46 protein-coding genes and 2 tRNA genes (1 of these 48 running past the window's edge) are annotated in these 57,671 nt (G+C 63.9%); 21 read left to right on the forward strand and 27 right to left on the reverse strand.

Translation table 11 applies throughout. The features are described 5' to 3' along the window. The 7 genes from D9V34_RS02165 to D9V34_RS02195 form a co-directional block, all read right to left on the reverse strand. Window positions 1-4,799, reverse strand: a 4,799-nt coding sequence (locus D9V34_RS02165) for an SdrD B-like domain-containing protein (protein WP_183091807.1), incomplete at its 3' end; no start/stop codon positions are given. Between the two features lie 318 nt (window positions 4,800-5,117). After that, a tRNA-Arg gene (locus D9V34_RS02170) sits at window positions 5,118-5,192 on the reverse strand. A 93-nt stretch (window positions 5,193-5,285) separates the two neighbouring features. Continuing rightward, complete coding sequence (locus tag D9V34_RS02175; protein WP_121687318.1) at window positions 5,286-6,062, reverse strand: DUF4190 domain-containing protein; 777 nt, start codon at window positions 6,060-6,062, stop codon at window positions 5,286-5,288. 129 nt (window positions 6,063-6,191) lie between these two features. Then, entirely contained in the window at window positions 6,192-8,732 is a 2,541-nt protein-coding gene (locus D9V34_RS02180) for a beta-glucosidase family protein (protein WP_121687319.1), read from the reverse strand. A 173-nt stretch (window positions 8,733-8,905) separates the two neighbouring features. Beyond that, window positions 8,906-9,409, reverse strand: coding sequence for an HNH endonuclease (locus tag D9V34_RS02185; protein WP_121687320.1), 504 nt, complete (start codon window positions 9,407-9,409; stop codon window positions 8,906-8,908). 311 nt (window positions 9,410-9,720) lie between these two features. Further along, entirely contained in the window at window positions 9,721-10,578 is an 858-nt protein-coding gene (locus tag D9V34_RS02190) for a C40 family peptidase (RefSeq protein ID WP_121687321.1), read from the reverse strand. 308 nt (window positions 10,579-10,886) lie between these two features. Continuing rightward, a complete protein-coding gene (locus tag D9V34_RS02195) occupies window positions 10,887-11,582 on the reverse strand; it encodes an iron-dependent transcriptional repressor DtxR (RefSeq protein ID WP_121687322.1) in 696 nt (231 codons plus the stop codon). Between the two features lie 171 nt (window positions 11,583-11,753). Between D9V34_RS02195 and serC the strand changes: the two genes are divergently transcribed. From serC to D9V34_RS02220, 5 genes are all read left to right on the forward strand, one after another. Continuing rightward, window positions 11,754-12,866 carry a phosphoserine transaminase gene (gene serC, locus D9V34_RS02200; protein ID WP_121687323.1) on the forward strand — a complete coding sequence of 371 codons (1,113 nt, stop codon included), beginning with the start codon at window positions 11,754-11,756 and terminating at the stop codon, window positions 12,864-12,866. A 222-nt stretch (window positions 12,867-13,088) separates the two neighbouring features. Then, window positions 13,089-13,367: an SAV_915 family protein gene (locus D9V34_RS02205; RefSeq protein ID WP_121687324.1), complete on the forward strand. Its 279-nt coding sequence runs from the start codon at window positions 13,089-13,091 to the stop codon at window positions 13,365-13,367. After that, window positions 13,367-13,660 carry a hypothetical protein gene (locus tag D9V34_RS02210; RefSeq protein ID WP_121687325.1) on the forward strand — a complete coding sequence of 98 codons (294 nt, stop codon included), beginning with the start codon at window positions 13,367-13,369 and terminating at the stop codon, window positions 13,658-13,660. Before D9V34_RS02205 ends, D9V34_RS02210 begins: the two co-directional genes overlap by 1 nt. Further along, a complete protein-coding gene (locus tag D9V34_RS02215; RefSeq protein ID WP_121687326.1) occupies window positions 13,657-14,808 on the forward strand; it encodes a hypothetical protein in 1,152 nt (383 codons plus the stop codon). The genes D9V34_RS02210 and D9V34_RS02215 overlap by 4 nt, the downstream gene beginning before the upstream one ends. 101 nt (window positions 14,809-14,909) lie before the next feature. After that, complete coding sequence (locus tag D9V34_RS02220) at window positions 14,910-15,650, forward strand: hypothetical protein (RefSeq protein WP_147441594.1); 741 nt, start codon at window positions 14,910-14,912, stop codon at window positions 15,648-15,650. A gap of 107 nt (window positions 15,651-15,757) precedes the next feature. On the opposite strand, the gene D9V34_RS02225 is transcribed toward D9V34_RS02220, so the two are convergent. Together D9V34_RS02225 and D9V34_RS02230 are read right to left on the reverse strand one after the other, a co-directional pair. Next, window positions 15,758-16,750 (reverse strand): DUF3027 domain-containing protein, encoded by a 993-nt coding sequence (locus tag D9V34_RS02225; RefSeq protein WP_245991832.1) that lies wholly within the window; start codon window positions 16,748-16,750, stop codon window positions 15,758-15,760. Between the two features lie 57 nt (window positions 16,751-16,807). Continuing rightward, on the reverse strand, window positions 16,808-17,191 hold the full coding sequence (locus D9V34_RS02230) for a cold-shock protein (protein ID WP_121687328.1): 384 nt from the start codon (window positions 17,189-17,191) through the stop codon (window positions 16,808-16,810). A 184-nt stretch (window positions 17,192-17,375) separates the two neighbouring features. Here D9V34_RS02230 and D9V34_RS02235 point away from each other — a divergent pair, with 184 nt between their 5' ends. The 5 genes from D9V34_RS02235 (at window position 17,376) to D9V34_RS02255 (ending at window position 23,933) form a co-directional block, all read left to right on the forward strand. Continuing rightward, entirely contained in the window at window positions 17,376-17,663 is a 288-nt protein-coding gene (locus D9V34_RS02235) for a hypothetical protein (RefSeq protein WP_147441595.1), read from the forward strand. A gap of 8 nt (window positions 17,664-17,671) precedes the next feature. Continuing rightward, a complete protein-coding gene (locus D9V34_RS02240) occupies window positions 17,672-19,390 on the forward strand; it encodes a helicase-associated domain-containing protein (RefSeq protein ID WP_121687330.1) in 1,719 nt (572 codons plus the stop codon). 106 nt (window positions 19,391-19,496) lie between these two features. Beyond that, on the forward strand, window positions 19,497-21,158 hold the full coding sequence (locus D9V34_RS02245; protein ID WP_121687331.1) for a DNA repair helicase XPB: 1,662 nt from the start codon (window positions 19,497-19,499) through the stop codon (window positions 21,156-21,158). Between the two features lie 150 nt (window positions 21,159-21,308). Next, entirely contained in the window at window positions 21,309-21,998 is a 690-nt protein-coding gene (locus D9V34_RS02250) for a response regulator transcription factor (RefSeq protein WP_030148243.1), read from the forward strand. A 12-nt stretch (window positions 21,999-22,010) separates the two neighbouring features. Continuing rightward, on the forward strand, window positions 22,011-23,933 hold the full coding sequence (locus D9V34_RS02255) for a sensor histidine kinase (RefSeq protein WP_121687332.1): 1,923 nt from the start codon (window positions 22,011-22,013) through the stop codon (window positions 23,931-23,933). 14 nt (window positions 23,934-23,947) lie between these two features. Here the strand turns inward: D9V34_RS02255 and D9V34_RS02260 are convergent, their stop codons facing one another. Beyond that, a complete protein-coding gene (locus D9V34_RS02260; RefSeq protein ID WP_121687333.1) occupies window positions 23,948-25,549 on the reverse strand; it encodes a PucR family transcriptional regulator in 1,602 nt (533 codons plus the stop codon). Window positions 25,550-25,698: 149 nt separating this feature from the next. Here D9V34_RS02260 and D9V34_RS02265 point away from each other — a divergent pair, with 149 nt between their 5' ends. The 3 genes from D9V34_RS02265 (at window position 25,699) to D9V34_RS17695 (ending at window position 30,633) form a co-directional block, all read left to right on the forward strand. Continuing rightward, window positions 25,699-29,106: a proline dehydrogenase family protein gene (locus D9V34_RS02265; protein ID WP_121687334.1), complete on the forward strand. Its 3,408-nt coding sequence runs from the start codon at window positions 25,699-25,701 to the stop codon at window positions 29,104-29,106. Window positions 29,107-29,337: 231 nt separating this feature from the next. Next, the gene (locus D9V34_RS02270) at window positions 29,338-30,150 is read left to right on the forward strand and encodes a DUF1295 domain-containing protein (RefSeq protein ID WP_121687335.1); all 813 of its coding nucleotides are present in this window, start codon (window positions 29,338-29,340) and stop codon (window positions 30,148-30,150) included. A gap of 207 nt (window positions 30,151-30,357) precedes the next feature. After that, entirely contained in the window at window positions 30,358-30,633 is a 276-nt protein-coding gene (locus tag D9V34_RS17695) for a hypothetical protein (RefSeq protein WP_183091808.1), read from the forward strand. 520 nt (window positions 30,634-31,153) lie between these two features. Here the strand turns inward: D9V34_RS17695 and groL are convergent. The 4 genes from groL to D9V34_RS02295 form a co-directional block, all read right to left on the reverse strand. After that, complete coding sequence (gene groL, locus D9V34_RS02280) at window positions 31,154-32,773, reverse strand: chaperonin GroEL (protein ID WP_030148237.1); 1,620 nt, start codon at window positions 32,771-32,773, stop codon at window positions 31,154-31,156. Between the two features lie 144 nt (window positions 32,774-32,917). Further along, complete coding sequence (locus D9V34_RS02285) at window positions 32,918-33,988, reverse strand: DUF3048 domain-containing protein (RefSeq protein ID WP_121687336.1); 1,071 nt, start codon at window positions 33,986-33,988, stop codon at window positions 32,918-32,920. A gap of 67 nt (window positions 33,989-34,055) precedes the next feature. Then, on the reverse strand, window positions 34,056-34,712 hold the full coding sequence (locus tag D9V34_RS02290; RefSeq protein WP_121687337.1) for a LytR C-terminal domain-containing protein: 657 nt from the start codon (window positions 34,710-34,712) through the stop codon (window positions 34,056-34,058). Between the two features lie 72 nt (window positions 34,713-34,784). Continuing rightward, window positions 34,785-35,078, reverse strand: coding sequence for a DUF3263 domain-containing protein (locus tag D9V34_RS02295; RefSeq protein WP_245991835.1), 294 nt, complete (start codon window positions 35,076-35,078; stop codon window positions 34,785-34,787). 188 nt (window positions 35,079-35,266) lie between these two features. Between D9V34_RS02295 and msrB the strand changes: the two genes are divergently transcribed. Then, window positions 35,267-35,671: a peptide-methionine (R)-S-oxide reductase MsrB gene (gene msrB, locus D9V34_RS02300; RefSeq protein WP_030148233.1), complete on the forward strand. Its 405-nt coding sequence runs from the start codon at window positions 35,267-35,269 to the stop codon at window positions 35,669-35,671. Between the two features lies 1 nt (window position 35,672). Continuing rightward, window positions 35,673-36,218 carry a nitroreductase family protein gene (locus D9V34_RS02305; protein ID WP_121687339.1) on the forward strand — a complete coding sequence of 182 codons (546 nt, stop codon included), beginning with the start codon at window positions 35,673-35,675 and terminating at the stop codon, window positions 36,216-36,218. A gap of 60 nt (window positions 36,219-36,278) precedes the next feature. Here D9V34_RS02305 and D9V34_RS02310 read toward each other — a convergent pair whose 3' ends face one another. Next, window positions 36,279-37,265, reverse strand: coding sequence for a DMT family transporter (locus tag D9V34_RS02310; RefSeq protein WP_121687340.1), 987 nt, complete (start codon window positions 37,263-37,265; stop codon window positions 36,279-36,281). A gap of 224 nt (window positions 37,266-37,489) precedes the next feature. Here D9V34_RS02310 and D9V34_RS02315 point away from each other — a divergent pair, with 224 nt between their 5' ends. The 3 genes from D9V34_RS02315 (at window position 37,490) to D9V34_RS02325 (ending at window position 41,450) form a co-directional block, all read left to right on the forward strand. Further along, window positions 37,490-38,482: an LCP family protein gene (locus D9V34_RS02315; protein ID WP_121687341.1), complete on the forward strand. Its 993-nt coding sequence runs from the start codon at window positions 37,490-37,492 to the stop codon at window positions 38,480-38,482. Between the two features lie 478 nt (window positions 38,483-38,960). Next, window positions 38,961-40,340 (forward strand): O-antigen ligase family protein, encoded by a 1,380-nt coding sequence (locus tag D9V34_RS02320; protein WP_121687342.1) that lies wholly within the window; start codon window positions 38,961-38,963, stop codon window positions 40,338-40,340. An 87-nt stretch (window positions 40,341-40,427) separates the two neighbouring features. Beyond that, window positions 40,428-41,450: a stealth family protein gene (locus D9V34_RS02325; protein ID WP_121687810.1), complete on the forward strand. Its 1,023-nt coding sequence runs from the start codon at window positions 40,428-40,430 to the stop codon at window positions 41,448-41,450. A 46-nt stretch (window positions 41,451-41,496) separates the two neighbouring features. On the opposite strand, the gene D9V34_RS02330 is transcribed toward D9V34_RS02325, so the two are convergent. Genes D9V34_RS02330 through D9V34_RS02345 form a run of 4 tightly spaced genes read right to left on the reverse strand, consistent with a single transcriptional unit; the run spans window position 41,497 to window position 46,701 of the window. Next, window positions 41,497-42,978, reverse strand: a complete 1,482-nt coding sequence (locus D9V34_RS02330) for an MOP flippase family protein (protein WP_121687343.1) — start codon at window positions 42,976-42,978, stop codon at window positions 41,497-41,499. 54 nt (window positions 42,979-43,032) lie between these two features. Next, window positions 43,033-44,115 carry a glycosyltransferase family 4 protein gene (locus D9V34_RS02335; protein ID WP_183091809.1) on the reverse strand — a complete coding sequence of 361 codons (1,083 nt, stop codon included), beginning with the start codon at window positions 44,113-44,115 and terminating at the stop codon, window positions 43,033-43,035. Between the two features lie 39 nt (window positions 44,116-44,154). Further along, on the reverse strand, window positions 44,155-45,264 hold the full coding sequence (locus D9V34_RS02340; protein WP_121687345.1) for a glycosyltransferase: 1,110 nt from the start codon (window positions 45,262-45,264) through the stop codon (window positions 44,155-44,157). A 39-nt stretch (window positions 45,265-45,303) separates the two neighbouring features. Next, on the reverse strand, window positions 45,304-46,701 hold the full coding sequence (locus D9V34_RS02345; RefSeq protein ID WP_245991836.1) for a sugar transferase: 1,398 nt from the start codon (window positions 46,699-46,701) through the stop codon (window positions 45,304-45,306). Window positions 46,702-47,042: 341 nt separating this feature from the next. On the opposite strand from D9V34_RS02345, the gene D9V34_RS02350 reads away from it, so the two are divergent. Continuing rightward, on the forward strand, window positions 47,043-48,362 hold the full coding sequence (locus D9V34_RS02350; RefSeq protein WP_183091810.1) for an ROK family transcriptional regulator: 1,320 nt from the start codon (window positions 47,043-47,045) through the stop codon (window positions 48,360-48,362). A 56-nt stretch (window positions 48,363-48,418) separates the two neighbouring features. On the opposite strand, the gene D9V34_RS02355 is transcribed toward D9V34_RS02350, so the two are convergent. From D9V34_RS02355 to D9V34_RS02380, 6 genes are read right to left on the reverse strand one after another with little or no spacing between them, the layout of a single operon-like run. Continuing rightward, window positions 48,419-49,666 carry an MFS transporter gene (locus tag D9V34_RS02355; protein ID WP_220700525.1) on the reverse strand — a complete coding sequence of 416 codons (1,248 nt, stop codon included), beginning with the start codon at window positions 49,664-49,666 and terminating at the stop codon, window positions 48,419-48,421. Further along, window positions 49,663-50,334, reverse strand: coding sequence for a ThuA domain-containing protein (locus D9V34_RS02360; RefSeq protein ID WP_121687348.1), 672 nt, complete (start codon window positions 50,332-50,334; stop codon window positions 49,663-49,665). Before D9V34_RS02360 ends, D9V34_RS02355 begins: the two co-directional genes overlap by 4 nt. Window positions 50,335-50,358: 24 nt before the next feature. Further along, on the reverse strand, window positions 50,359-51,318 hold the full coding sequence (locus D9V34_RS02365) for an aldo/keto reductase (protein WP_121687349.1): 960 nt from the start codon (window positions 51,316-51,318) through the stop codon (window positions 50,359-50,361). A 2-nt stretch (window positions 51,319-51,320) separates the two neighbouring features. Continuing rightward, entirely contained in the window at window positions 51,321-52,256 is a 936-nt protein-coding gene (locus D9V34_RS02370; protein WP_121687350.1) for a carbohydrate ABC transporter permease, read from the reverse strand. Continuing rightward, a complete protein-coding gene (locus D9V34_RS02375) occupies window positions 52,256-53,242 on the reverse strand; it encodes a carbohydrate ABC transporter permease (protein ID WP_121687351.1) in 987 nt (328 codons plus the stop codon). Before D9V34_RS02375 ends, D9V34_RS02370 begins: the two co-directional genes overlap by 1 nt. Window positions 53,243-53,248: 6 nt before the next feature. Then, window positions 53,249-54,547, reverse strand: a complete 1,299-nt coding sequence (locus D9V34_RS02380) for an ABC transporter substrate-binding protein (protein ID WP_121687352.1) — start codon at window positions 54,545-54,547, stop codon at window positions 53,249-53,251. 273 nt (window positions 54,548-54,820) lie between these two features. Between D9V34_RS02380 and D9V34_RS02385 the strand changes: the two genes are divergently transcribed. Continuing rightward, complete coding sequence (locus tag D9V34_RS02385) at window positions 54,821-55,069, forward strand: hypothetical protein (RefSeq protein ID WP_147441596.1); 249 nt, start codon at window positions 54,821-54,823, stop codon at window positions 55,067-55,069. 304 nt (window positions 55,070-55,373) lie between these two features. Here D9V34_RS02385 and D9V34_RS02390 read toward each other — a convergent pair. Next, window positions 55,374-55,449, reverse strand: a tRNA-Thr gene (locus D9V34_RS02390). A gap of 75 nt (window positions 55,450-55,524) precedes the next feature. Beyond that, complete coding sequence (locus D9V34_RS02395) at window positions 55,525-56,460, reverse strand: DsbA family protein (RefSeq protein ID WP_121687354.1); 936 nt, start codon at window positions 56,458-56,460, stop codon at window positions 55,525-55,527. Window positions 56,461-56,718: 258 nt separating this feature from the next. Between D9V34_RS02395 and D9V34_RS02400 the strand changes: the two genes are divergently transcribed. Next, window positions 56,719-57,671: the 5' portion of an ABC transporter ATP-binding protein gene (locus D9V34_RS02400; RefSeq protein WP_121687355.1), read on the forward strand. 145 nt of this gene lie beyond the right edge of the window; only the first 953 of its 1,098 coding nucleotides appear in the window; it begins with the start codon at window positions 56,719-56,721; the stop codon falls past the right edge of the window.

The following is a 57,671-nucleotide window of genomic DNA, read 5'->3' on the forward strand; positions in this document are numbered from 1 at the left end:
GCGGCCTCCCAGCTGGAGGAGTCCTGGGCACGGTCATCACCGGCACCGGCGATCGTCGGCACAAAGTGCTTCAGCGCCGCCTGGGTTCCCTCGTCATCGCGTACAACCTTGACGGTGTAGGACTCTCCCGGCTGCAGAGCCGGCAGGTTGTCGAACGAGTAGTGTCCGTAGTCGTCGGTGATGGTCGGCTCGACGGCCTCGCCGAAGACGTTGGTCACGGCCTTGCCGTCCGGACCCACCAGTTCGAGCTTGACACCCTGAATTCCGGGCTCACCCTCGTCCTGGATGCCGTCGCGGTTCAGATCAAGCCAGACGAAGTCACCCACGGACACGCTCTTGCGCACGAAACCGAAGTCCAGCGAGAGGTCCTTGGCACCGTTGGTGACCAGGTCACCCGAGGTTGCGGTCCACTCGGAGGAGTCCAGCTCCCGGTCCTCACCGGCACCAACCAGGGTCGGCACGTAGGGGGCCAGAGCCTTCAGGGTGCCCTCATCGTCACGCACAATCTTGACGGTGTAGGACTGACCGGCCTCCAGAGCCGGCAGGTTCTCGAAGGAGTACTTGCCGTTCTCGTCGGTCACGGTCGGGACAACCACGTTGCCAAAGATGTCGGTTACCGCGGCACCGTTGGGTCCCACCAGTTCCAGCTTGACACCGGGGATACCGGGCTCGCCCTCGTCCTGGATGCCGTCACGGTTGGTGTCGGCCCAGACGAAGTCACCCACGGAAACGCTCTTGCGAACGAATCCGAAGTCGAGGGTCAGGTCCTTGTCGCCGTCGTTCACCAGGTCGCCGGAGGTGGCGGATCCGGTGGAGGAGTCCTGTGCCGGGTCAGTACCCGCGCCGGCCTTGGTCGGAACAAAGTCCTTCAGCGCGGCCACGGTCGAGGGGTCGTCGGCGACGATCGTCACCGTGTACGACTCGCCGGCGGGCAGCGAGGGCAGGTTGGCGAAGGTGTACTTACCCTCGGCGTTGGTGGTGACCGGTCCGACGGGGTTACCGAACACGTCGGTGACCGGGTTGCCCGTGGCGTCGGTCAGCTTCAGCACAACCCCGGCGATACCGGGCTCGTCGCCGTCCTGAATGCCGTCACGGTTGGTGTCGGCCCAGACGAAGTCACCCACGGATACGCTCTTGCGCACCACACCGGCATCCCAGGTCGGGTCGATACCCTGCGTGGCCGAGAGCTCGGCATCCGCGTAGCTCGTGGTGAGCGCGGTGTTGGCATCGTTCAGGGTGATCTGAGCGGTCCAGCCCTTCGGATCGGCATCCGAACCGGTGGCACCGGTGGTGCCCTCGGCGTTCTGCGTGGTGAAGGTGTAGATCGCGGCCTGCTCGTCGGTCAGGACAAAGCGCACCTTGTAGTCGCCCGCGGCCAGACCATCGAAGAGGTACTTGCCCGCCTCGTTGGTGGTGGTTTCAGCGATCTTCTTGCCGTCGACATCGGTCAGGATGACCGTGACACCGGCGAGGGCCGGCTCGGTGGCATCCTGCTTGCCGTCGCGGTTGGTGTCGATCCAGACGTAGTCACCGATCGCATAGGACTTGGTGACAAATCCGAAGTCGAGGGTGTCGTCACGCTCGCCACCGTTGACCAGGTCACGCGAGGTCGCGGTCCAGGTCGAGGAGTCCTTGGCACGGTCGGTCCCCTGCTCGGCCTTGGTCGGCACGAGGCCGTCCAGCGCCGCGATGGTGTCCGCATCGTCCTGAACGATCTTCACGGTGTAGTGCTGGCCCGCGGGCAGCGTCGGAAGGTTGTCGAAGGAGTACTTACCCTTGGCATCGGTGATCTGCGGTCCGACGGGGGTTCCGTAGACGTCGGTTACCGCGGCGTCGCCGGGTCCCACCACCACGAGCTTGACACCCGCGATGCCGGTTTCCGAACCGTCCTGGATGCCGTTGCGGTTGGTGTCCAGCCAGACGTAGTCACCCACGGAGACCATCGGTCCCGCCGAAACGTTAACCATCTTGGCCTCGCCCGGGGACTGAACGCCGTCCTCGTCGATGGTCAGGGCGACCGGCACGGAGGAGAGCAGGTAGCCCTTGGGGGCCTTGGTCTCCACGACGGTGTACTTGCCGGGCTCCTTGACGGTTACCGAGCGGTGCGGGTGGGTGTCATCGCCCTTGGTGACGAGCTTTCCATCCACCACGTAGACGTTCTTGACGACGACCTCGCCGGCCTCATTGCGCACCTCGAAGCGTGCGCTCTCGTCGGTGATGGATACGTCGGAGTCGACCGAGTCCACCTTGGAGACGTTCAGCGGGTAGGCGTTCGAGGGCACGATCGTGGCCGAGATGCGGCCGATCGAGTTGGTGATGCCGATGTCCGGAGTGAACTCCTTCACCTTGACCTTGAAGAACAGGTCCACGGCCTTGCCCCCGGGCAGTGCGCCCGCGGTAATCGCGATCGTGTTGGCGTCGGCGTCGTACTTCGTGTCGATGCTGGACCCGGGGATCCGGTAGGTGTCCGAGGATACCTTCTCGGTGGTACCGTTCTTGACCTGGTCGGGCTTGACGAAACCGAGGAACTCGAGCGACTTAGGCAGCACGTCCTTGACGTCCGACACCATTGCGTCGAACTTGCCGTGCGGGACCATGCGCACCCGGTAGATGAACGAGTCGTTCATCATCTTGCCGTCGGCGTCCATCTCGACGCGCAGCGACTTGGTGTACGAGTCGGTCTTGGGGTTGTAGAGCGTCTTGGTGAGCTCCAGCTCGTCACCAAACGAGGTGGCCGAGGAGGAGAAGCTCGAGTCGTAGACAAACTGGTTGGAGGCACCCACGTAGGCGGCCGAGTTATCCACGGCGACGGTGTCCTTGCCCACCAGGGCCTTGACCGGCAGGGTAACCCGCAGCGTGAACGCGCGGTTATCGGCGTTCGGTGCGGCCGCAAGCTTTGCCGATGCCACAAACTCCAGGTCGCCGTTGGGGGCGATGACCGCGGTCACCGAATCATCGGCGCGGGCACCCTCGCGGGTGACCTCGATGCTGCGCTGGATCGCGGGCAGGGTTTCGGGGGTCACGTCAAAGACGTTGTGGTCGATCTGGTCCACGATCTTCGACTTGCGGGCATCGCCGGCGTGACGCTTCACGGCGAACTCGTAGGTCAGAGCGATCGGCTGACCCGGCTGCACCTGGGCGTCACCGCTGAGGTTCTTCTTGGTGAAGGTGTCGGCGTCATCCAGCGGGAACTCGCGGTCCTTCTCGATCACAAACGCGTGCTCATGCGACTTAACGATCGACTTGGCATCGGCGTTGTTCGAGTAGGTGAACGACGCGCGGTTGGTCGGGCCAACGTAGAGTTCCTGGGCCGTGGGGATCCAGCCCGGCTTGTTGATGAGGTTAACCCCGTTACCCGCGAGGGTGAGGAGCTCGGCCTTGACCTTGATCTCCACGTTCAGGGTCGGGTTCATGCCCACGTTGATCAGCAGCTTGTTCCCCAGCACGGCGTACTGGTTCACAAAGGTGTCGGCGGCAAACGCGGTGGCGTTGCCCGTGAAGTTGGCGGCGGGGAGAATCTTGGTTCCGTTTGACGCGGTGATGAACGCGTTGTCCGAGTCCAACCAGCGCAGCTGCTCGGGCAGATCATCGGAGATCACGACGTTCTGGTTGAGCTTGTACTTGGTGTTCTCCAGCGACTTGAGCTGGTTCAGGTCCGCGCGCAGGGTGTAGGTCACCGGAACGGTGGGGTCCAGCTGGCGGGTGCCCTCCTTGAAGGTCACCGGGAAGTCGCGCGGAATATCCGACCACTTGTCGAAGGCACCGATGCCGCCGATGGTGGTCTTGATGTCGATGTTGGCGCTGGACTCATGCGTGGTACCCCCGGTCACCTTGGCGGTGTTCGGCAGCGAAACCTTAAGCTCCGCGTTTTCACTCACGTCGCGGGCATCGTACTGAGCCTGCAGGCTTGCGCGGATGCTCTCCAGCGCGGCGGCGTCCTTGATCTTCAGGTTGTAGGTCAGGGTCAGCTCGGAGTTTGCCGGGGCCTGCGTCGTGTACACAAACGAGGAGGCGGTGGGCTTCGTGGTGCTTCCCGACGGAGCCGCCTGCTCGGTACGGTTCATCCCCTTGGCGTCCCAGGTGACCAGCTTGGCTGTGGGGTTTCCCACCAGCACCAGGCTGTCCGAGAACGTGTCGGTGATGGTCAGCGGGGAGCGCGCATCCTTGCTGCGAACAACAACCGAATAGGGGATTTGCGCGTTCGCGAAATCGGGACTCAGGACAACCTGTCCCTCGGCGTTAATGCTGATACCCGGCCAAGAGAAGCTCCCGATGCTCTTCTTGGCTGAATTATCGATGTTGGTGAACTGGTCACCGGTCTTTTTCACAACCACCGTCGACGAGGTCGGCTTACCATCCACCAGCCAGGTGTCGGTGACCTCACGCGAGGTCAGTACCTCGGTGTACTGGAAGTTGATCTGGAAGGTTCCCTGGACCCGGTCCTCGGGGATCTTGTCCGCGAAGGTCACCAGCAGGTTGCCCTTGCCATCCAGCGTGTAGGACTTGATCGCAGTGTTTCCCGCGGGAACCACGAGTGCACTCTCGGGGATGATCACACCCTCGGGAAGCTTGACGGTCACGACCTGGCCATCCGCCATATCGCTGTAACCAAACGCCAGCGTATAGTCCTTCCCCGGCTCGAACACGGGGGTGCCGTTCTGGCTACCCGCGCTGCCGGTCTTGGGAAGGGTGATCTTCACAACCGGTTCACCGGCGGCAAATGCGGGCATGCTCACGCCGGTGACTACCAGCAGAACGGAGACGACACCGGCGATAATCGCGGCAATGCGTCGGGACATTTTGGGCGCGCTGGAACGCGCCCTCGTGTGCACGAGGGCATGACTCATATGGGGGTATGTACTTTCTTGGGGGGAGGTAAGCCCGGGGTATGTGTGCGTGATATTCGGGATCACGGCGCACGGACTCCCAGAGAGCCTAGGGTACTTTTACCCGCGATATACAAAACCCCCGTTAGCCTCGCAAAACCTCTCGGCCTCCCCGGGCGTGTCGTCCTTTTGGGGGACGCGCGATTATCCGGAGCGGAGCGGATTCTCCCCCTTTATCACCCGCGGAAAACAAAAAACCGGGCCAAAGCCCGGTTTCTCGGTGTTACATGTTGGTGCCCCTGGAGGGACTCGAACCCCCAACCTGCTCCTTAGGACGGAGTTGCTCTTCCATTGAGCTACAGAGGCTGGCACAGCGTCATCCCCGAAAACTGGATGACCGTGTCCATGTTAGCCCAGGACCGCGCTCGACGCGCAGAAGGAACCGGCTTGTGCCGGCGCTTAGGGCGTGGTGCAGTGCGCGGCGGCGAAGTCCGTAACCTCGGCCGCGGCGCTCTGAGCATCGTGCAGGTCCTGCGGATCAAACGGTGCGGCCCCCTCGAACCCCTCGGCGCTGTACCAGGATGCATCGATCAGGGTTTCCACCGATCCGATGATCGAGCTGGGGGCAGAATCCCAGAGCGACTCACCCGCGGTGGCAAGCTCAATCATGAACTCGGTTTCGGCGCGATACACGCCCCCGTCGCCCACATGCTCGGCATAGCCGTCGGCATCCAGGCTGTCCAGCGGCTCACGCAGCGGAACGAGATCCTGTGCACCGTCACAGAACTCCGCCGTCACCGTATCCGTACGGGGTGCTTGCTCCGGGATCGAATCGACGTCTACACCGTTGTTGATGAGGTACCCGCCAAAAGCAAAGAAGGACAGCATCAGCAGGATGCCAGACGCAAACGTGAGCACGCTGATCGCCGCCCCCACCCAGATCGATCCCACGGCAAGCCCGGAGGCGCGCCCGCGAGCGGCTCGCTCGCGCACGGTCTGCACGATGCCCAGCACCAATCCGATCGGAGCCAGCACAAAAGCCAGGATGAACGCGACGATGGTCAGCGCCTCGGGCGCGGGCCGGGAGGCTACTAGCGGTGCCGTGTGTTCGGGATACGCATACGCGTGGGTGGCTGGTCCCTGCGGCGGATATCCATACGGCGGCAGATTCGGCGGATACACACCCCCTGGCGGGGTCGGCGGGGTGCCCTCGGGGGTCGGCTCGGTGCCACTCATCGCGGGGCCTTTCACATCATGCGGTTGGTGATCCGGTCACACCGGTCCCCACTACAATAACGAACCCAATTGTGAGTTTGCATCCGGGTGAACCCCGATCCATCCCCCGTACACACCAGGACGGAGGATTTACCGTCCGCGCTCCGCCACATCCAGGCGTGTTTCCAACGGCGTCTGGTCCACATTGGAGCCCGCGACCAGGCGATAGGTGCCGCCCGGGCGGACCCAGCCGGCCTCGGCGACACTCCACACCTCGAAGGCGCGGGCAGGAATGCGCACGGTCACCGTGGCGCGATCCCCCGCGGCCACGGTGCCGGCGCCGAACCCGGCGAGCCAGCGTACTGGACGCTCACCCTCGGGGGTCTCAACCGGCGGTTCCAGATAGACCTGAACCACCTCACGGCCGGTGCGTGCACCGACGTTTTCAATCACCACGTCGACCTCCACCGAACCATCCGCGGCCGGGCGCGGAACACCCAGCTCGCGATAGCTCCAGTCGGTCCATCCGCGACCAAATCCAAACGGCAACGCCGGGGTCGCACCGGCACGCAGCCAGCCACGGTAACCCACGTGGACACCCTCGGCATAGTCGATCCGACCCTGTTCGTTGGGGATCGCATGCGGCACGGGCACGCTGGCCTCGTCCGCGGGCAGGGTCCACGGTAGGCGGCCCTGCGGTTCGGCCCGACCGGCCAGTACATCGGCGAGAGCTCCGCCGGCTTCCTGTCCAGGGAACCAGGCCCACAGGACCGTCTGGGCATCCTCCAGCCACGGCAACAGCACCGGCGCTCCGGCGTTCACCACAATGATCGTGTCCGGCGCAACCGCGAGCACGCGGCGCACCAGTTCATCCTGCCGACCGGGTAGGGACAGGGTCGTCCGATCCCAGCCCTCGGATTCGACCTCCTCATTGGTTCCCACAACCAGCACGGCGCGCTGCGCGGCGCGGGCGGCATCCACGGCGGTCGAAATCTCCAGGTCGGCATCCTCGCTGGGGGTGCGGTGGCGGAACTCGGCGCGCACAAACTCGCCATAGCCGCCGGCGTGCACAACCTTGAGTTCGGCCCGCAGGACCGCCACGCGCGGTTCGGTGACGTGACCCTTGGTGACGATGCTCGGCGGGTTGTTGACGCTGGAGTCCAGCACAACCTCGGCCCCGGCGGGGGTGGTGCTTTCGGCGATCAGTTCGCCGTCCACGATGATTCGGTAGGCACCCACGGTCCCCACTTCGAGACTGTGTGGGCCCGGCTCATCCAGCAGGATGCGCGTTTCCACCACGACGGTGTCGATGCGATCGTCGGTGACACGCTCCCAGCCCTCCCACTCGACCATCTCGCGGTGTCCGAGGACCTCGCCGGCGGCATCCAGCTGGGTGACCGTGACGATGCCGGCACCGGGCACGGTCGGGTTTCCGGACGCGTCAACAAAACCGGTGAGTCCGGCCAGGACCGGGATCGTGGGGGCATAGCGACGACTGTCGCCACCGCGGCTCAGGGTCACGTTGCTGTTCGGGAACGCCTCGGTCAGACCGTCGTGAATCTCCTGCACCCGGGCCGGGTGCACGGTAGAGCTGCCCCCACCCAGGACGTGGGTGCGCGCGGCATTCGGACCGATCAGGGCGATCGATTCCCCGTCCACCAGGGTGGGCAGTCCGGCGTCGGGCCGGCGCAGCACCACGGTACCGGCCGCCGCAAGTTCGCGGGCCATGCGGGCGTCATCCTCGACCTCATCCAGGCCCGCGGGCACGTCGGGTGCATCGAAGCCGGCCAGCTTACCCACGCGAGCAGCCATCAGCAGAATGCGGCGCACCTTGTCGTTGATGATCTCCTCGGACACCTCACCCGCGCGCACGGCAGCCAGCAGGTTTTCGGCCCAGGGACCACCGGGACCGGGCATCACGATGTCGAGCCCGCCTGTGGCGGATTCCACCGTGGTGTTGGTGGCCATCCAGTCACTGATCACGGTGCCATCAAACCCGAGTTCATCCTTGAGGACATCGCGCAGCAGGTGCGAGTGCTCGGTCATCGGGGCGGCCTCGGTCCCGTCATCCACGCCGTTATAGGCGGCCATGATGGACCAGACGCCAACCTCGCGTACCGCGTGCTCAAACGGGGCCAGGTAGACCTCGCGCAGCGTGCGCTCATCCACCTCGGAAACGTACTCGGTGCGCTTGGTCTCGGAATCATTGGCCACATAGTGCTTGAGGCATGCGGCCACGCCGCACTCCTGCAGACCCTGGACCACGGCGGATCCCACCTCGGCGGTGAGCAGCGGGTCCTCGGCGAAGCACTCGAAGTGACGGCCGCCCACCGGGGTGCGCTGGATGTTAACCTGCGGGGCAAGGACCACATCCACGCCGTGACGACGGGCCTCGCGAGCAAACAGATTTCCCACCGCACGGGCACGCTGGGGATCCCACAGGGCGCTCAGCGCGCTGGGCGAGGGCAGCAGGATCGAGGTCTCCCCCGGGGTTTCCCCGGTGCCACGCACACCCACGGGACCATCGGATACCACAACGGAATCAAGGCCGATCTCGGTGATCGGGGTCAGACGCCAGGAGGTCATGCCGGTGAGCAGTGTGATCCGCTGCTCAAGCGGGATCCGGGCGATCAGCTCGTCGAGGGTGGTTCCGTCCCGATGGGTCGGGAGAACCTGAGGTGTTGTGGGCATCGTTGCGTCGCCTTCCGTGCGTCTCTGCGCGTGTGCGTTGACTTAAGGTTACTGGCCTGTAAGTAACTTGGCAAGCATTTGGTATGTCGGCGCGTCTCGATGCAAAACTCGTGTGCCTCACACGCACTCACGGCCGGACCCCGTGCGGGGGTCCGGCCGTGAGTGCGCAGTCGCTAGGCGGCGAGGTGACTTTCCAGATACGGTTCCCAGGACGGGACGGCGCGATCGGCACCGCGCACGGTCCAGGAGGGTCCGCGAGGCGGCCGCGGGGCGGCGTTGAGACTCCAGCCCATTTCACGCGGAGTCCGATCGGCCTTGAGATTATTGCAGCGCATGCAGCAGGCCACCAGGTTCTCCCAACTGCCGGCACCGCCGCGGGAGCGGGGAATCACGTGATCGATGGTGTTTGCCGAGGCTCCGCAGTAGGCGCAGCGGAAGTCATCCCGGCGCAGCACACCACGCCGACTCACCGGCACCCGACGCACCCGAGGGAGACGCACATAGGTTCCTAAGACGATCACCAGGGGGCGGGCGTATTCCGCCTCCGAGGTCCAGACCGGGTGTTCGATATCAACCTCGAGCACCGTGGCCTTATTGTTCATGACCAGCACGAGTGCTCGTCTAAACGAGACGATCCCGAGCGGTTCGTATCCCGCGTTCAAAATGAGTGTGCGCATGAGTGGTTCTCCCTCGCGAATGGCCTGGACGGCTTCTAGGTAATTCGACAACAGCCCCGAGCAAGACATGGTTTCCCCGGAAAACAAAAATGGCGCTGTCATTACGACAGCGCCAAAACTCGGGGTGGCTACCCACCCCACTCCGGAAGGTAAACACACTCTCCTGCACACCAGGAACGTCCGTGGGTCGGACTCCGGGTATTCGGATCATGTGCTTCCGCTCCTTACAACGGGTAACGACCTCACCCTAATACAGAATTGGCGCAATTTCCGAAGAAATTGCGCCAATTCCGATGAACAAAGAAGGAAGCTTAGCCCGCGATCCGAACGATCGACCAGCTCTTTGCGTAGATCGGACCGATCCGCAGCGGCACACCCGGACGCGATGCGTGCAGGATCATGCCGTTACCGGCGTAGAAACCGATGTGTCCGGCGCTGACCACGAGGTCTCCGGGGACGGCGTCGGCGACGTTGATCTTGGTTCCCATGCGACCCTGAGTGTCCGCGTTGTGGGGAAGGCCGATACCAAACTTGGCGAAGACGTACTTCACAAAACCGGAGCAGTCAAAGCCGGCCGGGGTCGCACCGCCGAGGACGTAGGGAACGCCCTGGTACTTGAGCGCCTCGCTGAAGACAGCGGACAGGCTGTAGGACGGGGTCGGCGCGTTGGAGGACAGCAGCTGATCGGCCGAGGGGCCGGTGTATGCGGTCTGGTTGGCGGCAAAGGCTGCGCGGCTTGCGGCAGCATCTGCGGTGCGCTGAGCCTGATCGCGGGCGGCGGCGTTGGCTGCCAGCTCGGCGGAGCTGGTGGCGTCAAAGCCGTCGCGGGCCAGGTCGGCGGTCTCGGCCACGGCCGAGTCGACGGCGAAGCTCTGCGGGTTGCCAGCGGCGGTGTTCCCCGAGGAGGGGTCCTTCTGGCCGGGCAGACCTGCGGCGTATGCGGGGAGGGCAACGGTTCCAAACAGTGCCGGAACTGCCAGGGCCACGGCGAGCGTGGAACCCCAACGACGACGCGGAGCGGTCGGTACGTTGGTCTGGACGGTGCGGGTGAGCGTCGGCTCGGGAGCCTGAGCTTCACGTGCGAGTCGGGTCTCTCGACGGCTGAGCGTCTGCGAACGAGCCGCGGTCAATGAGTCTGCGTTCGACTCGTTGTTTCCTGCTTCAGTCAAAGTGACTTCCTCCGGCGCCTCCCGACGGCGACCGTGCCAGGCACGATTTCACCGTTCGTCTACTTCAAGAATACTTGGAGTCTCGATCATGAGGAGACGAACGGGAGAGCGCCTCATGATGGGTCCTGCGGTCTGGGTTTAACCATCGGACTCAACCGACAGTACGCGAGATTAGAGCGGTTGTCATCTTCCAGAGGGATATTTCTAACAAATTGGTAACGTCCAACAGTCTTTTTATGATTTCCCTACAACGCAAAACCCCCGCCACATTTCGTGGCGGGGGCGTTGGATCGCCGGAATAGCGCGGGTTAGAGCGCCTCGGCGTAAATGTGTGCGGCCACCTCGGTGGGAAGTTCCAATCCGTCACCAAAACCTTCAACTCGTACCAGAACGTAGGAGCCTGCGGAGGTGAAGGTTCCGGTCTGTCCGGGCATCACACCGGCCTGCTTGAGCTGCAGCAGCAACTCCGGCTCAAACTGCACCGGCTCGCTCAGGCGGCGAATGCGCGCGCTGACCGGGGTGGTGGTGTCGGCCACGAGCTGGACCAGGCTGGAGACACCCTCGGTGAAGGACACAGCCTCGGGGCCACCCAGGTCAGCAAGACCGGGGATCGGGTTGCCGTAGGGCGACTCGGTGGGGTGGTCCAGGACCTCAAGCAGCTTGCGCTCCACCTGCTCGCTCATCACGTGCTCCCAGCGACAGGCCTCATCGTGCACGAGTTCCCACTCGAGTCCAATGACGTCGCTGAGCAGACGCTCGGCCAGGCGGTGCTTGCGCATGACCTGGACGGCCTTGCGACGGCCCTCGGTGGTCAGCTCCAGGTGACGATCGCCCGAGACAACCACGAGTCCATCGCGCTCCATCCGGCCAACCGTCTGCGAAACCGTCGGCCCGGAGTGCCCGAGTCGCTCGGAAATACGCGCGCGAAGCGGCACGATGTTCTCTTCTTCGAGATCGAGGATGGTTCGCAGATACATTTCAGTGGTGTCAATGAGATCGGTCATTGGGTCTCCCTACTAGCCCTCGGGGGTCGCACTTAGCTTAGCCGTTCCTTGCTGGGAACATACCGGAGCGCCTCGCCGTGCAACGGTTGTTCCGTGCACTTCTAACCATATCTGTGACGAACGACAACAACATCGCTGACGCACCCCCTTTCTCCGCTCTAGAATCTGGTTATGCCTGAGATTACGATCCCCTCCAACCTCCTGCCCGCCGACGGCCGCTTTGGTTGCGGCCCGTCCAAGATCCGCCCCGAGCAGAGCGCCGCCCTGCTGGCTGCCGGATCCGAACTGCTCGGTACCAGCCACCGGCAGGCACCGGTCAAGAACCTCGTGGGCCGCGTCCGCGATGGTCTGGCCTCGCTCTTCTCGCTGCCCGAGGGTTACGAGATCATCCTCGGCAACGGTGGATCGACCGCATTCTGGGATGCCGCCTCGTTCGGCCTGATCGAGAACCGCGCCCAGCTGCTGAGCTTCGGTGAGTTTGGCTCGAAGTTCGCCGCCGCGGCCGCCGCCCCCTGGCTGCAGACCCCGGATGTGCGCACCGCACCGGGCGGGTCGCGCAGCGACTTTGAGGCCGTGGAGGGCGTGGACGTTTACGCCTGGCCGCACAACGAGACCTCGACCGGTGTTTCGGCCCCGGTCACCCGCGTGCACGGCGACGCCGGCGCGCTCACGGTGATCGACGCCACCAGCGCCGCCGGTGGTATCAACTTCGACACCGCTCAGGCCGACGTCTACTACTTCGCCCCGCAGAAGAACTTCGCCTCCGACGGTGGCCTGTGGTTCGCCGTGGTCTCCCCCGCCGCGATCGAGCGCATCGAGCGCATCGCCGCATCGGGCCGTTACATCCCCGAGTTCCTCTCGCTGGCCAACGCCGTCACCAACTCGCGCCTGAACCAGACGCTGAACACCCCGGCGCTCAGCACCCTGGTGCTGATGGACAGCCAGGTGCAGTGGATGAACGCCAACGGCGGACTCGCCTGGGCCGACGCCCGCACCCAGGAGTCCTCGGGACACCTGTACGAGTGGGCCGAGAAGAACTCCTTCACCACCCCGTTCGTGGCAAACCCCGAGCACCGCTCGCAGGTCGTGGCCACCATCGACTTCGATGACAGCATCGATGCCGCCGCCGTGGCCAAGGTACTGCGCGCCAACGGCATCGTGGACACCGAGCCCTACCGCAAGCTCGGCCGCAACCAGCTGCGCGTGGCGACCTTCACCGCGATCGACCCCGACGATGTGCGCGCATTGACCGCAAGCATCGACTACGTGGTGGGTGCCCTCTAAGCGGATCTGCTCTTCTCACGGCCTCCGCATCCTCCGGGATGCGGAGGCCGTTGTGGTGTACGGGCCATCACGCTCGAGCTTGCGAATCATGTCCCACGTGTCCGCGATCATGAGCGAGCGATGAGACGCGAGATTCCGCGGCTAGGAGGCGTTTCACGAAGCCGTCTAGGGCTATGGGTCACCGGGACCTGTTAGCGTCCCTGCCAAGTAAAGGAGGCAGCGATGAACGAGCAGGGCGTGATCATTCCCCCGGTGTTATACCTCCCCGTGCACCGGGCAACAGAGACCACCGAGGAACCACGGGTGATCGTGGGCACCACACGCTCCGGCAAGCGCGCACTGTTTGCGTTCACCGCGCTGGATCGGCTGGTACAACACTGCGGTGCGCGGGCCTCATGGATCGTGTTGCCCACCGACGCGCTCGCGCTGTTGCAGAAGGAATCGGGATTCAGCGTGCTGATTCTGGATCAGCCGGTGCCGGGGATCACGGGAGCACCCTGATGCTCATTTCCGCCGATCCCGAACGCTTCGTCCAGATCCAAGGCGATCTCGATGCGGCCGCCGATGCCTTGGATCGCGCCGGCCGAGCGGTTCCCGGGGGCATATCCGCCGGGCAGATCACGGCGGAAGCGGTACTGATCGCCGCGGCAGCCGCCGATGCCGCGAACTACCTGATCCTGATTCTGTATGGGCTCTCGGCTGCGTCCGGCGAGGTGCTCGTCGCGATGGAGCGTGCCGAGGACAGGCATCGGGTGGAGATTGGTCGACTGGCACGGGAGATGAACCGGCTATGAACCGGATCGATCTGGACATCCCCGGGGAACCCACCTCGATACGCACCCTGGCTGCCTGGTTCACCCAGACACTCAGCGCCGGACTGCGCGCGGCAAGCGATGCCCTCCGCGGCACCCGATCCTCCTCGGCTCAGGGGTTCGAGGGCGAGGCCGGTGACGCGTTCCGCACCAAGCTCGGCGACGCATTGAGCGCCCTCTGGCCGGTCGAGGACTACGTCAATCTGGCAGGCAAAACCCTGAACGACTATGCCGAGCTCCTCGAACTCGGACACACCCGCTCGACCCACCTCGCAGAAGACGCCCACACCGCCGACCTGGTTGTGACCGGCGGCCGTTACATCCAAGCACCGGTAAGCCCGCTCCCGGTGGACTGTTTCGCCACCCCGCCCCCACCGCCCCCACAGGAAAAGGTGGTCGCTGCCAAGACCTACTGGAAACAGGCCGCGGAATACGCCCGTATCAGCACCGCGATGCGGCAGTGGTGGAGCGAACACGATCAGTGGGTTCAGGACAACATCCCTCCACTGCTAGACGGAGAGGAAAGATTATCGGTCCTGGCACAGGTCTGGGACACGCTCCGCGCGGCCAACGTGGACCTGTTTGCCTCGGCGGGGTTCGAGGCCGGAACCCAGACTCGTAATACCGCATTGGACGGACTACGCGCGTCGTTGAAACGAGTCGCCGAGGAGGCCGTGACCGCCAACCCACAGGGCCTGGCCCGGTTTATCGAGGCCGACCGGATCGACTCGGTCACAGCGGGCCTGAACGCGCAGATCGAGGAGGGGGTAAAGATTGGCCGCTATCTGCGTTTTGGCGGGGCCACCATCACCGTGGTCACCTCGACCCTGGACCTGGCCACCGGCACTCCCGCGGACGTGGTGGGGGTGGGACTGCTGGGCGGAGCCGCAGGCGCAGCTGTGGCTGGCGCTGGTGTAGAAGTGTTGGGCCTCGGCCCACTCGCCGGAGTTCCCGTCGTGGTGGTGAGCTCGGCGGTCCTAGCGAACTACCTTCAAGACGAGTATCAGAAGGTGGTTCCTGAGACCACACGAGAAACGATCGATCATGAACTACCCTACGCATACTGGAACTCCAGCACTGTTGCCGGCAGCGGAATCGCGCTGCCAAGGATCGTATTTCCACGCTCATGAGATACCGACGCCTTGAGCTGAGCGCTCTTCCTCCCCGTTTCATTCCCATACGGATTGATAGGCGAGACCCTAAGCTGATCGTCGTCCTCGTAATCGTCGGGGTGCTCTTTGGGCTGAGCCTAATCAGTGCACTGACCGAGCAGAATCCACACCGCTTCTGGTTCAACATCTACGTCATGCTTTTTGCGGGGATCCTGGCCTGGTACAGCGAAACTGTTGCGCACCGTCCACATCGACACACTGCGCGGTTTTCGACAAAAACCGGGCACCTGCGTTTTGCCCCACGACAAGACCGATTCTGGGCACCCTATGCCTACACGCTGGTGACGGCAGTCGGATGGCCAGTCATGGAGATACTCAGCGAGCAGAGGGGGTATTGGTTGTGGCGCATTCGGGTCTTTTTTATGGTATTTCTGGGTGTCGCCTTCCTCGTAGAGACGCTTCGCCGTCAGTTCCGTGCCCCCGGCCTCACCTTGACGCCGCACGGAATATACGGAGTGCGCGGCGGCGAACGGGTCAACATTGCATGGAGCGCCCTCTACCGAGTAGACGCCGCAGTGGTTCCCAAACGCCCAAAAAGAGAGCATCGAAACCTTCCTCATGCCAAGGCCGGTATCTGGCTCTACCTCACCGAGTTTGGGCATGATCAGGTTGCTGTGAATACGCAGCTCACCGCAACCGACGTCAATGTCCTGTATTGGACGGTTCGGTATTTTTGGGAGCACCCGGACGAACGCGAACTGCTGCGCGATCCCGCCGCCGCGCTGCGGCGAGTGGAGGATTTCTATGGTGGGCACCCGCGGGCGGTGGGGGACACGATGCCCGAGTCGTCCGAGCTGTAGATCCCGGTGCTGGTACCCAAACCACCGAAATCCCCCGGGGCGATGCCCGCGGGGGATTCCGGTTGGGTGGTCAGCACAATCTGAGTGCGCCGCGATGGGATGTGGGGCTAGCGGAAGGACGCGGGACCCTCGTCGTCCTCATCCTCAACCAGGTCACCGTAGATATCCTCGTCGCCGGTGGCGTGACGCGCACGGCGATTGCGGCTGCGACCGCCAGTGCGCCCCGCGGAGGCTCGGGGCTCGGAGTCATCCGAGTCGTCGGCGTCGAAGTTCTGGTCGGAGAACTCATCCTCGTCGTCATCGTCGTCGTCATCCGACTCGTGTTCGTCCTGCACCTGGTCGACGTCCACGCCGTCGATGTCGCCGCCGTGGACGCGACGGCCGTGCTCGTCGAACTCGTCGTCGTCATCATCATCGTCGTGATCATCGTCATCGTCGTGGTCGTCTTCCTCGCCGGACTCCGCACGCAGCTGGGCAAGCTCGGCCTCGGCCGCCGCGGCGGCGGCCTGGCTCGCACGATACTCGGCCAGACGCTCGGACCACGGCACCCACTCGGGCGAGAGCAGGGCACCGTCGGCGGGGATCAGGGACACCTCAAGGACGTTGGGCTCGGCGCTCTCGTCCACGCGAGCAATCGTGACGTTCCAGAGCCATCCCGGGTAGCCCGGAAGGCGGTTCTCGAACAGCATCGACAGGACTCGCTCGCCCTCGACCCGGTGACCGATGTGACGTCCCACCTGAGCCTCGGGGATGACCTCCAGCAGCGCAGCCCGCGACACATCCACGGCTACCGCCAAGACCGGATCGGCTTCGAACACCACCGGGGTCTCCTCTGCGCCGTCCTCCTCCGAATCTTCCGCGCTCTCCGAAACCTCGGAGGGTGCCGCGTTCGCGACGGCGGGCACGGCCCCATCGGCGACATCCTGCGCCGCCGGTGCCTCGGGCTCGGTTGACGCCTCGGTGGCGCGCACCGAGTTCAGGGTCTGCGCCAGTTCGACATCCGCCAACCGGGCGTCTGCCCGCTGCGCGGGCACAGTGTCCGTCGTACCGTCGGTGTGCACGTTAGCGTCGTGCTCGAGGTTGTCGGTTTCTGAAGTCACTGGGTGTTCCTTGCTCTTGGGTGCCGCTCGCTGGCGGAAAATTGGGGTCGCTCGTGCCTAGGCGTCGAGCTCGTCGGCCACCCGGCGCAGCGCCTGGGCGACCAGCTTGGCCTGTGAGCCCTCGGGATAGCGGCCCTTGCGCAGGTTGGAACCCACGCCGTCCAGAACCTTCACCACGTCCTCGATGATGATCGCCATATCGTCGGCGTTCTTTCGCTTCATCCGCGCCAGGCTCGGCGGAGCCTCGAGCAGCCGGACCGAGAGCGCCTGCGCTCCACGTTTTCCCGCCGCAATTCCAAACTCCAGCCGGCTGCCGGGCTTGACCGAGCTCACGCCCTCGGGCAGCGCCGAAGCGTGCAGGAACACCTCCTGGCCATCATCGCTGGCGATGAAGCCGAAACCCTTGTCATCGTCGTAGAACTTGACCTTGCCGGTGGGCATGGGAAAACCTCGCTGAGTTGCGCGGATCGCCACGGGCGATCCACTGTGTCTGGGTGGGCATCGCTGGACGCCGCCGTGAACGGGTTGTTCACGGCCCCAGCTTACCCGTGATCCCAGTGGTTTTCTGGAATTGGCGGGACCGTGACGTTCGCCTCGGCACCCCGGTGCGGGTTATCCTTGGGGAGTGACGATCGAAGAGCCCCGCAGCGTGTCCCGTACCGAGCGCGTCCTTGCCTACCTCCTACTGGTGTTTGTGGCGGCGGCGATCATCTCGTTTTTCGCCATCATCATCGGTTCCTCCAATGGAATGACCCCCGAATCTTTTGATACTCCGCTCTGGCGCGTCATCGCGTTTGTGCCGTGGGTGGGTCTGCCGGCGGCGTTCATCATCGTCTTTGTGCTGATCTTTATCGGCAGTCGAGGCCGCGCGGCCGCAAATGAGAAGGCAGTACGCTCCGAAAACGGGAGCTGACCCCCATCGTGCAACCTCGCGTCGCCGACCTCCGAGTTCTCGCGGGAGCGCTCTCCGCGCGCACCGAAACCGACCTAGATGTCCTCCTTCGACTGCGTCGCGTTTCCCCCTCCGCGAAGCTCACCGACTTTTTTGACCTCGCCGAGCTGCTCCTGGCCGAGGATTCGCTGCGCGCGGCGCTCTCCCCGCTGGATCGGGAACGCATCAACGCGCTGGCCACCGCGAGTGCACAGACGCTGTCCGCGGCGCTGACCATCGAGCTGTCCGAGCGAGCACTCCTGGCCGTACCCGACAACACCCCCGTCTTTTTGGAAACCGTGACCCGGCTCGCCCGCGAGATCAGCACCGAGGCGGCGGTGCTGCCCGACTCAGATCCGGCCGAGGATCCCGCTCCCGCCCCCGCCGGACGTCTTGCCCGCGGCGAGCGCGCCCTCAGCGAGCTGGTCATTGGACTGGGCGATACCCCGGCTCGGGAGCTGCTGCGTGGCGGCCTTGCCCAACCCGAGCTGCGACGCCTCGGCACCGAATTGGGCCTCGACCCCGAGCTCATTCCCGCGCTGATGTCCCTCGCCGCCGATGCTCAGCTGGTCACGCTCACCCGCGACGGCTGGGTCCCGACGGAAGCCGGTGAATCCTGGCTCGGGCTCGATACCCCCAGCCGGTGGCGTGTTCTGGCCGAGGCCTGGGCCGCCGGTTTCCCCGCGGGCATCGCCTCACTCGCGCGCATCAATGCGCCGTTTGCCACGCTCCTCGAGGCAGGATTCCCCGCGGCTACCGACCCGCTGCGCGCCACCTTCGCGCAGCGGCTCACCAGTGGCGAGATCCTCGGGGTTCTCTCACACGGACGGCTCACAATCCCCGGTGCCCGCATCCTGGTGTCTCCCGACACGCTGGCCGAGGTCCTCACCGACGCGTTCCCCGCCCCGATCACCGGCGTCTACCTCCAGCACGATCTCAGCATCATCATCCCCGGAACCCTGGCACCACACCTGGAGCGCACGCTGCGTGGATTCGCCGACCTGGAAAACCGGGCCGAAGCTTCGACCTACCGCCTGAGCGACGCCAGCATCATCCGCGGGTTAAGCGCCGGAATCACGGCCGAAGAAATCTCGACCTTCCTCGAACAGATCTCACTCACCGGGATTCCTCAGCCCGTGCGCTACCTCATTACCCGAGGCGGCGAGCGGTTTGGTTCGCTGATTCTCCGGCCGGAATCGGGCCAGAGCGCTCTCACGGTGACCGAGTCGCCCCTGCTCGATCAGATGCTCGTGGATCGCAACCTCGCCGCCCTCGCACTGCACCGGGATTCGGCCGTCACGGCGCACTCCCGGTTCGACCCGGATGTGGTGTTTTGGGCGCTGACCGATGCCCGCTATCCGGTGGTGGCGCACACCGTGGATGGTGCCGTACGACGGCCCAGGCGCCGTGTGGCACCCGTCGCGATCGTCGCCGAAACCGACTACCGTCCGCTGATCGATGTCCTCACCTCCGCCGCCCGGGATACCCCCACCGAAACCGATGCCGCCTGGCTGACTCGACGCCTGGCTACCGCCCTGCGCGCCCGTGAAACCCTGAACATCACCGTTCATATGCCCGGACACGGCGACTTCACCTTCCTGCTGGAACCCACCGGAATCTCCGGCGGACGCCTCCGCGGGCTGGATAAAGCCGCCGATACCGAGCGCACCTTCCCGATCGCCAACATCACCACGGTCTCCGAGGTCTAGTCCCAACCTTGGTGCGGGCTTCCCGATGTTCGCGGGGAGCGAGAACCACACCCGTTTGCCATGTCCGCCTCCCCAGACTCGGGAAAGGCGGGTAGACTTGGCGGTTATGTCAGACGGCCCCCTCATCGTTCAAAGCGACCGCACGGTACTCCTCGAAGTCGCCCACCCCCAGGCCGAAGATGCGCGCCACGAGCTCGCGGTCTTTGCCGAACTCGAACGTGCCCCCGAACACATCCACACCTATCGAATCACCCGACTAGGACTCTGGAACGCTCGCGCCGCCGGGCACACCGGTGAGGACATGATCGCGACCCTGGAACGCTATTCCAAGTTCGCCATTCCGCCGAGCGTCACCATGGACATCGCCGAGACGGTCTCCCGCTACGGCCGCCTGGTCATCGACCGCAACGAGGAGGGGGAGCTGATCCTGCGCTCCGACGATGCGGCGGTGCTGCGCGAGGTCTCCCATGCCAAGCGCATCCAGCCCCTCCTGGTGGGACACCCGGAAGCCGGGGTCTACCTGGTAGAGCCGTGGGCGCGCGGTCAGCTGAAGCAGGACCTGGTTAAGCTCGGCTGGCCCGCCGAAGACCTCGCCGGCTACACCCCCGGTACCCCACACCAGATCGATCTGGCCACCGACGGCTGGGAGCTGCGCGGCTACCAGCAGAAGGCGATCGACAACTTCTTTGATGGCGGCTCGGGCGTGGTGGTGCTGCCCTGTGGTGCCGGCAAGACCCTGGTGGGTGCCGGCGCGATGGCCACCGCCAAAACCAACACCCTGATCCTGGTCACCAACACGGTCTCCGCGCGCCAGTGGCGCGACGAGCTGCTGCGCCGTACCAGCCTCACCCCCGAGGAGATCGGTGAGTACTCCGGCGCGACCAAGGAGATCAAGCCGGTCACCATCGCGACCTATCAGATCCTCACCGCCCGCCGAAAGGGCGAGTACGCGCACCTGGCTCTGCTGGATGCGCTGGACTGGGGCCTCGTGGTCTATGACGAGGTGCACCTGCTGCCCGCGCCGGTGTTCAAGCTGACCGCCGAGCTGCAGGCCCGCCGCCGCCTGGGCCTCACCGCAACCCTGGTGCGCGAGGACGGCCGCGAGGGCGACGTCTTCAGCCTGATCGGTCCCAAGCGTTTCGACGCCCCCTGGAAGGAGATCGAGGCCCAGGGCTTCATCTCCCCCGCCGCGTGCTTCGAGGTACGCGTCGACCTGCCCTATGAGGACCGGATGGCCTACGCCGCCGCCGCGGACGAGGAGCGCTACCGTCTGGCGGCCACCGCCGAGGCCAAGCTGCCAATTGTGAACCGCATCCTCAAGAAGCACAAGGGTGAGCGGATCCTGATCATCGGCCAGTACCTCGACCAGATCGATCACATCGCCACCTCGCTCGGGGTTCCCCAGCTCACCGGCTCGACCCCGGTGGATGAGCGTGAGCGCCTGTTCCAGGAGTTCCGCGACGGTGTTTCGGACGTCCTGGTGGTTTCCAAGGTCGCCAACTTCTCGGTGGATCTGCCCGAGGCTTCGGTCGCGATTCAGGTGTCCGGCGCGTTTGGATCCCGGCAGGAGGAGGCCCAGCGCCTGGGCCGTCTGCTGCGTCCGAAGTCGGTCAAGAAGACCGCCCATTTCTATACGCTGGTGGCCCGGGACACCCTGGACCAGGACTTCGCGCTGAACCGTCAGCGCTTCCTCGCCGAGCAGGGCTACTCGTATACGATCCTGGACTCGGATTCCCCCGAGCTCAGCGACGTCCCCGCCTGGGTGTAGCCTCACCTGTGTCACGTGCCCTCGCCGTTTCTTCGGCGGGGGCACGCCTGTGTGTGCGAAGCCCCTGGTGCGGCCGAATCCCGGGTGGGAATCCCCAGACATCCCGACAACGTTCAGACTTCTTTCAGGAACTGTGCAGATACTGGGCACATGACCGGACCCAGAATTCTTATCGTTGATGACGAACCCAACATTCGCGACCTGCTGACCACCAGCCTGCGTTTTGCAGGCTTCGCGGTCCGCGCCGTAGGAAACGGTGCTCAGGCTATCTCCGCCGTCCTGGAGGAGGAGCCCGACCTGATGATCCTCGACGTCATGCTCCCGGATATGAACGGCTTCGGCGTAACCAAGCGCCTCCGCGCCGCCGGGTACACCGCCCCCATCCTCTTCCTCACCGCAAAGGATGACACCGAGGACAAGATCACCGGGCTCACCGTGGGCGGCGACGACTACGTCACCAAGCCCTTCAGCCTCGACGAGATCGTCGCTCGAATCAAGGCGATCCTCCGCCGCACCATGCAGGCCGACGAGGATGCGATCATCCGCACCGGCGAGCTCACCATGGATCAGGACACCCACGAGGTCCTCGTCGGCGACACCCCGATCGAGCTGAGCCCCACCGAATTCAAGCTGCTGCGCTACCTCATGCTGAACCCCAACCGGGTTCTCAGCAAGGCACAGATTCTGGACCACGTTTGGGAGTACGATTTTAACGGCGACGCCGGCATCGTGGAGAGCTACATCTCCTACCTGCGGCGCAAGCTCGACCAGTACTCTGCGGAGCCCCTGATCCAGACCAAGCGCGGTTTTGGATACATGCTCAAGACTTCGAAGGTGTAACAGCTCATCTCCATGCACGATTCCCTCAGCGAGTGGTGGCACTCGATCTCGCTGCGTACCAAGATCACCGGGGTCACCGTTCTGGTGCTGGCCTTCGGCATTCTCGTTGCGGGAATCGGAACCATGGCGATGCTGCGTCCGGCACTGCAGGGGCAGGTGGATGAGCGGCTCAAGGCCGCGGCCGAGTCGATGGCCACGTTTGGCAAGATCGACCAGTCATCCACCTCCTCCGGCGGCCTGTCGACCACCGCGAACGACTACTACTTCGCGTTCTACTGGCCCGATGATGGCAAACTCGTGCAGACCAACTGGAGCGATAAGTCGCCCAGCGTGGTGCCCAAGATTCCCAACAACATTCACCTCCAGGATGCACTCTCGCGCGGCCGTGCGCCCTTCGCACTAGACAGCGCCAACGGGTCCACCCACTTCCGCGCCGTCCTGATCCCCGTCTGGTACAAGGACGGCCCCGAGGAGCAGGGTGTGATGCTCGTGGCCACGAGCACCCGCGAGGCCGAGAACATCATCGCGACCTACCTCACCATCTTCTTTGGGCTGGGCCTTGCGGTGATCCTGTTTGGGGCCGCGCTGACCCGCCTGCTGGTGACCTCCACCTTCACCCCGCTGCGTGAGGTGGAACACACGGCCGCAGCCATTGCCGGGGGCGATTTCAGCCAACGATTGGCGGTCACCACCCCCAATACCGAGGTGGGCAGGCTCAGCCGCTCCCTCAATACGATGCTGGATCGCATCGACCAAGCCTTCTCCGACCGCGCCAAAACCATCGGCCAGATGCGCCGCTTTGTGGGCGATGCGAGCCATGAGCTGCGCACCCCGCTGGTCACCGTGCGCGGATATGCCGAGCTGTATCGGATGGGCGCGCTGCAATCCTCGGAGGACGTCAGCCAGGCGATGGAGCGCATCGAAAAGGAGGCCATCCGCATGGGTGGCCTGGTGGAGGACCTGCTGGAACTCGCCCGCCTGGACGAAACCAAGCCGCTCAACCTCGGCCGCCTGGATCTCTCGGCGCTGGCCCGCGACGCGGTGATGGACGCTCGTGCGGCCGATCAGGGACGCACGGTGACCCTCGTGGTCGACGAGTATGTCCCGGTGAGCCCCGTCCCGCTTCCCGCCGAGGCATATCCGGTGGCCACGCCGCCGCGGCCCGCACTCCCCGCGGGCGCGTCACCTCGACCCAACACGGCAAATACTTCCCCAACCGGCGAGATTCTGCCGGGTGGCGAACCCTCACTCACCCGTCCGCCGCTGGATGAGACTGCGATCCCCCAGGTAGACCCCACCCGGGTCATCGACCTGCCGGCGACCGAGGTTCCCACCACCACGGGCAGGGTGCGGACCGGTACCGGTCCGCTCTCCCGGGTGCGCGGCGACGGCTCGGGTCCGTTCACCTCCCCCACCTCCCTGGTGTCCCGACTGCGTGCACGTCGTCCGCGCCGGAACACCGGACCGGTCGCCACCGAGGTGCCCGAATCACCGGTTCCCGCACCGTCCTCGGTTCCCACCCTGGAGACCCCGGCGATCGTGCTGGCCGAGGAGAACAAGATCCGCCAGGTGGTCACCAACCTGATGGGCAACGCGCTGCGTTTTACCGACACCTCCTCGCCGATCGAGATCGGTGTCTCGGCCAACCCGGAAACCCGACGCGCATCGATCGCGATCATCGATCACGGTGATGGAATCCCCGAACAGCTGCGGGAGAAAATCTTCCAGCGCTTCTGGCGTGCCGACACCTCGCGCACCCGCGAGACCGGCGGTAGCGGCCTCGGGCTGGCGATCGTCGCCTCGATCATCGGCGCGCACCACGGCACGGTCACCGTCTCGGAGACCCCCGGCGGCGGCGCGACCTTCCGCGTCGAACTGCCGCTGCTGACCGAGGCACCGCCCGCGCCGCAGGAGCCCGTGGCCCCGACCGAGTAGGTTCAGGGTCTCGTTTAGCGCGCCTCCTCCTCGGCGGCGGGAAGCCGCAGCAGGAGCGCGGTCATCAACCGGGTCGCCGCATCGGCCAGGTCCAGCCCGCTGATCTGCTGCGCCCGGGTCAGGCGGTAGCGGAGTGTATTGGGGTGGATGCCCAGCCGATCGGCGGCATAGCGCACATCGGAAAACGCGTCGAGATAGGCGCGAATGCTGGGGATCAGCGCACCCTCGTGGGTGGCATCGTGCGCGCGCAGCGCTTCCAGCCGCGGATCGCGCAGATCCGGGCGGGAGGACAGCCAGCCGGTCACCTCCCCCAGGAGTACGTCCGAGCGCAGTCCCGATCGGGTGACCACCGCGGGGAATCGTGCCGGGTCGCGGGCGACGGTGTCCAGCAGATGGTCCACGCTGAGACGCGCCTCGGGTAGCGTCGCGAACCCGCCCTCGGCCTCGGCGATGCCCGCGTGCAGCGCACCGGTCAGGCGTGAGCGCACACTGGCCAGGGCGGTTTCGGTCCACTCGGTCAGGCGGTCGGGGTCGGTTCCGGTGATGATCGCGTACAGCCGTCCACGATGGGTGCCCATCACGATCCGGCGGCGATCGCTGGACGCCGAGAGGCGCAGGTATCCGGTGAGGGCGGCCACCGCGCTTTCTTCGAGCCCGGTGGCTACGTCCGGAGCGAAGCCAATCACCGCAAGGAACTCGTTTCCGCGCGGATCCAGCAGACTCGCCAGTGCATAACGGTCGGTGACCGTGGGTTCGGTTCCGGGGGCGCCCAGTCCCAGGCCCTCCCGAACCAGGCGCTCCTCCAGCCCAGGTCCTCCGGGGCGGCCACGCAACCCGCGCACCGCGAGCCGAGCGGCACCGGGCAGCAGGTCGCGAGCATCGGGGGCAAAGGGGACAACTCCGCGCTGAATCCAGAGGGTGCCGAGGAATTCGCCCCCGTCGTGGATGCCCACGGCGAGGCGCTCCTGACGCAGCCCATCGGCGGTTGCCGGGACCTGCACCACGGTGTCTTCCCGGGCCAGCGCGCTCAGCACACCCTCGTCGCTGAGCCGGCGCATCTGGGCGGCGGGACCGCGCCGACCGAGGATCGAGGATATCCGCAGCTCATCCGCCCCGGCCACCGCACGCGAGTAGGCGAGCACCTCGCCGCCGGGCCCCTCGATGCTCACCAGTCCGCGCACCTGGGCGGCCACCGATTCGGCCAGCGCAAACAGGTCTGCGGCGTCCTCACCACGGGCAGGATCAGGGAGCGCGGCATGCCCGAGCACCCGCTGCACGAGCCCGGCCAGCTGGTCCCAGCCGGCGTCGGGATGCACTCGGACAAGGTGGACGCCGCGCTCCTGGGCGGCACCGATCGCCTCGACCGGCTCCCCCGCCAGCTTCACAAAGAGTACGCTGCCCTCGGGGGCCAGCGGCACGAGGGACGCAAGGTCCGCATCACGAACGCCGATCAGCAGCAGCACGTCGGCATCGGGGATGCTGCGGGTGCGCAGCTCGTCGGCTTCGATCACCGCGCTCGCACGGAGCCGAACCGAGGTTTTCCCCGTGGTGATCAGGCGTGCCAGCGGCGCGCCGATCGTGTGCAGCAGGGTGCGCAGTTCCACCTCACCGGTCATAACCCTCACCCGTCTCGTCTCTTTGTGCAAACGTCCTAGAGATAGCCTAGAGCCTCATTCAGTTGGCTAAGAATATCGGTCGTATTCCGGCGTAGATTGGCAGGGCCTCCCGCCCCGGGTGGCGTCCGTACCCCGTCGTCAGGAACATCATGACCACAGAACTTCCCACCGTGCCCGGCGAGGACGCCGTCGCCCTGGTGCGCCGCTGGCTCACCGAGAGCAAGGACCACGCCCCGAGCCGCTCGGCGACGCTGCTGGCCGAAACCTTGCGCGACCCCGCGGGCCTCGACTTCACCCTGGGCTTTGTGGACCGGGTCATCCGCCCCGAAGACCTGGGCGTGGCCGCCAAGAACCTGCGCGCCCTGGCCGGGAACACCCCGCGGTTCCTCCCCGCCTACATGCGTGGTGCCGTGCGTCTGGGTGGCGCATTCGCGCCGATCCTGCCCGGGATCGTGGTGCCGATCGCCCGCCGCGTCCTGCGCGGCATGGTGAGCCACCTGATTCTTGACGCCCGTCCGGCGCAGCTCGGTCGCGGCATCAGCCACCTCTCCGCCGCCGGTCACCGACTGAACATCAACCTGCTCGGCGAGGCCGTGCTCGGTGACGCCGAAGCTAACCGCCGTCTGGCCGGAACCCGCGAGCTGCTGGCCCGCCCCGACGTGGACTACGTGTCGATCAAGGTGTCCTCGGTGGTTAACGAGCTGAGCCTCTGGGACTACGACAACACCGTCACCAAGGTCGTGGACCGCCTGGTGCCGCTGTACCAGCTGGCCGCAAACTCCCCCTCCCCCAAGTTCATCAACCTGGACATGGAGGAGTACCACGACCTCCACCTGACCATCGATGTGCTGAAGGCGATCCTCGACCGCCCCGAGTTCCTGACCCTCGAGGCCGGCATCGTGCTGCAGGCCTACCTGCCCGACGCGCTGGGCGCGATCCAGGAGCTCACCGAGTGGTCCCAGGCCCGCCGGGCCCGCGGCGGTGCCGGCATCAAGGTGCGCGTGGTGAAGGGCGCCAACCTGGCAATGGAGACCGTCTCGGCCACCACCCACGGCTGGGAGCTGGCGACCTACGGCACCAAGCAGGACTCCGACACCAACTACAAGCGTGTACTCGACTGGGCCCTGCGTCCCGAGCACACCGATGCCGTCCGCCTCGGTATCGCCGGTCACAACCTCTTCGACATCGCCCACGCACACCTGCTGGCCGAGGCTCGTGGGGTCTCTGACCGAGTCGAGTTCGAGATGCTGCTGGGCATGGCCGAGGGCCAGGCTGCCGCGATCTCCAAGGATGTCGGCTCGCTGCTGCTCTACACCCCGGTAGTGGCCCCCGAAAACTTCGACGCCGCGATCTCCTACCTGGTGCGCCGCCTCGAGGAAAACGCCAGCCCGCAGAACTTCATGTCCGCGGTGTTTGAACTGACCAAGGACCCCTCGCTGTTCGACCGCGAGAAGAACCGCTTCCTGGCCTCGCTGGCCGCGGTGGATGCGACCGTCCCCGGAGCCAACCGCACCCAGTCTCGCCTGACCGAGGTACCTGCGCCCCCCGCCGCAGCCTTTGCCAATACCCCGGACACCGACTCCTCACTGCCCGATAACATCCGCTGGGCGCACCAGATCGCCGCCCGCATCCCCACCTCCGAGCTGGGACTGGCCGGGATCGCCGCGGCCGCCGTACACACCGGCGACGAGGTCGAGGCACTGATTGCCGGTGCCCGCGCCGCCCAGCCCGCCTGGCACGGTGCCGGTTCGGCCGAGCGCGCCCGCGTGCTGCGCGAGGTGGCCCGCAACCTGTCGGCCCACCGCGGTGAGCTGATCGAGGTGGCCGCCGTGGAGACCGGGAAGAGCCTGGACCAGGCCGACCCCGAGGTGTCCGAGGCCATCGACTTCGCCGTGTACTACGCCGAGCGTGCCGAGGAACTCGACCGCATCCAGGGTGCCGACTTCACCCCGGCGACCCTGACCGTGGTTGCCCCGCCGTGGAACTTCCCGGTCGCGATCCCCACCGGTTCGGTGCTCGCCGCGCTGGCCGCCGGATCTGCCGTGATCCTCAAGCCCGCCCCGCAGGCCCGTCGCTGCGCCGCGGTGATCGCCGACCTGCTCTGGGAGGCCGGGGTACCGCGCGAGGTGCTGATCCTCGCCGACGTGGCCGAGGGCGAGCTGGGCAAGCAGCTGATCTCGCACCCGAACGTGGACCGCGTGATCCTCACCGGTGCGTTTGAGACCGCCGAGCTGTTCCGCTCCTGGCGACAGGACCTCCCGCTGCTCGCCGAGACCTCGGGTAAGAACTCGATCATCGTGACCCCGAGCGCCGACATCGACCTGGCCGTGGCCGACGTCGTGTACTCGGCCTTTGGCCACGCCGGTCAGAAGTGCTCGGCCGCGAGCCTGGTGATCCTGGTGGGCGAGATGGGACGCTCGGAGCGCTTCATCAACCAGCTCAAGGACGCCACCTCGAGTCTGCGCGTAGATCTGCCCACGAACCTCGCCGCCCAGGTGGGTCCGATCATCGAGCCCGCCGCCGGCAAGCTTGCCTGGGCCCTGAACGAACTGGCACCGGGTGAGACCTGGGCCGTGACCCCGAAGAAGCTCGACGATGAGGGTCAGCTGTACTCCCCCGGCGTGCGCCTCGGCGTGGCCGAGGGTAGCCGCTTCCACACCACCGAGTTCTTCGGCCCGGTGCTCGGCGTGATGACCGTCCCCACCTTGGAGGACGCAATCCGCGTGCAGAACGGCACCGCCTACGGCCTGACCGCCGGGCTCCACTCGCTGGATGCCGCCGAGCTGAAGGTCTGGCTGGACGGCGTACAGGCCGGGAACCTGTACGTGAACCGTGGCATCACCGGGGCGATCGTGCGCCGTCAGCCCTTCGGTGGCTGGAAGCGTTCGGCCATCGGTGCCGGAGCCAAGGCCGGCGGACCCAACTACCTGTTCGGTCTAGGCTCGTTCACCCCCGCCGCCGTGTCCGTAGTTCCGCAGACGGGACCGGATGCCCGGGTACGCGGCATCATCAACGCCGCCAGCAGCATCGACACCGAGACCCTGCTGCGCGCCGCCGCCCTTGACCAGGCCGCCTGGGACACCGAGTTCGGAATCGCCGCGGATGTGTCCGACCTGGGCCTGGAGCGTAACCTGTTCCGCTACCTGCCCGCCCACACCGGCGTGCGGATCGCCGAGAACGCCACCCTGACCGACGCCGTGCGTGTGCTGATCGCCGCCGTTCGTGCCGGAGGTTCGGTCCCGGTGAGCACCGGAATCGCCCTGCCTGGAACGCTGGAGTCGGCGCTGCGTGCCTCGGGACTGACCGTCACCAACCAGAACGATGCCGAGTGGCTGGCCACCCTCCCCACCACCGATCTGGCCCGCATCCGCGTGGTCGGCTCGAGCACCGGCGACGAGTATGCCGCCGCCGGTGGACGCCCCGAGCTGGCCTTCTACCGTGACCCGGTCACCGAGGCCGGCCGGATCGAGCTGCTGCCGTTCCTGCACGAGCAGGCCATCTCGATCACCGCACACCGCTTCGGCAACCACGACGCCTGGTCCGAGGCAGCAATCTAACCGCCCTCCCCAGGCACACCATCGCCCCCGGAACCGCACGGTTTCGGGGGCGGTTCCGTTGCTGGCTTTCGTCTCGACGCCCGGAAGCCCGAGAACGCGAGAGCGGAACGAGCGTTTTTTCACCCCAGATCGGCCGGGTTTGCCCGTCGTGCTTGCCCTCACCCACGCACGTTGCCAGAATGGGGCCACCGGGGCGGGGTGCTCCGCAGGGCAAGGAGACCAGCGTTGGGCATGACCGCGATCAATCCACTACTCGTGAGCATTCTGATCTTCGCCTTCGTGGCGGTACTCAGCTGGGCGGTCACCGCCCGCCGCGGTTCCTCCGCCTGGCTCGACCGGTTATGGTCGATCCTGCCGATCATCTACGGCTGGGTCTTTGCCGCGGCCGCCGGCCTCGCAGATCCCCGGCTGAATATGCTGGCAATACTGGTTACCGCCTGGGGCGTGCGTCTCACGTTCAACTACGCCCGCAAGGGTGGCTATAAGCGCGGTGCCGAGGATTATCGCTGGGGCACCGTGCGCAACAGGCTGAATCGCACACAGTGGTTCTTTTTCCACGCGCTCTTTATTAGCGTTTACCAGCAGGCTCTCCTGCTGCTCCTGGTGCTCCCCGCCTGGACCGCATACGAACACCGCGCCCCGCTGGGGTGGTCGGACTGGCTTTTTGCCGCCGTGTTTCTCCTCCTACTGGTGGGTGAGGGCACGGCAGACGGTCAGCAGTGGCGGTTCCAGCAGCGCAAGAAAGACGCCGTGGCCGCGGGACAGCCGTTGGCCGACGGCTTTATCAGCACCGGCCTGTTTCGCCTCTCCCGGCATCCCAACCTGTTCTGCGAGATCATGATGTGGTGGGTGTTCTATGTGCTGGGAGCCATTGCGGTGGGAGAGCCGTTCTCCTGGACCATCCTGGGAACCGTGCTTCTCACCGCACAGAGCATCGGCTCGACGGTGATGGCCGAATCCATCTCCGGCGCTAAGTATCCCGGCTACGCGGCCTACCGCGCCCGCACCTCACGCCTGCTCCCCTGGCCGCCGCGCGCCCGATGATCGTTGCGCCTGTCATTCCCGTGCAGAAACGCTCCTCGACTCTTGTAATTCTGGTCATCAGCGCGTAGCCTCGCTGACAAGAAGGTGAGGACGAGGTCCCTCATCAGGAGTAGACCGGGTCTGCAAGACGAAAGCGCTTGCAGGCTCGTTCTTTTATCTCGAAATTCCCTTTCGAAACTCCGGCCTGCGGGCGAGCACTGGTGCCACATGGCTTCCGCCTGTCACCCAATCCGCGACATGGGCGTCGATGCTTCGCACAAGACCGAAGGCGTCCCGCACCGCGTCGGCGATGTTCACCTGGAGCAGGGGTTCCAAATGCGATACGCGATTACGAAGCTGGTGGAGTCGATTAACCCTCCAGAAGGTGGCTTCCCCGCCGTCATCCGGTGCGTTTGGAAACGCTTGGATCAGAGCTTCTTGCCAGATGCGCCGACGATTGGTGTTCTCAAAGCTATTTCCGGCAGCTGGCAGATGGTTGGGTAGTAGATCTTTCCACACTCCAAACGTCAACTGGGCCACGACATCATCGTGTGAAACGCCTGACCGGCTATCTCTCTCCGGGTTTCGTGGCAGTTTGTGTAACCTTCGTAAGGCGTCCTTGCGCTTAGCCGCGGTCAAGCTCCGGAGCGGTGAGGCAGGCTCATGTAAAAGCCAACTCCCGATGCCCCCGGTTTCGGCGTCATTCCATATTTGGAGCTGGCGATCCATGGCGTTACGCAATACAACCTCGGTATCCCCGAGTACCGAGTGCAGCGCCGCAACCAGATCCGAATGCCACCGATAGAGCACCAGGGCGTCGCGTTCATTGCCTTGCGTGGCATCGAGATAAACGCGCAGACGAGACCGGTGTATGGCATCAACAACGCGAGATCTCGAGGCACCGTTCATCTGCGCGATGCTGCCAGTCTTACCGTCAAGATCGCTGAGAATTGGGTACGGGCAAGAACAAAACGGGCGCCCTCCCGAAGGAGAGCGCCCGTCTCGTGTGAAACGAGGGTTGGACTTAGAAGTCCATACCGCCGCCGTCGCCACCGGCTACCGGAGCAGCCTTCTCGGGCTTGTCAGCCACGACGACCTCGGTGGTCAGGAACAGACCGGCGATCGATGCGGCGTTCTGCAGGGCCGAGCGGGTGACCTTGGCCGGGTCGATGATGCCCTGGGCGATCATGTCACCGTACTCACCGGATGCGGCGTTGAAGCCGTGGCCGACGGGCAGGTCGCGGACCTTGGCGGCCACAACACCGGGCTCCTGGCCGGCGTTCAGTGCGATCTGCTTCAGCGGAGCCTCGATGGCCACGCGAACGATGTTTGCACCGGTTGCCTCGTCGCCGACGAGCTCCAGCTTCTCGAAGGCCAGCTTGCCGGCCTGGATCAGGGCAACGCCACCACCGGCGATGATGCCCTCTTCGACGGCAGCCTTGGCGTTACGCACGGCGTCCTCGATGCGGTGCTTGCGCTCCTTGAGCTCAACCTCGGTTGCGGCTCCGGCCTTGATGACCGCAACACCGCCGGCCAGCTTGGCCAGGCGCTCCTGCAGCTTCTCGCGGTCGTAGTCCGAGTCGGTGCCCTCGATCTCGCGACGGATCTGAGCCACGCGACCGGCGATGGCGTCGGCGTCGCCGGCACCCTCAACGATGGTGGTCTCGTCCTTGGTGATAACAACCTTGCGGGCGCGGCCCAGGTCGGTCAGCTTCAGCTGCTCGAAGGTCAGGCCGAGCTCAGCGGAGATAACCTCTCCACCGGCCAGTACGGCGATGTCCTTGAGCTGAGCCTTGCGGCGCTCACCGAAGCCCGGAGCCTTGACGGCAGCGGACTTGAAGATGCCACGGATCTTGTTGACAACCAGGGTGGTCAGCGCTTCGCCGTCCACGTCCTCGGCGATGATGACGAGGGGCTTGCCGGTCTGCATGACCAGGTCGGCAACCGGGGACAGGTCCTTGACCGAGGAGATCTTGGAGTCTGCGATCAGGATGTAGGCATCCTCGAAGACGGTCTCCTGGCGGTCGGGGTCGGTGACGAAGTAGGCCGACAGGTAACCCTTGTCGAAGCGCATACCCTCGGTCAGCTCGAGCTCGGTACCGAAGGTGCTGGACTCCTCAACGGTGACCACACCCTCCTTACCAACCTTGTCGATGGCCTCGGCGATGATCTCACCAATGCCGGTGTCGGCGGCCGAGATCGACGCGGTGGCGGCGATCTGGTCCTTGGTCTCGATCTCCTTGGAAGCCTCGGTCAGCTCGGCGATAACCGCGGCCACGGCCTTCTCGATGCCCTTCTTCAGGCTGATCGGGTCGGCACCGGCGGCGACGTTACGCAGGCCCTCGCGGACCAGAGCCTGGGCGAGAACCACCGAGGTGGTGGTTCCGTCACCGGCGACGTCGTCGGTCTTCTTGGCGACCTCCTTGACGAGCTCCGCACCGATCTTCTCGTACGGGTCGTCGAGCTCGATCTCCTTGGCGATGGACACACCATCGTTGGTGATCGTGGGGGCGCCCCACTTCTTCTCAAGTACTACGTTCCGACCGCGCGGGCCAAGGGTGACCTTGACGGCGTCGGCGAGCGTGTTCAGTCCACGCTCAAGACCGCGGCGGGCCTCTTCGTCAAAAGCAATGATCTTTGCCATGTGGTTTTTCGTCCCTCCCGGACGTCGAAAACGGGGTTAGCACTCGATGAATGTGAGTGCTAACTCGATTCTGGCACTCTCCACCTACGAGTGCAAGCCGAACCAGGCAGATGACGGCGGATGAACAGGGAGCCCGCAGGGTGCCTATTCGAGGCGGACTTCGGCACCCGAGATCAGCGGCACAAGCTCAACCCAGGCGTTGCCGGGAGCCAACAGAATCGGCTCGCCCGCCTCGGTGGTCAGCGTGATCGGCGCGGTGGCCTCGGTCTTGGACCAGGTGACCGGAATGACCTGCCCGCCGGTCGCGACGTGTCCGGTCCCCGAGCCGATCAGCACGGTCTTGGGTACCCCCTGATATCGGTTATCGATGTTCACCCGAAGCGCAATCACATTGGTGGCTGAACGGGTTTTCCCGTCGGTATCCGGGTCGGGTTTGCCCTGTTGGGAACGAAGGAACACCCCCTGGTTGGCGTCCCAGGCCCAGGACTGTTGCCGGGAGGCCGAGAACGTTGCGTGAATTGTCGCCACCGGAGTACCGCCCTGGAGCGCCGAGGCCCCTTCGGCGGTTTCGGCATGCTCGAACTGCGTGGGCGGCGCGCTCAGTCCCTGTTGATCTTTGATCAGCTTTTCGGCCCGCAGGATGACGTTGTGCGGGGCCGGCTTGTCCTTGCTGCGGTACATAAACGGGTCGGCATTCGGCTGACCGTGAATGAAGTTTTTGACCGGGGTGTTTTCCATCTGGTCCAAGAAGATCTGCTGTCCACCCGAGTAGGCCACAATCCCGCCGAAGGGGGAAATGATGTCCGGATCCATCGGGCGAATCGAGCGCAGCGGCCCCAGCTCCTCGGGAATCTGCGACTGCCAAAACGCAACGTAGCGTGTCAGCCCGCCCTCAACCAGCTCCTCAAACACCAGGTCGGCACGGTCCAACCCGCGCTGCGGACGCGCCTCGACGTCGTTGCCGATCTTGGCGGCGAGCGAGGGGCGGCCCAGGACCTCTAGGTCGGCCGGCATCCCTGTCAGCGGGGCGGCCGCCTGGGGAGCGGGCTCGGTGGCGTTTTCCGTGGGCGCTGCCGAGGGTCCCGCATCGCCGTGCTCCGCACACCCGGTCAGCATCACGGCTCCCAGGGCGCACACGGCGATGATTCGCCGGATTCGCGCGGACGCGGAAACGGGTGAGAACGATTCTGAACGCACGGGCAGGGTTTCACGCATGGCGAAACCCTAACCCGCGTTGTTCAAAAAGCGGGATAGCCTCGCTGGCGAAGTCGCCGTTGCGTCTCTATCGGCTTGCCGAGTAGTCGGTTCCGAGAACTGCCACGACCTGGTTGGCCGGTGCCGGGCCGCCGGCGTTGTTCTTGGCGTACTCCTGCGACTTGGTCACGGTCTGGATTCCCAGGGCTGCAGCCACACCGCGTGCGGCAGACTCACCGGCGTCATCGTGGTAGTACACCACGCTCTGGCGGACATTCTTGCTCTTGGCGTTTCCAACGCTGATCTGCTGGGTCCATCCAGCCTGGTTCAGCCGGGTCGAAGCGCCGGCGGACAGGCCCGTGGTGGTTGTACCGTTCAGGACGTAGATCGAGGCGGTCTTGTCGATCGCGCCGGTGGTCGGAGTGTCGCTCGGCGGTGCCTGGCTCTCCCCCGTGTCTCCACCGTTTTGATCGGTTCCGCCATCATCTGGGTTATCAGTTGCACCATCGGTAGGCTCTTCGCTGGGCTGTTCAGTAGCGCTTGAGCTCGGCGGGGTGAAGTCGATCTTGCCGTTTTGCACGGCGATGTAGATGATGCCGCTCACAACCAGCACCAGCACCGCCAGCACCGCAACCAGCCATCCCCAGTGGCGCTGGGGCAGCGCACCGGCGGCACGATGGGCACCCACACGCTTGGTGTGCGTGCGAGTGTTGTCAAAACGGTCGTGGGGGTGGCGTTCGCGCATCTGGGTGGTTCCTCATGGCGGGTCGAGCAGCCGGGCAGATGCCCGGTACGGCGGGAAAACGATCGAGGGAGGCTAGTGCTGTCCGGTGGCGCGGCGTTCGCGGGCGGCCTGGCGGGCCTGACGCAGTCGCTGCAGACGTTTGATCAGCATTGGGTCAAAGATGAGGGCGGCGGGACGATCGATCAGGCCCGAGAGGATCTGATAGTACCGAGCCGGGGACAGCGAGAGTTCGGCACGAATGGCCTCCTCCTTCAAACCCGGGTGCTGCCACCAGCGGTTCTCAAACTCGAGGATCGCACGTTCACGATCGCTGAGCGCACTGGCGCGCACGGGTTCCGGCGTAGGTGCCGTGGAATCGGAACTCATTGTCATCTCCCCACCAGTAGCGCTCACCTCAAGAGGTCCGTGGGGTAATCCTAACCCGAATCCCCGACGCTAGATGGGGACCTGCTGAGAGAACCCCCACCCAACCGGTGAGACTTACCCCAATAGGGGGAACAAACCGTGGGCGAGAGCGTTAGATTAGGAGTGGATCACCACCCGAAGGAGACGGTATGAACACCCCCGTGAACAAGAGCGACGCCGAGTGGCGTGAAGAACTAAGCCCCGAGCAGTATCAGGTGCTGCGTGAGGCCGCGACCGAGCGTCCCTGGACCGGCGAGCTGCTGGACGAGGAGCGCTCCGGCCTCTACACCTGTGCGGCCTGTGGTGCTGAGCTGTTTAAGAGTGGAACCAAGTTTGATTCGGGCTGTGGATGGCCGAGCTTCTACGAGTCCGTGCGCCCCGAGGCGGTCAAGCTGATCGAGGACAACTCGCTGGGCATGGTCCGCACCGAGGTGCGCTGCGCAACCTGCGACTCGCACCTGGGACACGTCTTTGACGACGGCTTCGGAACCCCCACCGGCGACCGTTACTGCATGAACTCGATCGCCCTGAACTTCACCGCGGAATCCGAGTAGCGTGAGCGCAGGGGCATATGAGGCCGCGCTGACGCGGCGATCACGATCAAAGGTGTCGCCGGAAACCCCGGACCATGACGAACTGGTGCGGCTGGTTTCGGCCGCAGGTCGGGTCGCCGATCACAGCGGTCTGGAACCGTGGCGACTGATCGAGCTGCGCGGCACCGACCGTCACCGTCTCGGTGAGGCGCTGGCCGAGGCGGAGGGCAAACGCTCCCCCTCGACCAAACCGCTGCGTGCCGAACTGCTGATCGCGATCGTGTTTGCCCCGAAAAAGTCGCATAAGGTTCCCGAGTGGGAGCAGGAGGCCGTGGCCTCGGGTGTTGCGCACGTCCTGAGCCTGCTCCTGGATGAGGCCGGCTGGGGTGTGCTGTGGCGCACCGGCGAGCTGACCCGTACCGAGCCCGTCCACCGGATGCATGGGCTCGCCCCGCAGGAGAAGCTGCTGGGCTGGCTGTATGTGGGTGGGGTGCTCCCCCGCGACAAACCCGAGCGGCCCCGCACCATCGACGGCGCTCGGTTCATCACCGGCCTGCCGACCGCGTAAACCACAGAATGCCCGTGCCCCTGATGATCAGGGGCACGGGCATTTTGCTGTGCCTGCGGCCTATTCGGCGCCGGTCTGTGAGACCGCGGGGGCTGCATGACGGTGACGGCCCCAGCGCGGAAGCCCGGCGATGATCGCCGCGATCAGTGCCAGCAGTGCACCGCCGACGGTGGCGAAGGACATCTGATCGGCACCGAAGTCCATCAGGTCCAGGATCACCGCGGTGATCAGCTGACCGGCGATCATGCCCATCCCCATCAACAGCACGCCGGTGGAGGCGACGATCCACGCCGAGAGTCCGATGCACACACACCCGATCAGCCCGCCGATGTAGAGTGACGGATCGCTCGGCCAGGCAAACTCGGTGAAGTGCGGCCCGCCACTGATAAAGACGGCGCAGAGCAGCGCGAAGGTGCCGAACAGGAAGTTCAGGAACGTGGCCGAGAGCACACTGTTTGCGGCCGCACGCACACGTCCGTTTACCGCCTGCTGCCAGCCCAGCAGAAGCCCGGCGATAAAGGGCAGGATCAGTGCCCACACGGGAATGTCCACGGAAATCTTGCCGGTCACCGACCAGCCGGCGGCGGCCAGCACAAGCGCGGCACCCAGCAATCGGTTGATGCTCGGCCGGACCCGTCCAAGTGGGCCAAATCCGATGCCGTCGAGGATGAGCCCGGACACGGTCTGCCCGGCAACCACGGCGACGCTGAACATCGCGATGCCCACGATGGCTCCCACCTGGCTTTGACTAAACACCAGGAATGCACCGCAGAAGCCCGCCAGCAAAATCCACCAGGGTACCGTTTTCCCGGCAATTCCGCGGAAGATCGCGGCGACTCCGCGGCGCCCCGCGCGGGAGAAGACCATGATCAGCGAGAGCACCACGAGGCCCGACCCGAACGAGACGGCGGCCGCGGCCAGGCCATCGTGTAGTGCCTCACCGAGGTGACCGTTAATGCGGGCCTGGATCGACATGGCCGATCCGATCACGACGGCAAGAATAAGCGCAATCCAGCGCGGGAGAATGCGGGCGGTCCGCTGTGACATGGTGAAGCCTTCCAACTTGGCGCACGCAAGGGGTCGCACGCCGCGTGCCAGCTTACTCCTCGCCAGCGACCCGCACCCCCATACCGGGGGACGTGGTTCGCGCGTCCCTTCGGATCCCGAAATCGCGCGTCCAACACATTGTCTCTACACCCGTTATCATTAGGGACTGCCCTGTGCCCACAATCGGCACGTCTCCCCGTACCGGCAAGGACAATTCTTTACATATGGCCCTCACCAAGAAAAAGCGCATCAGCCTGACAGTGATTCTGTCCATTGTTGTGGTGGTGCTCGCCGTCGCCGTCGGCGGCGGAATTTTCGCCCTGACCCTCGCTCAGAAGTTTGATGGTCAGACCGAGAAGATCGACGATCCGTTCCCCGATGAGGCGAACCGTCCCGCAAAGACCGATACCGGTGCGCAGAACATCCTGCTGCTCGGCTCGGATACTCGCGGCGAGATCGGCGATAAGGAGCTTGACAACATCAAGGGCGACCGCTCGGACTCCATGATGGTCCTGCACATTCCCGGCGACCGCTCGGGGGTATACATCACCTCCTTCATGCGCGACAGCTGGGTACCGATCCCCGGCCACGGCTCCGCCAAGATCAACGCGGCAATGGCCTACGGCGGCCCGAAGCTGGCGGTTGAGGTGGTCGAGAAGCTCATCAACACCCGCATCGACCACGTCGCCGTGATCGACTTCGACGGTTTCGAAAAGCTGACCGACGCGCTGGGTGGGGTGACGATCAATAACCCGATCGCCTTCACTGCGATGCATGGGAAGCAGTACTTCAAGGAGGGCGAGATCACGCTGAGCGGAACGGACGCGCTGTCCTTTGTTCGCGAGCGCTATTCCTTCAAGGATGGCGACTACCAGCGGGCACGCAACCAGCAGCTCTACATGAAGGGGGTCATGAATAAGCTGCTGAGCAAGGAAACGCTGACCAACCCTGGTCGTGTGATCGAATCCATCGATGCGCTGGCACCCTTCCTCAAGGTCGACAGCGGCCTGAACGCCGGCTTCGCAGCTGGCCTTGCCCCGAGCATGGCGAACGTTCGCGGCGAGGACGTGCAGTTCATCACCGCGCCCACAACGGGAACCGGAACCTCCCCCGACGGCCAGTCCATTGTCCGCCTAGACGACGCCAAGATGGGTCAGCTGGCCACCGCGTTCCAGACCGACAAGCTCGAAGAGTATTTCGCGGCGAATAAGAAGTAGGGTTCTCTGCCTGTCAGATGGCCCCGCAAAGCGCAAGCTTGCGGGGCCATCTGTTTATTCACGACAAATTATCCGTGTGGACATCTGCCACCCAGCTTGTATTGGACCTCCGCATCTACTCTGGCGTTGGAACGGAGATGACAGATGAAATTAGCACTGTGGACGAGGATTACGGAGTTTTTCATTACCGACGGCCCAGAGGACCTCTCGTGGCTTGACTGGGCCGATAGTAACGTGTCGAGCGCGCAGTCACCAAAGGCGTAGTTCATCATCGCAGCACAGCGCCACCATCGGGTTTTCCCCAACGATGTGAGTACCAAATCACGTTGAATTTCCGTCCTACACGAGTCGATTATTGATCGGCCGTATCGCCAGGCTAGGATGAATACATAACGCGTTCGCGTCAAATGATTGTTAACGCTGCGCCTCCCGTGTTTTCGTCGAGCTGGTTTGGGGCGAAACCGCAGTAGGGGAAAACATGTGGATCATCTGGATACTGTGCGCGCTGGCCATAATTTCTACGGTGGCCCTCGCCGTAATCGATAGACGCGACTCAACAATTGGCGCTTGGTTTGCGCTCGCTCTTATTAACCCGTTCATCACCGTTGTCAAAGGTGTGACGGCGCTGCGTGCGTTCTCCCTAGCACTATTCGCAATTGTGGGTGTGCGCGACCGCAATCGATCGTTGGCTTTGTCTGCTCCAGCCATCATCATGTTCGGGTTGGCAATTTGGTCTGCGATCACCGCACTCTGGTCTCCCGACCCTGCGGCCGCGCTAACCCGCGCGCTGGAATGGATCATTGCCTCAGCCATGCTTGGCCTGCCCTGGGTCCTGCAGAATCCACTTGACCGGGTGGGAGGTATCGCAAAAATCCTGACACCGGTCACTCTCCTTGCTGCAATCACGACGATCATGTTCCGCATTCTTCCGTCGATTGAGCGGGCATTCTTTGAATCTTCGCTGGCTCAGATAATGTTCAGTCCCAAATTGGTTGAGGACGTGCGCAGCGGACGTGTCGAGGCAAATGTGCTCCTAGGCGACGGCAACAAGGCAGGTGGCATTCTTTCAAGTAATGCAAACCGTACGTCACTCATTCTTGGCTTGGCGACGCTTGCCTACCTCGGCATCTTCGTCTATCTCAAACACCGTTATGCGTTGATCACCGCGTTAATTTCGGCCGCCGCAGTAGTCGCCACGAACTCCAAGACCGGCATCGTCATGCTTGCGATTGCTCCGATTCTCGCTTTCATCCTCTGGCGTTCCACTCAGGGGTTGACCCGTAAAAACCTTGCCGCCGTCGCGGGGGTCCTCGTACCACTAGCGATAATCGCTGGCGTGGGGTTGACACTTTTTGGATCTCGTTTCATAGCAGCGTCCGCCGAGACGCTGGAACCACGTAAGGCGATTTGGGCAACGGCATTTGAGCTCATTGGTCAGAACCCAGTTTTCGGATCAGGTGCCGGTAGTTGGGAACTTTTTTGGGCACCAGTTTCCGAAAAAACAGGGTTTAGCGCGGCCTATCCACCGCATAATTTTCTCCTGCGAAGCATGATCGATCTCGGAGCGATTGGGACCGTAGGCATCATCGCCGTGATCGTGCTGTTCATGTGGACTGCCTTCAAACAGCTACGTTCAAGCACATCCCACGCGGGACGGATCGCGGCCGCTCTGGTGATTGCCTCCTGGCTATGGGTCGTAGTCCATGGACTCGGCGACAACACAGAGTATTTCGGCCTTCTTAATAATCTCCCGTTCCTGGTACTTCTCAGTATTCTGGCCAGGGCTGACAACACGGTGCGCCCGGTACTCGACCTCTCCGTCAGAGCATTCCCTCCTCAGCTATCTCGCGTGCGGTAATGCAGTTTCACCGCATCACGTGTGACTAGGTCTGAACACAGCCGGTCACCACATCCCACAATTGATTCGAGTCCTAAGGTTTTACCCATGTCCTCACCGCAAGCAGAGCCCATCGACGTAGTCGTCACCTGGGTGGATGGCAACAACCGTGAATGGCTCGAACGTCGTGCCGCGGCACTGGGGCAGGTGCCGCCGGCCTCAGCCGCCGATGAAAACGAGCAGCGATACCGCGATTGGGGATTATTCCAGTTCTGGTTTAGAGCGCTGGAAACCAACTGCCCGTGGGTAAACAAGGTATTTCTTGTTACCGCAGGACACGTACCAGCTTGGCTTGATCTAGATCATCCAAAACTTGTTGTCGTGGATCAAGACTCAATCGTTCCCGAGGCACACCAGCCGACTTTCAACTCCCAGGCGGTAGAAGCTAACTTCCACAGGATTCCCGAGCTGTCAGAGCGATTCATTTATTTCAATGATGACTTCTACGTGGGCGCTCCGCTGTCTCCCGAATTCTTTTTCCCGGGCGGACTTCCATATGGCGTAGGAATCTTTGACGCGATGAGCATGAACGATGCTCATGCACACGCGATGCTCAACGCCTCGGCGCTTTTGAATAAACACTTTGACAAGCGCACAGTCCTCCGGAAAAACCTCAGCAAGTGGTTCACTCTTCGATACGGTGCCGAAATCTACCGAAACATCGCACTGTTCCCATGGAAACAGCTCCTCCCGGTAATTGACCCTCACCTGCCGACCCCAATCTTAAAGTCTTCAATGGTTGAAGCCTTTGCTGCCGCAAAATCAGAGTTAGCAGATACAAGCGCGTCTGCGTTTCGTGCCTACGAGAACATCGCACCGATCTACCTTGTGAATATGTGGCAGCTCCTTACCGGCAAATTCGAACCACGTAACCGCCACAAGATTGGGCGATATTTAGGGTTGGGCATTGACCCCGTGGATGAAATTGTTCAGGTCATTGAAGACGCAAGCATTCCGTTATTCTGTCTCAACGATGTGGCGGTAGAAAACACCGAGGAATTGGCGCGCGCGACCTATGCGGCTTTCACCCGCCGTTTCCCCGCACGCTCTAGCTTTGAACGCGCAGACTAACCTTCCGAAACTCAGTGGCATGGTCGATTCTGGCTTGTCGGCGTCGTTAGCGGCCGGCTATTCGGCGAATATTCTGCAGAATCTCTTGTCCGATCGAGTCCTTGGTTAGGAGCACCGTCCCCACGAAGACGAACGCACCAACCAATACTTCGACAGCGAGCGCTAGCAGAGCGGTCCACTGCATGCCGTTCATGACAATATGGGCTCCCCAAACGCTCACCGCCATAGGTAGGACTAAGAGCGTTGGACGCAGAATCGCCATCAGGAACATCCCAAAACCAATTCTGAACCGCCACTTGAGAATCACCATGTTCAACAGGAGAGTCACCGCGGCGCCCGCCGAAACCACCAGAGCAACGGCCACAGTCCCTCCGGTCGCCGCGGTCAACAGCACGCCTCCCAATACGAGAGTAGTGCGAACAACGTTCACGATCAGAGAGACTTCGGGGCGTCCCACCGACATGAACAAAGATGAAAGCGGGCTGGTCAAGGCTCTGACGCATCCCCCGATTGCCAGGATTTGAACGATCTGAACGATCCACGTCCAGCGGTCGCCAAACAGCACTGGTACAAGGTCCTGAGCTACCAGGGCGAGCCCCACGAGAACGGGAAAGTTTACGAACCCGGTGACACGCAAGAGTTTCAGGTATCCCCGGACCAGAGTCCCCTCGTCGTCTTGCATTCGTGACAGCGAGGGAAAAGCTGCCCGACTGAAGACACCGTTCACCGTCCCCGGGAGATTAACCGCGAGATTGAATGCAAGGTTGAACCCGCCTAGCTGGCTCACACTAACCATGCGCCCCACAACCAGGGTCCCTACGCTGTTATGGACGAAGCTCACGAGCGCATCAACGGTTTGAATCGCGCCAAATCGAAGCAGCGAGAACGCGCGACGTGGATGAAAGGCAAACGTAATACGGTGGTGGGCCGACCGAGCGAAGAGCTGAAGCAGACCCGTACGAACCGCAGCGTTTGCAACACGTCCCAGAACGTAGGAGAACACTCCCCATCCGAGCAGCGCTCCCACGATGGTCAGGATAACCCCGGTGATGCCCGAAGCGGCCTCCGATACACCCACGGGCCGGAAACGATGTTCGCGCTCGAGGAGTCCGCGGAAGACTTGGCCGTGAGGTGAGATGAGGAATACCAGAGAAATCCATCGGATGGCCCCTTCTAGGGCTGGCTCGTTGTAGAGCGCGGCCAGGGGTGCGGCCGCGAAAAAGGCGCTCACCGCAAGCAGAAAGCCAACACCCACGTTAAACCAATAAACGGAACTCACATCACTCTGTGTGATGTTCTTCTTCTGGATGAGAGCGTTGGACATACCGAGATCGGTGAACATGTCGATTACCGAAACCACGATGACGAGGATTGCGACCACGCCGACTTCAGTACCGGTTAACAATCGAGCGAGAATCACAATTTGTGCAAACTGCAGTAGGCTGTTCAACCCGGTCGAGGCACCGAGCCAAACAGCCCCGCCAAACGCTTTAGCGCCGTGTCCTGTGTCTGCCACTGCGGCGTTCATCTGCTTTCTCGAATCTGAGAGAACGAAAACTCGTTTGATGGTCTCATCATGTCGCTACTGCATTCCAACGCGAGTCCAGAGCTGTTGGAAACGCTCAGCGAATCGTTCAGGGGTGTATTCGCTTTCGTACTGAGATCGCGCCCGCGCTCCCATCTCGACGGCATCGGTTGCATTCAGTTCCGCGAGAACGGTCGCGAGCTCATCAGCGTTCATCCGTTCAAAGAATCGTCCGGTCTCCTTGTCCGTGATGATGTCAGCCAATCCCCCTGCCCGACTTGCGATCACCGCGCGACCTCGTGCGAAGGCTTCAATACTAACCAGACCAAATGGTTCAGGCTCGTCCGAGGGCATCAAAACAAAATGTGCCTCGTCGATCAGTCCGGTCAGATCAGAAGTTTCACCGACAATTCGCACACTGGACTCGATCCCCAGGTCATGTACAAGCTTGGGCACATCAACCGCTGTACCTAGCTCCGGTGGACCACCTGCAATAACAAGCTCTCCGGGTTCGTTTGCAGCTTTCCACGCGTGCAATAGGGTTCCGTGACCCTTCCAGGAATTCCACCGGCTCGCCATCAAGAAGCGAAGGTTTGCAGCCCCTGGTTGCCGTCTCGGACTAATCGGATCGTTGACCGCGTTCAATATGACCTCGACTGACGCAGACCTCACAAGCTTTAATGAGCGCCTCGACGCTTCAGAGATCGCAACCACGTGGTGCGTATACCGTGACAGAGCCCCCATGAGAAGTCCCATTCCTCCGGCCCAAATCTCTTGTACATGCAAGATGATCACGGCCTTTGTTCGAGCTCTCGCGATCGGTGCCGCGAGGAGCCCGGCCGAGGTCGACACATAGACAATCTCCGCAGACAGCTCACGCAGTGTTTTATCTAGCTGACGCATACGCTCCAGCAAACCAATGAGCCCTCTCGGCGTGAGGTACTTTCTTCGCACGATGGGCAGCGGCCCTACCCTAGAGGCGATGCTGCGGGACTCTAATTCGGCCACCAGACTATGCTCTGCAGGGGTGACATCATCCGGAACGAGCACGGTGATATCTCCGTGTCGGGTCTGCGGAATAGACTCCAAGACCTGGAGCAGAATACGGTCGGCTCCGTACATCTCGTTTGACGAGTGCACAAAAACGATCCCTGTGTTCCGGCGCGCCACCATCGGCCCCTATCCAGCCAACTCGGCGAGGTTTTCCTCGTAGGCCCCACACACGCGATCCCATGTGTAGATGGCCCGACTGCGCTCCAGCGCGGTTGCGGCGCTGTGCTCCTGGAGGTCGGCATCACCCAGCATGCGTTCGCACGCCTGGATGATCGCCTGAGGCTCGGGAGCCGTCAATACGGCACCCTCACCCAGCACCTCACGGTTATACACGGTGTCACGGGCCACGGTGGGGGCACCGCAGGCCATCGCCTGGACCAGAGCCGGGTTGGTGCCACCCACGCTGTGTCCGTGGAAGTACACGCCGGCGTGCTGCCAGAGTGCGTGCAGCTTGGCATCGTCACTCACATGTCCCAGCCACTGCACGCGCGGGAGGCGGGCCGCGAGGTCTTCGGCGCGCTCGTCGAGTTCCCCACCGTAACCGCTGGATCCCACAATCACCACGTCGTGGTTCTGCCCCAGTGCCTCGACCGCATCAAAGAACTCACCCACGGTGTTCTCGGGAACAAAACGGGCCACCACCAACACGTAGCCGCGTCGGGTCAGACCCTCGGGCACGGGTAGCGTCTCGGCCGGCTCATCCCCGCCATAGGGGATGAATACCCCGTCAACCCCGAAGTCACGCTTCCAGCGTTCGGCAATCGCCTCGGCGTCGTAGACCATGCGGTTACCCCAACGGGCAGTGAGCTTGGCACCGATCCGGAAGGTGAGCTTGGCCAGGCGACCCCATTTCTGGCGGTCCCATTCGATACCATCCACGTTCACCAGGGTCTTGATTCCACGCATCCGCAGCAGCGGCAGCCAGAATCCGTTGGCCACGTTCATCACCAGGGCCACATCCGGCTTGTGCCAGGCGGCATGCCAGCAGGCGGTCAAACCGTAGGTGAGCGTGCTGAGCGACTTCTTCTCGATGCCACCGGTCACCACCGTGTGCACACGCGGGTCACGCCCCGGATCCTCATCCCGGGTCGACCCGGTACGCCCATACACGGTGACGTCCCATCCCTCATCGGCCAGATACGGAGCGATTCGGCGCACGGCGGTTTCAAACCCGCCATAGTAGCTGGGGTAGCCGCGCGTGCCGATCACAACAACGGATTTTGACGACGGAGCCATGGATTCACTTCGATTCTGCATAAAAATTACGGGGTCAAACTAGTAGGCGCCGCTGCTGCCCATTACCGCACGCACGGTGCGCCAGAGGATGATGAAGTCACCGGTCATGGACCAGTTCTCTACGTAGTAGAGGTCTAGACGCAGGCTGTCTTCCCAGGAGAGGTCGCTGCGACCGCTGACCTGCCAGAGACCGGTCATGCCGGGCTTCACCAGGAAGCGGCGGTGTGCGGCGTCCTCATACTGGTCAACCTCGCTGCGCAGTGGCGGCCGCGGACCCACCAGGGACATGTCGCCGCGGAAGACGTTGATCAGCTGTGGCAGCTCGTCGATACTATAGCGGCGCATAAACGCGCCGAGCTTGGTGATTCGAGGATCGCTCTTCATCTTGAACAGGATTTCATTGCCCTGAGACTGGTGTCGCAGTGCATCCAGACGGTCCTCAGCGTCCACCACCATCGAGCGGAACTTCACCATGTAGAAGTCGCGTCCGTTCAGTCCCACCCGCTTCTGCCGGAAGAACACCGGCCCGCGCGAATCCCTCTTAATCAGAATCGCAAACAGGAGGAAAATCGGAGAGAGCAGGAGGATGCCAAATCCGGAACCGAGGATATCCAGCGCGCGCTTGGAGGAGTACTTTCGCCCTTCAAACTCGGGAATATCGACACTGATCAGGGGCAGGCCCGCAACCGGACGCGCACGAATACGCGGTCCTGCGATATCGGTCAGGGCGGGGGCTACCACCAGGTGAATGCCTCGACTTTCAAGCTGCCAACCGAGCTGCCTCAGAGCGTCGGGGCTCATCTGGTCCGAACCTGTGTACACCACGGTCTCAATCGCCTCCTCATCGAGAACGCGTTCGATATCGTCCAGGCCACCCGCCACCGCGATACCCGGCGCAATATTCTGCTGTCCCAAGCCATCCGAGGTTATCGCCGCCACAGGGGCGAGTCCCGATGCCGGGGCACGCAGGATCTGAGCCGCGACATGTTGGGTCTGGTGCTGCTCACCGATCAGGAGGGTCCGGTTGAAATACCAGCCACTCTTACGCTTGTATCCCACCCAGGTTCGCCAAGCCCAGCGCGTCCCGAGGAGCAGTAGGAGGCCGAACGGGAGGGCAAGAAGAAAATACCCACGCCCCAGTTCTACTTTGCCCAGATAGCAGATGATCGCGAGAACCCCGAACACTCGAATCGTCGCATCAACGATCTGCTTATACTCCACGGTGCCCGTCCCGATAATGGACGCGCGGCGGGTTCCAAACAGGGATAGTGCAAACAGCCACACCAGGGCAAGCACAACCGAAAACACCGTGTAGGAAATCGTAAACGCGATGTACCGGGGATCTGGGTCGATCGCGAGGGACTCCGCCTCGGTTCCGAAACGAATCCACTGGCTCCCGAAGACGGCGACCAAGACACTCAGGGTGTCGGAAACCATCAACCGTCGACGATACACCTGTTCCCACCGTCGAGCGGGGAATCGAGGAGGCCAAACGGGCATGTGAAATTCCTTTGTCGCGCAGCGCTCTCGCGCACATCTGGGGGAGTTTGAGGCCCTGCGCAATGGGCACTCACATAAGCAGCCTAATGAATAACACCTTTTCTGGGAAAATGCCCAGAGGGGTTTTTGCAACTTTGATGAGAAAAGACCCCCAATCTGGGGAGTGTTCGGTCGCAAATCTGGCTCGTGGCGAGCGAGCGCAGCGCCGTACGGACAGTCGTCGCCCGATCCACCGAGCGTTCTGGCACGATGGGATCAACCCGAGAAGGGAACCCGAGATGACATCCACACGCCCTGCCGCCAACGCCGACGGTATGCGTCGTCACAACCTCGCCGCGGTCCTGGAGATCATCCATCGTCGTCGGCAGCTTTCGCGCACCGAGATTACCCGGGCATCCGGGCTGAGCCGGTCCTCGATCAAGGGCCTGGTGGCCGAGCTGGAGACCCTCGGGCTGTGCTTTGAGAGCGAGCCGCTAGCCAATAACCGCTCGGGGCGTCCCTCCCCGATGGTACAGCCGCGCCCCGACGTGCTGAGCGTTGCGGTGATGCGCGATGCCAACGGGATCACCGTGGCCCTGGCGACCCTCGGGGCGAAGATTGTCTGGCGTCGGGCGGTCCCCCTCCCCCGCAACGTGTCCGCACGCGACACCGCGGATATCGTGGCCACCACGATCGCCGAGGCTCGGCAGGAGCTGCCCGCCGGGGCCGTCCTGGTGGGGATCGGCGTGGCCACCCCGGGGTTTGTGACCGGAGACAACCACGAGTTTGTAAGCGCGTCGTCGCTGGGATGGGATGCCGAGCCGTTTGCCCGCTACCTCACCGAGGCCACCGGAATCCCCGCCGAAACCCGCTATGACGGGCACCTGGGTGTACTGGCCGAGAGCATCTGGGGTGCCGGGCTGGATCGAAAAAACGTTGTCTACTTCTACGGCGGCCCCGGCGGGATCGGCACCGCGGTGCTAGTGGGAGGGCACCTCCTCACCGGCAACACCGGTATCGCCGCCTCCTTCGCCCACGCCACCGTGCGGCCCGGCGGCGGACGCTGCTGGTGCGGCGCCCGCGGCTGCTTCCAAGTAGAGGTTACCCAGTACGACATCCTGCAGGCCCTCGGCGAGATCGGTGCCCTGCCCGAGCTGCCGCCCGAAGCCGCCGAGGACCGCTCCCCGCGCACTGTCTACGCGCCTCCACACGATGACGATCCGGTACTCCCCGAGCCGCCGCAGTCCCCGCATGAACGCCTGGAAAGCTACCTGTCTCGGACCGGTGCGGCCCTGCGAGCCGCCGTCATCGCCTACGATCCCGAGCTGATCCTGTTTGATGGATTCTTCAGCCACCTGCTGGCCTACGACCCCGACGCCCTCGCGAGCTACTGCGTAATCTCCAGCTTCGACAGCATGCGCCAGCGGGTGGAGCTCGGCACCCCAGCACTCGGGCCCGACCTGCTCCTGCTCGGTGCGGCGGACCTGGGCTTCCGTCGGCTCCTGGCCGATCCGCTCGGCGTGATCGGCGGACAGCCGGCGGGCACGGACACCACGGCGAACCCGGTTACCCCGCACACACCGGCCAACCCAACTGCGCCGGCCGCCGAGCCGCGTTAACCGGTCGCGCCGTCATATTCCGATTCGGGAACATGACGGCGCGACCGCGTTTCGGCCTAGGCTTCGTCGGGTTTTTTGAGCAGGAAGGTCATCGCCAGTGCGAGGACCTTGACTCCCAGGCCCACGGTGAGCGCAAACCGCAGACCGTGCCCATCCGCGAGGATGCCGTACACCGGCGCGAACAGCCCACCCACCGTGGCCCCGAGGCCCAGGGTGAGTCCGCTTGAGGTTCCGATCCGATTCGGCAGGTACTTCATCCCCAGCGCAACCTGCACCGAGAACGGGATGAAGGCGGCAAACCCGAGCACCGCAATCGCGATCAGCGCGACCACCGTGCCCGGCGCAAGCAGCATGACCCCGAGCGCCAGCGGGCCGATCAGGTAGCCCAGGCGCAGGGTGAGAATATGGCCGATCCGGTCGGCAAGCCAGCCGCCGGCCAGGGTTCCCAGCACACCCATCCCGGTGAACAGGGTCAGGCTTCCGGCCCCGAACTCGGTACTGACCCCGAACTCGCTAATCAGGAACAGGGCGAGGAAGGCTTGAATTCCGGCCGATCCCGCCGAGGACAGGATCACCATCGCCGAGAACCAGCCGAATGCTCGCCAGTCATCCTTGCCCTGCCGTGCGGGCTTCGTCGGAGCCGGAACGGCAACACCCGAGCGCGCACGCTTTGCTCGTTCGATACCGCGCCAGATCGACATCAGCAGCGCCAGAGCCACGGCCGGGAGCGCGAGCAGCGGGGTGGCCGCGAGGCCCAGGTTTCCGATCACCAGCGACACCGCAAGCGGTGCCAGCGCCATGCCGATATTTCCACCGACCGAGAAGACCGCGAGCCCACTGGTGCGCGGACCCGAGGCCGCCTTCGCCTGACGCGTGGCCGAGGGATGGTAGGCGGCGACCCCGAGACCGGTGCCGGCGACCGCGAGACAGGTCAGCAGCAGGTCCTGGGTGAGCCCCGAGATACCGACGCCGACGCCGGCGATCAGGAAGCCCACCACCGCGAGCCAGGGAATCCGCCAGCGATCCACCAGCAGCCCAAATGCGGGCTGGAGCACGCTGCCCAGCAGGTTGGCGGCGAGCATGATTGCGCTGGCGGCGGCGTAGGTATAGTTGCGCTCCAGCACCATAAACGGGATCAGCGCCGGCACCGCCCCCGCGTAGAAATCGTTGACCACGTGAGTCACCGACATCAGCGCGAGCTTCCCGCGTTGAACCTCCCCGGTCATGCGCGGGGGCGCTACCTGCGGCAGCGCCCCCGTTCCAACCGATTCCAGGGAATCAATCGCCTCGTTTTTTGAGGTCACTCTGCCAGCAGCCAATCCACCTCGCGGCGCAGCAGCTCGTGCCGTTCCGGGGTGTCGAACGCCTGCACGCCGTGGCCCAGCGCGTCATAAACGGTGCGGGCACCGTCCTGCTCGGTGGTCCAGACCAGTGCGTGGGTCAGGTCGGCATAGTCGTGGGTCAGCAGAACACGGCTGCCCGGGTATGCCTCCAGGTAGCTGTACATCTCGTCATAGGGGTGGAAGTCGGCAAAGCCCGCGGTGATGGGGTGATCCGCATCCGACACCTGCACGTGCGAGACGCCGATCGGCGGGTGCATCGAGGTCCCCCGCACCCACTCGCCGCCGATCCACTGGTGCCACTCATCCAGCCCGTCGAGGCTGTTCGAGGCGGCGTGCAGCGCGAGGATCGGTGCCTTGCGGGCACGGTAGGCACGCAGCGCGGCAAACGCCTCGTCCCACTCCTCGCGCGGACCGTCGGAGACCTCGGTGTACTCGCCAAAGCCCGAGTTGACCACCAGCAGGTCGGTGTCCTCCAGCTCCTCGAGGATGCCCTGCGGTTTGAGCGCACGCAGCACAACCTCGTGCCCGGCCTCCTGCAATACCTGGGCGACGCGGAAGCCCGTCGCGGTGAAATCGTGCCAGCGGTCCTGGTACTGACCGGAGCCGGTCAGGATGGTGATTTTTGCCATGATGTTTCCCTTTCTCGGGTGGGGTTAGGGGTGCAGCAGGGTGGTGGGAATCGGGGCCGAAACCAGGCCGGAGGCATCCAGCTCCGCCCACAGCTCGGTGGGGATCTCCCAGCTGGCCCAGGACAGGTTCTGGTTCAGCTGGCCGCGGTCGGCCACCCCGGTGAGGATCATGTCCACCTCGGGATAGCCCAGCACATACTGAATGGCCACCGCACCGATGGGCACGCCGTAGCGCTCACTCAGTGCGTGAATCGCGGCGACCCGCTCGACGATCTCGGGCGGGGTGGGCTGATAGTGGAAGTGACCGGAGTCCTTGCCATCCACCAGGCCCGCGTGCAGGGTCGAGGCGATGCTCAGGGTCACGCCCTGCTCCCGCACCAGCGGGATCACCTCGTCCAGCGCCTCGGAGTCCACCAGCGAGAAGCGTCCGGCGAGCAGCGCGGCGTCCAGCTCGATTTCGCGCAGGAACCGGGCGAGCATCGGTGCCTGGGTGATGCCGACGCCGATGGCACCGATCACGCCCTCGGCGCGCAGCTCCTGGAGGGCCGCATAGGACTCGGTGGAGGCCTGGTCATAGAAGCGATCGGGATCGTGGATATACGCGATGTCCAACCGGTCCACGCCCAGCCGGGCGAGTGAGGCATCCACCGAGCGGCGAATCCCGTCGGCCGAGAAGTCGTAGCGCCACAGCGCATCCTCGTGTTCGAGGACCGGTTCGCCCTCGCGCACCAGGCGGCCCACCTTCGAGGAGAGCACATACTCCTCGCGGGGATAGCGGGTCAGCGAGGGGCCAAACAGCTTCTCCGAGGCACCGCCACCATACATCGGGGCGGTGTCGAAGTAGCGGATTCCCGCATCCCAGGCGGCATCCACCAGGTCGTCGCTGTTGGCCTGCGGGTCGGCATGATGGATCAGCGAGGTTGCGCCGAGGGCCAGGCCGCGGGCCTGCGGGAAGGTAACCCGCTTGGTGGGTTCGGTTGTCATGATTAGCCTTTCAGTCCGCCGCCGAAGTTGATACGCATGTACTTCTGCAGCCAGATAAAGATGATGATCAGCGGAATGGTGGCCACGAGTGATCCGGAAATCACCAGGGTCGGGATGATGGCCTCCTCGGTATCACTACCGCGCATCATGCTGTAGAGGCCGAGGGAGAGGGGGTACTTGGTGTTGTCGCTCAGCATGATGAACGGCAGCAGGAAGTTATTCCAGATTCCCACGAACTGCAACAGGAACACGGTGAGCAGGCCGGGCGCCATCAAACGCAGCCCAATCGCCGAGAAGATTCGAAACTCGCTGGCCCCGTCCACGCGTCCGGCATCCAGCAGCTCCCGTGGTACCGAGGAAGCTGCAAACACGCGGCACAGCCACATCCCAAACGGGCTGACCATAACCGGGAACAGGATCGCGAAGTACGTGTTGGTGAGCTCAAGCTGGGCCATCAGCAGATACTGCGGGATCGCCACCACCACGCCGGGCAGCAGCATGCCGGTGAGCACCAGGCCGAAGGCGACCTGCTTGCCGCGGAACTCATACATCGCCAGGCCGTAGCCGAACGCCGCCGAGACCAGCACCGAGAGGGCGGCGCCTCCGCCGGCGTAGATGACCGAGTTACCCATCCACGTCCAGAACGCGCCGTCCTGATAGTTGCCCAGCTGGGCGACGTTGCGGAAGAACCCGTCGATCCCATCGGGGATAAACGTGTTGGTGGTGAAGAGGGTATCGCGCCCCTTGGTCGAGGCACTCACCAGCCAGAACAGCGGGATAAAGCAGTACAGCGAGCCGATGATCAGGATCGCCGAGGGAATCGCACCGAGCGCCTTACGCTTGGCCCGGGCGCGTTCGCGCTTGATCTCCTGCGGCGGACGCTCGCTCGCGGGCAGCGCGGCGGCGACAGGAACCGGGGTTTTATCGATCGTGGTCATCAGTCGCCCGATCCCTTCTTACCGGCCAGCCGGAAGACCAGCAGCGAGAGTCCAAAAGCGATCAGCGCGATGATGATCGCCCCGGCCGCGGCCATGTTGGTTTCGCCCTGCTCAAAGGCCAGGCGCTGGATCTCCATCAGCGGCACCCAGCCGGAGGTGATGGAGGGGGACATGGTTTTCATGGTCTGCGGTTCGGCGTACACCTGAACCGCGCCGATCACACCAAACAGCAGGGTGAAGATCATCGAGGGCACCACGAGCGGCAGCTTGACCTGGATCGCGATCCGCAGCTCGCTGGCCCCGTCGATCCGGGCCGCCTCGTAGATCTCCCGTGGGATCCCGCTGAGCGCGGTGTGCAGGATGATCATGTTGAAGCCGATACCTCCCCAGACGGCGATGTTCACGATCGAGTAGAACACCAGCGAGTCCCCGAGGAAGTCCGGGGTGGGGAAACCGAAGAAGGTGAAGATGTCACCGAACGGGCTGGTGCGCTCGTGGTACATGTAGCCCCACATGAGCGTGGCGATCACGCCGGGCACCGCATAGGGGATGAAGATAATCGTTTTGGAAACGGTACGTAGTTTGGAGACGCCCACATCCAGCGCCAGGGCGAAGACCAGCGCCAGGCCGAGGGTGATCGGGATCACCAGCAGGCCGTAGTATCCGGCGCGGGCCAGGCCCGACCAGAACACCGAGCCCTCGAGGATCGCCGCGAAGTTGTCGAACCCGACAAATACCGAGGCCCGTTCGGAGGCACCGATGATGCCCGAGGAGACCTTATTGGAGAAGAAGCTGAGGTAGACCGAGTAGCCGATCGGGATCAGCAGGAACAGGGTGAAGAGGGTGATCCCCGGTGCGATAAACAGGTACGGGGCGAGGCGGTGGCGGCCCTTCTTCGGGCGGCCCGGGCCGGCCGGGGCCCGACCGGGCGCGAGCGAGCGTCGCGTCCGGGCGGGGCCGGCCTGTTCGAGAACTGACTGAGACATGTGGGGCTAGTCCGTCACCGTGAAGCCCGTGCGCTTCATATCGTCCACCACGGTGGTTTGCAGCTTCTTGATGGCGTCATCCATCGACAGCTCCCCGGCCACGGCCTTGGGCGCGATGTCCTTCCAGGTACTCTGCATCAGCAGGGCGTTGGGACCCCAGTTGGAGAACGTCTTGGCCTTCTGGCTGGCCACCAGCTTGAGGTAGTCCTGGGCCGGATCGATCGGGCTCGGGCGCATCTCCAGGATCTCCTTGGAGTTGTCCAGGCGGTCGCTGCCGGAGAGGTTGTTGGAGTACTTCCAGCGGGTGAGGATGCCCTCCTCGGAGTCGGTGAACCACTCGATGAAGGTCTCGGCGGCCTGACGCACCTTGGTGTTCTTGACCAGGATGATCGCCGATCCACCGGACACCGCGGTCTCGGTATCACCCTCGTTCCACACCGGCATCGGTGCCGCACGCCACTTACCATCCAGCTGCGGGTTGGCGTTCATGATGGTGCCGGGTGCCCAGGCGCCGGCGTTCCAGGAGAGGATCGTCCCGTCGGCGAGCATGTTGTTGACGCCGGGGCCGGTCTCGGTGGAGATTAGGCCCTCCTTGATGAGCTTGGAGCGGAAGTTGGCGGCCTTCAGGGTGGCCGGGTCATCGATGCCCACGGTCCACTTCTCGCCGTCGGCCTTCCACCAGTCGGCACCGGCCTGAGCCGACCATCCGGCCAGGTCGTTGGAGTCGTAGTTGTAGTTTCCGAGCACCTTGTCCGGGGCAACCTCCTTGACCTTGCGGGCGAGCGCCTCATACTCGTCCCACGTGGTCGGGACGGTCAGTCCCAGCTGGTCAAACAGGTCGGCGCGGTAGAAGAACATCATCGGGGTGAAGTCCTCGGGTGCGCCGTAATCCTTGTCGCCGAAGTGCACCAGGCCGCGCACGGATTCGCGGTAGTTACCCTCATCGATCTTCAGGTTTTCCAGCGGGGCCACGGCCCCCTGGGAGACCAGGTAGGGCAGCATCTGATACTCGGCCTTGATCACATCGGGGGCGTCTCCGGCCTGGACGGCGGCGATCAGCTTGGCGGCGATATCGGGCTGGTTGGAGGGGACCACGGTCAGCTTGACCTTGATATTCGGATGAGACTTTTCGAAGGCCTCAACGATCTGCGGGGCGTACTGCGTGGGGTGCCAAAACTTGATGGTCACGGGCTTATCGGCGGTGCCGAGACCCTTATCCTCTTCGGCGCTTGCCCCACCGGAGCATCCGGCAAGCAGGGCCACGATGGCCGTGGCGGCGAGGAGGGAGAGGGAACGTTTTTTCATGGGCGTTGCTCCTTTGCAGGTCAATGACGAAACGTGATGCGGGTGTGAGTTTCCCTCCCCCGGGCGCACCAATCACCGCCCTCATTGGCGGTGCCAGAATCACGATTCCCCTACGCGATTCCGGGTGCCCCCGACTTTCCGGAGGTATGTTCACGTCATCAACATACCTCATTTAGGTCCCGTGTCCATAGCCCAATCGAAATTTTCTTGGGTCGCGGTGCGCGATCCTGCGATCGACCGCTTCGCCCCTCCTCCACAGCGCGAGGACATCTGGTGGCAGCGAGTCGAGTGGGGACTCACCCACTACTTTGGCGCGAGGAGAGCGCCGAACGAGAAACCGCGCTGGGCATCCTCACCGAGATGGTGAGCTCACGCCTGGGTGGAATCGACGGCAGCCGGTTACTTCTCGCGGCCTCGGCGGTTTTCTCGCAGGATGCCGCCGTGGAACACATGCGTTCTCCACGTGGACAGAAGTCGGACACCAGCTTTACTCACATGCACGAACCCGAGGAACATCGATAAGTAGAGTAGGAAACCATGACCAACGACTACAGCCGCCTTCCCCTGGGGCTTCCGCCGCAACGAGCGTGTCTACGCCGCGAACATTCGGTTTCGAGCCGAGCAGGCACAGGGCATCGCCTCACCCGAGTGGGTCATTGACCTCGCCTCGGAGCTCTGGCCAGCTCGCCGACGACGCTGGTATCACACGCTGTTTCTTGGCGACAAGCCGCTGCGTCGCAAACCGCCACGACTCAGACGGTGACGCGATCCCACGCAAAACCCCCGGCCGCACCGTGCCGATGGGCACGGGGACCGGGGGGGGTGATGGAGCCGTTTGCGAGAATCGAACTCGCGACCTTCGCATTACAAGTGCGGCGCTCTGCCAACTGAGCTAAAACGGCGGGTGCGGATCAGGCACCCCATTATTCTAGGGCACCCAATCGCGCGCGGTGCAACTCCACGCACCGGTGGTGAATCTATTCGCCGGGGGTTGCCCCATCAGTGGGATCGGCGGGGTCGGCTGACGGTGTGGGTGAAACGCTCGCCTTGTTCTGAGTTTCGCTGGCGATCGACAGCACAAACGCGCGGAACTCCTTGGAACTGGTCAGCTCACCGGTGTACACCTTCTCGTTCACCAGAACGGTGGGCATGGTCACCACCTTGTCGAGCTTCGAGTTCGGCACCGGCTCATTCATCGCGGTATCGGTGACACTGCTCACCCAGCCCTTATAGGTCTGCTTGGTGATGCACTCCTCGATCGAGCTCGCGTCCGATACCTTGGCGTCCTTGGCCAGCTTCACCAGGTCATCATCGCTACGACCGGTGGTGCCCTCGGTGGGCTGGTCCTTATACATCGCCGCGTTGAAGGCGAAGAACTGATCGGGAGCGAAGTTTGCGACACAGGCGGCGGCATTTGCGGCCCGTACGGAGTACTGGCTACCGGCCGACTTACTGGCCAGCGGTGCAATCGGGTGATACTCGACGGTGATCGCGCCGTCCTTGACCAGGGTTTCCAGCATCTCGGCGTTGGCCTTCTGGAAGGCGCCCATGTCCGAGGCGATGTAGTCGGCGTAGATACGAATGTTGGGCACCGCCGGGTTGATCTCGGTGGGCTTAGCCGGGTCTGCGATCGGCTGAGAATCCGTGCGAACGGCCTTCAGCTCAGCCCCCACCACGATACCGCCGCTGATCATGTTTGCGGGGGTCGTGGTCGCGGAAGGCTCGGTGGTGCGCAGCGACATGACAACACCCACCACGATGGCTCCGACCACGATCACGCCGGCACCGATCAGGAGCACACGCCCCAGAATATCCTTGCGGCGCTGGGCGCTGCGCAGTTCGGTGGCGCGCTCACGCGCGGCCTGTCGGACCGATCGGTTCCGGGGCGACTTCGGGTCTGCGTCGTTAGTCATTCGTCCTCGCTCAATGCGTGTCTACATCGGAATTAGACGACACGCGAACTCCGAGTTTACCCAGCGCATCTGAAAATAGCCCAAACGCGTCCCCGTTGAGGGGACGTTTTCCCAATCCCGGCGCAGACGTTCCGAAACCACGCCCGGGCGTGCCATACTAAAAAACGTGACACTGGCGTCACACCCCGAGCTGTTAAGAACGGGGTTCCATCACAACGGATCGTCCGGCACGTACCTGCCGGTGAAGGAGAAGAGAAAATGGCTTCGGTCACTTTTGATAACGCAACTCGTATGTACCCCGGAGGCACCCGCGCCGCCGTTGACAAGCTCAACCTTGAGGTCGCAGATGGCGAATTCCTCGTTCTGGTTGGCCCGTCCGGTTGTGGTAAGTCCACCTCCCTGCGTATGCTCGCCGGCCTCGAAGAGGTCAACGACGGACGCATCCTCATTGGCGACCGCGATGTGACCGACATCCCGCCGAAGGACCGTGACATCGCCATGGTCTTCCAGAACTACGCGCTGTACCCGCACATGACCGTGGCCGAGAACATGGGCTTCGCCCTGAAGATCGCCGGTGTCAGCAAGGACGAGCGTGCCGCCCGCGTGCTTGAGGCCGCCAAGCTGCTGGACCTCGAGGACTACCTGACCCGCAAGCCCAAGGCCCTCTCGGGTGGTCAGCGTCAGCGTGTGGCCATGGGTCGCGCCATCGTGCGTCAGCCCCAGGTGTTCCTGATGGATGAGCCGCTGTCGAACCTGGACGCCAAGCTGCGCGTCCAGACCCGTACCCAGATCGCGTCGCTGCAGCGTCGCCTGGGCGTCACCACCGTCTACGTGACCCACGACCAGACCGAGGCGCTCACCATGGGTGACCGTATCGCCGTACTGAAGGACGGTCTGCTCCAGCAGGTCGGAACCCCGCGCGACCTGTACGAGCGTCCCGAGAACGTCTTCGTGGCCGGCTTCATCGGCTCCCCCGCGATGAACCTGCTGCAGGTCGGCCTGGCCGACGGCGGCGTGCAGTTCGGTCAGTCGGTTGTGCCGGTGGAGCGCGAGACCCTCGCCCAGACCACCGCGGCCAACGCAACCATCGGTGTGCGCCCCGAAGACATCCGCGTCACCGAGGACCCCAACGCCGGCCTGGCCGTGACCGTGGACCTGGTCGAGGAGCTCGGCGCCGACGGTTACCTCTACGGTCACGCAGACATCAACGG

Origin of the sequence: Mycetocola lacteus (assembly GCF_003667575.1) — a bacterium.
Classification (GTDB): Bacteria; Actinomycetota; Actinomycetes; order Actinomycetales; family Microbacteriaceae; genus Mycetocola; species Mycetocola lacteus.

What these genes read in the sequence shown, in the direction of transcription:
- D9V34_RS02175 (WP_121687318.1), bottom strand. Translation starts at nt 6,062, where the DNA reads ATGAGTGGCACCGAGCCGACCCCCGAGGGCACCCCGCCGACCCCGCCA.
- D9V34_RS02180 (WP_121687319.1), bottom strand. Translation starts at nt 8,732, where the DNA reads ATGCCCACAACACCTCAGGTTCTCCCGACCCATCGGGACGGAACCACC.
- D9V34_RS02185 (WP_121687320.1), bottom strand. Translation starts at nt 9,409, where the DNA reads ATGCGCACACTCATTTTGAACGCGGGATACGAACCGCTCGGGATCGTC.
- D9V34_RS02195 (WP_121687322.1), bottom strand. Translation starts at nt 11,582, where the DNA reads ATGACCGATCTCATTGACACCACTGAAATGTATCTGCGAACCATCCTC.
- serC (WP_121687323.1), top strand. Translation starts at nt 11,754, where the DNA reads ATGCCTGAGATTACGATCCCCTCCAACCTCCTGCCCGCCGACGGCCGC.
- D9V34_RS02205 (WP_121687324.1), top strand. Translation starts at nt 13,089, where the DNA reads ATGAACGAGCAGGGCGTGATCATTCCCCCGGTGTTATACCTCCCCGTG.
- D9V34_RS02210 (WP_121687325.1), top strand. Translation starts at nt 13,367, where the DNA reads ATGCTCATTTCCGCCGATCCCGAACGCTTCGTCCAGATCCAAGGCGAT.
- D9V34_RS02215 (WP_121687326.1), top strand. Translation starts at nt 13,657, where the DNA reads ATGAACCGGATCGATCTGGACATCCCCGGGGAACCCACCTCGATACGC.
- D9V34_RS02230 (WP_121687328.1), bottom strand. Translation starts at nt 17,191, where the DNA reads ATGCCCACCGGCAAGGTCAAGTTCTACGACGATGACAAGGGTTTCGGC.
- D9V34_RS02245 (WP_121687331.1), top strand. Translation starts at nt 19,497, where the DNA reads ATGTCAGACGGCCCCCTCATCGTTCAAAGCGACCGCACGGTACTCCTC.
- D9V34_RS02250 (WP_030148243.1), top strand. Translation starts at nt 21,309, where the DNA reads ATGACCGGACCCAGAATTCTTATCGTTGATGACGAACCCAACATTCGC.
- D9V34_RS02255 (WP_121687332.1), top strand. Translation starts at nt 22,011, where the DNA reads ATGCACGATTCCCTCAGCGAGTGGTGGCACTCGATCTCGCTGCGTACC.
- D9V34_RS02260 (WP_121687333.1), bottom strand. Translation starts at nt 25,549, where the DNA reads ATGACCGGTGAGGTGGAACTGCGCACCCTGCTGCACACGATCGGCGCG.
- D9V34_RS02265 (WP_121687334.1), top strand. Translation starts at nt 25,699, where the DNA reads ATGACCACAGAACTTCCCACCGTGCCCGGCGAGGACGCCGTCGCCCTG.
- D9V34_RS02270 (WP_121687335.1), top strand. Translation starts at nt 29,338, where the DNA reads ATGACCGCGATCAATCCACTACTCGTGAGCATTCTGATCTTCGCCTTC.
- D9V34_RS17695 (WP_183091808.1), top strand. Translation starts at nt 30,358, where the DNA reads ATGGCTTCCGCCTGTCACCCAATCCGCGACATGGGCGTCGATGCTTCG.
- groL (WP_030148237.1), bottom strand. Translation starts at nt 32,773, where the DNA reads ATGGCAAAGATCATTGCTTTTGACGAAGAGGCCCGCCGCGGTCTTGAG.
- D9V34_RS02285 (WP_121687336.1), bottom strand. Translation starts at nt 33,988, where the DNA reads ATGCGTGAAACCCTGCCCGTGCGTTCAGAATCGTTCTCACCCGTTTCC.
- D9V34_RS02290 (WP_121687337.1), bottom strand. Translation starts at nt 34,712, where the DNA reads ATGCGCGAACGCCACCCCCACGACCGTTTTGACAACACTCGCACGCAC.
- D9V34_RS02295 (WP_245991835.1), bottom strand. Translation starts at nt 35,078, where the DNA reads ATGAGTTCCGATTCCACGGCACCTACGCCGGAACCCGTGCGCGCCAGT.
- msrB (WP_030148233.1), top strand. Translation starts at nt 35,267, where the DNA reads ATGAACACCCCCGTGAACAAGAGCGACGCCGAGTGGCGTGAAGAACTA.
- D9V34_RS02310 (WP_121687340.1), bottom strand. Translation starts at nt 37,265, where the DNA reads ATGTCACAGCGGACCGCCCGCATTCTCCCGCGCTGGATTGCGCTTATT.
- D9V34_RS02315 (WP_121687341.1), top strand. Translation starts at nt 37,490, where the DNA reads ATGGCCCTCACCAAGAAAAAGCGCATCAGCCTGACAGTGATTCTGTCC.
- D9V34_RS02320 (WP_121687342.1), top strand. Translation starts at nt 38,961, where the DNA reads ATGTGGATCATCTGGATACTGTGCGCGCTGGCCATAATTTCTACGGTG.
- D9V34_RS02325 (WP_121687810.1), top strand. Translation starts at nt 40,428, where the DNA reads ATGTCCTCACCGCAAGCAGAGCCCATCGACGTAGTCGTCACCTGGGTG.
- D9V34_RS02330 (WP_121687343.1), bottom strand. Translation starts at nt 42,978, where the DNA reads ATGAACGCCGCAGTGGCAGACACAGGACACGGCGCTAAAGCGTTTGGC.
- D9V34_RS02340 (WP_121687345.1), bottom strand. Translation starts at nt 45,264, where the DNA reads ATGGCTCCGTCGTCAAAATCCGTTGTTGTGATCGGCACGCGCGGCTAC.
- D9V34_RS02345 (WP_245991836.1), bottom strand. Translation starts at nt 46,701, where the DNA reads ATGGTTTCCGACACCCTGAGTGTCTTGGTCGCCGTCTTCGGGAGCCAG.
- D9V34_RS02350 (WP_183091810.1), top strand. Translation starts at nt 47,043, where the DNA reads ATGACATCCACACGCCCTGCCGCCAACGCCGACGGTATGCGTCGTCAC.
- D9V34_RS02360 (WP_121687348.1), bottom strand. Translation starts at nt 50,334, where the DNA reads ATGGCAAAAATCACCATCCTGACCGGCTCCGGTCAGTACCAGGACCGC.
- D9V34_RS02365 (WP_121687349.1), bottom strand. Translation starts at nt 51,318, where the DNA reads ATGACAACCGAACCCACCAAGCGGGTTACCTTCCCGCAGGCCCGCGGC.
- D9V34_RS02370 (WP_121687350.1), bottom strand. Translation starts at nt 52,256, where the DNA reads ATGACCACGATCGATAAAACCCCGGTTCCTGTCGCCGCCGCGCTGCCC.
- D9V34_RS02375 (WP_121687351.1), bottom strand. Translation starts at nt 53,242, where the DNA reads ATGTCTCAGTCAGTTCTCGAACAGGCCGGCCCCGCCCGGACGCGACGC.
- D9V34_RS02380 (WP_121687352.1), bottom strand. Translation starts at nt 54,547, where the DNA reads ATGAAAAAACGTTCCCTCTCCCTCCTCGCCGCCACGGCCATCGTGGCC.
- D9V34_RS02395 (WP_121687354.1), bottom strand. Translation starts at nt 56,460, where the DNA reads ATGACTAACGACGCAGACCCGAAGTCGCCCCGGAACCGATCGGTCCGA.